General features: G+C 64.0%; 54 protein-coding genes and 1 riboswitch (1 of these 55 only partly in view). Of the genes, 35 read left to right on the forward strand and 19 right to left on the reverse strand.

Annotation, left to right across the window (positions count from 1 at the left end; translation table 11 throughout):
* The first annotated feature begins 157 nt into the window (after positions 1–157).
* The 3 genes from DYZ14_RS18705 to DYZ14_RS18715 all read left to right on the forward strand — a co-directional run bounded on the left by DYZ14_RS18705 (position 158) and on the right by DYZ14_RS18715 (position 2,087).
* The gene (locus DYZ14_RS18705) at positions 158–838 is read left to right on the forward strand and encodes an energy-coupling factor ABC transporter ATP-binding protein (protein ID WP_154722093.1); all 681 of its coding nucleotides are present in this window, start codon (positions 158–160) and stop codon (positions 836–838) included.
* A complete protein-coding gene (locus DYZ14_RS18710; RefSeq protein WP_154722094.1) occupies positions 835–1,437 on the forward strand; it encodes an energy-coupling factor transporter transmembrane component T family protein in 603 nt (200 codons plus the stop codon). The genes DYZ14_RS18705 and DYZ14_RS18710 overlap by 4 nt, the downstream gene beginning before the upstream one ends.
* 86 nt (positions 1,438–1,523) lie before the next feature.
* A complete protein-coding gene (locus tag DYZ14_RS18715) occupies positions 1,524–2,087 on the forward strand; it encodes a biotin transporter BioY (protein ID WP_154722095.1) in 564 nt (187 codons plus the stop codon).
* Between the two features lie 28 nt (positions 2,088–2,115).
* Here DYZ14_RS18715 and DYZ14_RS18720 read toward each other — a convergent pair whose 3' ends face one another.
* Positions 2,116–2,547 (reverse strand): hypothetical protein, encoded by a 432-nt coding sequence (locus tag DYZ14_RS18720; protein ID WP_154722096.1) that lies wholly within the window; start codon positions 2,545–2,547, stop codon positions 2,116–2,118.
* Positions 2,548–2,878: 331 nt separating this feature from the next.
* Here DYZ14_RS18720 and pqqA point away from each other — a divergent pair, with 331 nt between their 5' ends.
* The 11 genes from pqqA to DYZ14_RS24160 all read left to right on the forward strand — a co-directional run bounded on the left by pqqA (position 2,879) and on the right by DYZ14_RS24160 (position 10,793).
* Positions 2,879–2,974 (forward strand): pyrroloquinoline quinone precursor peptide PqqA, encoded by a 96-nt coding sequence (pqqA, locus tag DYZ14_RS18725; RefSeq protein ID WP_115672177.1) that lies wholly within the window; start codon positions 2,879–2,881, stop codon positions 2,972–2,974.
* A 23-nt stretch (positions 2,975–2,997) separates the two neighbouring features.
* Positions 2,998–3,912 carry a pyrroloquinoline quinone biosynthesis protein PqqB gene (gene pqqB / locus DYZ14_RS18730; protein WP_154722097.1) on the forward strand — a complete coding sequence of 305 codons (915 nt, stop codon included), beginning with the start codon at positions 2,998–3,000 and terminating at the stop codon, positions 3,910–3,912.
* Positions 3,875–4,690: a pyrroloquinoline-quinone synthase PqqC gene (pqqC, locus tag DYZ14_RS18735; RefSeq protein ID WP_154722098.1), complete on the forward strand. Its 816-nt coding sequence runs from the start codon at positions 3,875–3,877 to the stop codon at positions 4,688–4,690. The genes pqqB and pqqC overlap by 38 nt, the downstream gene beginning before the upstream one ends.
* 35 nt (positions 4,691–4,725) lie before the next feature.
* Positions 4,726–5,028 (forward strand): pyrroloquinoline quinone biosynthesis peptide chaperone PqqD, encoded by a 303-nt coding sequence (gene pqqD / locus DYZ14_RS18740; RefSeq protein ID WP_154722099.1) that lies wholly within the window; start codon positions 4,726–4,728, stop codon positions 5,026–5,028.
* Positions 5,025–6,140, forward strand: coding sequence for a pyrroloquinoline quinone biosynthesis protein PqqE (gene pqqE, locus DYZ14_RS18745; RefSeq protein ID WP_154722100.1), 1,116 nt, complete (start codon positions 5,025–5,027; stop codon positions 6,138–6,140). Before pqqD ends, pqqE begins: the two co-directional genes overlap by 4 nt.
* A 178-nt stretch (positions 6,141–6,318) precedes the next feature.
* Positions 6,319–7,620: a PQQ-dependent sugar dehydrogenase gene (locus DYZ14_RS18750; protein WP_154722101.1), complete on the forward strand. Its 1,302-nt coding sequence runs from the start codon at positions 6,319–6,321 to the stop codon at positions 7,618–7,620.
* A 187-nt stretch (positions 7,621–7,807) separates the two neighbouring features.
* Positions 7,808–8,353: an SH3 domain-containing protein gene (locus DYZ14_RS18755; protein WP_195950022.1), complete on the forward strand. Its 546-nt coding sequence runs from the start codon at positions 7,808–7,810 to the stop codon at positions 8,351–8,353.
* Between the two features lie 313 nt (positions 8,354–8,666).
* Positions 8,667–8,876 (forward strand): cold-shock protein, encoded by a 210-nt coding sequence (locus tag DYZ14_RS18760; protein ID WP_115672186.1) that lies wholly within the window; start codon positions 8,667–8,669, stop codon positions 8,874–8,876.
* A gap of 177 nt (positions 8,877–9,053) precedes the next feature.
* Positions 9,054–9,329 carry a hypothetical protein gene (locus DYZ14_RS18765; protein WP_115672187.1) on the forward strand — a complete coding sequence of 92 codons (276 nt, stop codon included), beginning with the start codon at positions 9,054–9,056 and terminating at the stop codon, positions 9,327–9,329.
* A gap of 143 nt (positions 9,330–9,472) precedes the next feature.
* Positions 9,473–10,495 (forward strand): ribosome small subunit-dependent GTPase A, encoded by a 1,023-nt coding sequence (gene rsgA, locus DYZ14_RS18770; RefSeq protein ID WP_232365589.1) that lies wholly within the window; start codon positions 9,473–9,475, stop codon positions 10,493–10,495.
* Positions 10,496–10,628: 133 nt separating this feature from the next.
* Positions 10,629–10,793, forward strand: coding sequence for a hypothetical protein (locus DYZ14_RS24160; protein ID WP_195950024.1), 165 nt, complete (start codon positions 10,629–10,631; stop codon positions 10,791–10,793).
* 84 nt (positions 10,794–10,877) lie between these two features.
* Here DYZ14_RS24160 and DYZ14_RS18775 read toward each other — a convergent pair whose 3' ends face one another.
* On the reverse strand, positions 10,878–11,279 hold the full coding sequence (locus DYZ14_RS18775) for an acyl-CoA thioesterase (RefSeq protein ID WP_154722104.1): 402 nt from the start codon (positions 11,277–11,279) through the stop codon (positions 10,878–10,880).
* Positions 11,280–11,493: 214 nt separating this feature from the next.
* On the opposite strand from DYZ14_RS18775, the gene DYZ14_RS18780 reads away from it, so the two are divergent.
* The 9 genes from DYZ14_RS18780 to DYZ14_RS18820 all read left to right on the forward strand — a co-directional run bounded on the left by DYZ14_RS18780 (position 11,494) and on the right by DYZ14_RS18820 (position 21,658).
* Positions 11,494–12,429 carry a histone deacetylase family protein gene (locus DYZ14_RS18780; RefSeq protein ID WP_154722105.1) on the forward strand — a complete coding sequence of 312 codons (936 nt, stop codon included), beginning with the start codon at positions 11,494–11,496 and terminating at the stop codon, positions 12,427–12,429.
* Between the two features lie 2 nt (positions 12,430–12,431).
* Positions 12,432–12,686 (forward strand): exodeoxyribonuclease VII small subunit, encoded by a 255-nt coding sequence (locus DYZ14_RS18785; protein WP_028736872.1) that lies wholly within the window; start codon positions 12,432–12,434, stop codon positions 12,684–12,686.
* Positions 12,687–12,839: 153 nt separating this feature from the next.
* The gene (locus tag DYZ14_RS18790; protein WP_154722106.1) at positions 12,840–13,799 is read left to right on the forward strand and encodes a TAXI family TRAP transporter solute-binding subunit; all 960 of its coding nucleotides are present in this window, start codon (positions 12,840–12,842) and stop codon (positions 13,797–13,799) included.
* 217 nt (positions 13,800–14,016) lie between these two features.
* Positions 14,017–16,125 carry a TRAP transporter permease gene (locus DYZ14_RS18795; protein WP_195950026.1) on the forward strand — a complete coding sequence of 703 codons (2,109 nt, stop codon included), beginning with the start codon at positions 14,017–14,019 and terminating at the stop codon, positions 16,123–16,125.
* Positions 16,122–16,505: a DUF1850 domain-containing protein gene (locus tag DYZ14_RS18800; RefSeq protein ID WP_154722108.1), complete on the forward strand. Its 384-nt coding sequence runs from the start codon at positions 16,122–16,124 to the stop codon at positions 16,503–16,505. The genes DYZ14_RS18795 and DYZ14_RS18800 overlap by 4 nt, the downstream gene beginning before the upstream one ends.
* A gap of 94 nt (positions 16,506–16,599) precedes the next feature.
* Positions 16,600–17,526, forward strand: a complete 927-nt coding sequence (locus DYZ14_RS18805) for a pirin family protein (RefSeq protein WP_154722109.1) — start codon at positions 16,600–16,602, stop codon at positions 17,524–17,526.
* A 115-nt stretch (positions 17,527–17,641) separates the two neighbouring features.
* A complete protein-coding gene (gene dxs / locus DYZ14_RS18810; protein ID WP_154722110.1) occupies positions 17,642–19,561 on the forward strand; it encodes a 1-deoxy-D-xylulose-5-phosphate synthase in 1,920 nt (639 codons plus the stop codon).
* Positions 19,562–20,097: 536 nt separating this feature from the next.
* Complete coding sequence (locus DYZ14_RS18815; protein ID WP_154722111.1) at positions 20,098–21,267, forward strand: MFS transporter; 1,170 nt, start codon at positions 20,098–20,100, stop codon at positions 21,265–21,267.
* Positions 21,268–21,319: 52 nt separating this feature from the next.
* A complete protein-coding gene (locus DYZ14_RS18820) occupies positions 21,320–21,658 on the forward strand; it encodes a YkgJ family cysteine cluster protein (RefSeq protein ID WP_154722112.1) in 339 nt (112 codons plus the stop codon).
* Positions 21,659–21,663: 5 nt separating this feature from the next.
* Here the strand turns inward: DYZ14_RS18820 and DYZ14_RS18825 are convergent, their stop codons facing one another.
* Positions 21,664–21,981 (reverse strand): hypothetical protein, encoded by a 318-nt coding sequence (locus DYZ14_RS18825; RefSeq protein WP_154722113.1) that lies wholly within the window; start codon positions 21,979–21,981, stop codon positions 21,664–21,666.
* Between the two features lie 194 nt (positions 21,982–22,175).
* On the opposite strand from DYZ14_RS18825, the gene DYZ14_RS18830 reads away from it, so the two are divergent.
* The 3 genes from DYZ14_RS18830 (at position 22,176) to DYZ14_RS18840 (ending at position 23,808) form a co-directional block, all read left to right on the forward strand.
* Positions 22,176–22,778, forward strand: a complete 603-nt coding sequence (locus tag DYZ14_RS18830) for a superoxide dismutase (RefSeq protein ID WP_115672204.1) — start codon at positions 22,176–22,178, stop codon at positions 22,776–22,778.
* A 148-nt stretch (positions 22,779–22,926) separates the two neighbouring features.
* A complete protein-coding gene (locus tag DYZ14_RS18835; RefSeq protein WP_154722114.1) occupies positions 22,927–23,250 on the forward strand; it encodes a hypothetical protein in 324 nt (107 codons plus the stop codon).
* Between the two features lie 222 nt (positions 23,251–23,472).
* A complete protein-coding gene (locus DYZ14_RS18840) occupies positions 23,473–23,808 on the forward strand; it encodes a hypothetical protein (protein WP_115672206.1) in 336 nt (111 codons plus the stop codon).
* Positions 23,809–23,897: 89 nt separating this feature from the next.
* Here DYZ14_RS18840 and DYZ14_RS18845 read toward each other — a convergent pair whose 3' ends face one another.
* Positions 23,898–25,862 carry a methyl-accepting chemotaxis protein gene (locus tag DYZ14_RS18845; protein WP_154722115.1) on the reverse strand — a complete coding sequence of 655 codons (1,965 nt, stop codon included), beginning with the start codon at positions 25,860–25,862 and terminating at the stop codon, positions 23,898–23,900.
* A 205-nt stretch (positions 25,863–26,067) separates the two neighbouring features.
* On the reverse strand, positions 26,068–27,075 hold the full coding sequence (locus tag DYZ14_RS18850; protein WP_232365590.1) for a DUF4424 domain-containing protein: 1,008 nt from the start codon (positions 27,073–27,075) through the stop codon (positions 26,068–26,070).
* 220 nt (positions 27,076–27,295) lie between these two features.
* Between DYZ14_RS18850 and DYZ14_RS18855 the strand changes: the two genes are divergently transcribed.
* The 3 genes from DYZ14_RS18855 to DYZ14_RS18865 all read left to right on the forward strand — a co-directional run bounded on the left by DYZ14_RS18855 (position 27,296) and on the right by DYZ14_RS18865 (position 31,063).
* Positions 27,296–28,060 (forward strand): TlyA family RNA methyltransferase, encoded by a 765-nt coding sequence (locus DYZ14_RS18855; RefSeq protein WP_154722116.1) that lies wholly within the window; start codon positions 27,296–27,298, stop codon positions 28,058–28,060.
* Positions 28,057–29,310 (forward strand): class I SAM-dependent RNA methyltransferase, encoded by a 1,254-nt coding sequence (locus tag DYZ14_RS18860; RefSeq protein ID WP_154722117.1) that lies wholly within the window; start codon positions 28,057–28,059, stop codon positions 29,308–29,310. The genes DYZ14_RS18855 and DYZ14_RS18860 overlap by 4 nt, the downstream gene beginning before the upstream one ends.
* A 178-nt stretch (positions 29,311–29,488) precedes the next feature.
* A complete protein-coding gene (locus DYZ14_RS18865) occupies positions 29,489–31,063 on the forward strand; it encodes a peroxidase family protein (protein ID WP_154722118.1) in 1,575 nt (524 codons plus the stop codon).
* A 9-nt stretch (positions 31,064–31,072) separates the two neighbouring features.
* Here DYZ14_RS18865 and DYZ14_RS18870 read toward each other — a convergent pair whose 3' ends face one another.
* The 4 genes from DYZ14_RS18870 to DYZ14_RS18885 all read right to left on the reverse strand — a co-directional run bounded on the left by DYZ14_RS18870 (position 31,073) and on the right by DYZ14_RS18885 (position 36,563).
* Complete coding sequence (locus DYZ14_RS18870) at positions 31,073–31,375, reverse strand: hypothetical protein (protein WP_154722119.1); 303 nt, start codon at positions 31,373–31,375, stop codon at positions 31,073–31,075.
* Positions 31,376–31,523: 148 nt separating this feature from the next.
* Positions 31,524–33,620, reverse strand: a complete 2,097-nt coding sequence (gene mcpU / locus DYZ14_RS18875) for a methyl-accepting chemotaxis protein McpU (protein WP_154722120.1) — start codon at positions 33,618–33,620, stop codon at positions 31,524–31,526.
* Between the two features lie 213 nt (positions 33,621–33,833).
* Positions 33,834–34,598 (reverse strand): crotonase/enoyl-CoA hydratase family protein, encoded by a 765-nt coding sequence (locus DYZ14_RS18880; protein ID WP_154722121.1) that lies wholly within the window; start codon positions 34,596–34,598, stop codon positions 33,834–33,836.
* 186 nt (positions 34,599–34,784) lie between these two features.
* Complete coding sequence (locus tag DYZ14_RS18885) at positions 34,785–36,563, reverse strand: acyl-CoA dehydrogenase (protein WP_154722122.1); 1,779 nt, start codon at positions 36,561–36,563, stop codon at positions 34,785–34,787.
* A gap of 375 nt (positions 36,564–36,938) precedes the next feature.
* Between DYZ14_RS18885 and DYZ14_RS18890 the strand changes: the two genes are divergently transcribed.
* Positions 36,939–38,864, forward strand: a complete 1,926-nt coding sequence (locus DYZ14_RS18890; RefSeq protein WP_154722123.1) for a PhoX family protein — start codon at positions 36,939–36,941, stop codon at positions 38,862–38,864.
* Between the two features lie 96 nt (positions 38,865–38,960).
* On the opposite strand, the gene DYZ14_RS18895 is transcribed toward DYZ14_RS18890, so the two are convergent.
* The 4 genes from DYZ14_RS18895 to DYZ14_RS18910 form a co-directional block, all read right to left on the reverse strand.
* The gene (locus DYZ14_RS18895; protein WP_154722124.1) at positions 38,961–39,374 is read right to left on the reverse strand and encodes a BA14K family protein; all 414 of its coding nucleotides are present in this window, start codon (positions 39,372–39,374) and stop codon (positions 38,961–38,963) included.
* Between the two features lie 276 nt (positions 39,375–39,650).
* Positions 39,651–39,941: a hypothetical protein gene (locus DYZ14_RS18900; protein WP_154722125.1), complete on the reverse strand. Its 291-nt coding sequence runs from the start codon at positions 39,939–39,941 to the stop codon at positions 39,651–39,653.
* Between the two features lie 99 nt (positions 39,942–40,040).
* Positions 40,041–41,126 (reverse strand): hybrid-cluster NAD(P)-dependent oxidoreductase, encoded by a 1,086-nt coding sequence (locus DYZ14_RS18905; RefSeq protein ID WP_154722126.1) that lies wholly within the window; start codon positions 41,124–41,126, stop codon positions 40,041–40,043.
* A gap of 1 nt (position 41,127) precedes the next feature.
* Positions 41,128–42,372, reverse strand: coding sequence for an aromatic ring-hydroxylating oxygenase subunit alpha (locus DYZ14_RS18910; RefSeq protein ID WP_154722127.1), 1,245 nt, complete (start codon positions 42,370–42,372; stop codon positions 41,128–41,130).
* Positions 42,373–42,487: 115 nt separating this feature from the next.
* Positions 42,488–42,692, reverse strand: a riboswitch (cobalamin riboswitch).
* Positions 42,693–42,992: 300 nt separating this feature from the next.
* Here DYZ14_RS18910 and DYZ14_RS18915 point away from each other — a divergent pair.
* Entirely contained in the window at positions 42,993–43,598 is a 606-nt protein-coding gene (locus DYZ14_RS18915) for a DUF6656 family protein (RefSeq protein ID WP_154722128.1), read from the forward strand.
* A 22-nt stretch (positions 43,599–43,620) separates the two neighbouring features.
* Here DYZ14_RS18915 and DYZ14_RS18920 read toward each other — a convergent pair whose 3' ends face one another.
* Positions 43,621–44,688 carry a GGDEF domain-containing protein gene (locus tag DYZ14_RS18920; protein ID WP_154722129.1) on the reverse strand — a complete coding sequence of 356 codons (1,068 nt, stop codon included), beginning with the start codon at positions 44,686–44,688 and terminating at the stop codon, positions 43,621–43,623.
* Positions 44,689–44,921: 233 nt separating this feature from the next.
* On the opposite strand from DYZ14_RS18920, the gene DYZ14_RS18925 reads away from it, so the two are divergent.
* Genes DYZ14_RS18925 through DYZ14_RS18935 form a run of 3 tightly spaced genes read left to right on the forward strand, consistent with a single transcriptional unit; the run spans position 44,922 to position 47,738 of the window.
* Complete coding sequence (locus DYZ14_RS18925) at positions 44,922–45,902, forward strand: L-threonylcarbamoyladenylate synthase (protein ID WP_154722130.1); 981 nt, start codon at positions 44,922–44,924, stop codon at positions 45,900–45,902.
* A 16-nt stretch (positions 45,903–45,918) separates the two neighbouring features.
* Entirely contained in the window at positions 45,919–47,346 is a 1,428-nt protein-coding gene (locus DYZ14_RS18930; RefSeq protein ID WP_445292558.1) for an FAD-binding oxidoreductase, read from the forward strand.
* Positions 47,343–47,738, forward strand: coding sequence for a winged helix-turn-helix domain-containing protein (locus tag DYZ14_RS18935; RefSeq protein ID WP_154722132.1), 396 nt, complete (start codon positions 47,343–47,345; stop codon positions 47,736–47,738). The genes DYZ14_RS18930 and DYZ14_RS18935 overlap by 4 nt, the downstream gene beginning before the upstream one ends.
* Before the next feature lie 15 nt (positions 47,739–47,753).
* On the opposite strand, the gene modC is transcribed toward DYZ14_RS18935, so the two are convergent.
* The 5 genes from modC to DYZ14_RS18960 all read right to left on the reverse strand — a co-directional run bounded on the left by modC (position 47,754) and on the right by DYZ14_RS18960 (position 55,365).
* Positions 47,754–48,839 (reverse strand): molybdenum ABC transporter ATP-binding protein, encoded by a 1,086-nt coding sequence (gene modC, locus DYZ14_RS18940; RefSeq protein WP_154722133.1) that lies wholly within the window; start codon positions 48,837–48,839, stop codon positions 47,754–47,756.
* A complete protein-coding gene (gene modB, locus DYZ14_RS18945) occupies positions 48,836–49,528 on the reverse strand; it encodes a molybdate ABC transporter permease subunit (RefSeq protein ID WP_154722134.1) in 693 nt (230 codons plus the stop codon). Before modB ends, modC begins: the two co-directional genes overlap by 4 nt.
* Before the next feature lie 12 nt (positions 49,529–49,540).
* The gene (modA, locus tag DYZ14_RS18950) at positions 49,541–50,344 is read right to left on the reverse strand and encodes a molybdate ABC transporter substrate-binding protein (protein WP_154722135.1); all 804 of its coding nucleotides are present in this window, start codon (positions 50,342–50,344) and stop codon (positions 49,541–49,543) included.
* A 93-nt stretch (positions 50,345–50,437) separates the two neighbouring features.
* A complete protein-coding gene (locus DYZ14_RS18955; RefSeq protein WP_154722136.1) occupies positions 50,438–52,639 on the reverse strand; it encodes a DUF1217 domain-containing protein in 2,202 nt (733 codons plus the stop codon).
* Positions 52,640–52,746: 107 nt separating this feature from the next.
* A complete protein-coding gene (locus tag DYZ14_RS18960; protein ID WP_154722137.1) occupies positions 52,747–55,365 on the reverse strand; it encodes a DUF1217 domain-containing protein in 2,619 nt (872 codons plus the stop codon).
* Between the two features lie 271 nt (positions 55,366–55,636).
* On the opposite strand from DYZ14_RS18960, the gene DYZ14_RS18965 reads away from it, so the two are divergent.
* Positions 55,637–56,007: the 5' portion of a DUF6101 family protein gene (locus DYZ14_RS18965; protein ID WP_115672242.1), read on the forward strand. It continues 196 nt past the right edge of the window; only the first 371 of its 567 coding nucleotides appear in the window; its start codon is at positions 55,637–55,639; its stop codon lies beyond the right edge, outside the window.

The following is a 56,007-nucleotide window of genomic DNA, read 5'->3' on the forward strand; positions in this document are numbered from 1 at the left end:
GCCAAGACCCCTCCCCAACCCCTCCCCACAAGGGGGAGGGGCTCCACCTGCCGCCCCATGCCTTCCTATGCGCTTGCTCCGTAGCCCTGGGGCATATTCCCCTCGCCCCTCCCCCGGTCTATAGAGACACCTCAGACATCCGCGGGGACTTTTACGCTTGCAGATCACATTCGACCGGGCAGAGGTGCGCTATGGCACCGCGGTGGCGCTTCATCCGCTGAGCGTCGCGCTTAGTGAACGCCGCATCGGCGTGATCGGGCTCAACGGATCGGGCAAGACGACGTTTGCGCGGCTGATCAATGGCCTGGTCAAGCCGTCGGCCGGCACGGTTTCGCTCGACGGGCTCGACACGGTAAAGGACGACAAGGCGGTGCTGGCGAAGGCCGGTTTCATCTTCCAGAACCCGGCCAACCAGATCATCCTGCCGATCATCCGCGACGACATCGCCTTTGGCCCGAAGAGCCGGGGACTGAAGGGCGCGGCGCTCGAGACGGCGGTCGATGGGGTGCTGGAGCGTTTCGGCATCACTCATCTCGCCGGCCGGCGGCCGCACGAACTCTCCGGCGGCGAGTTGCAACTGGCGGCGCTTTCCGCGGTGGTCGTGACGGATCCGGATCTCGTCATCTTCGACGAGCCGACCAACCAGCTGGACCTCAAGAACCGCGCCATGGTGAAGGCGGCGATCGAGGGGCTCACGCAGCAGGCGATCGTCATCAGCCACGATCTCGACCTCGTCGCCGGCTTCGAACGCGTGCTGGTCTTCCACCAGGGGCGGATCACCTTCGACGGCGAGGCCGGCGAGGCCATCGCCCGCTATCGGGAGATCGCGCTTTCATGAAAAGCCTGCATGTTCCCGGCAACAGCCTGATGCACCGGATGAAACCCTCGGTGAAGATGGCCGGGCTGGCGCTGATTGCGGTGTTGATCTTCCTGACCCGCGATCCGCACCTGCTGGTTCCGGTGCTCGTGGCCGCAGCCCTGCTCTATTTCTCGCTCGGCCAGCCGCTACGCGCGGCGCTGTCGCCGTTGAAGCCCGTCTTCCTCACCATCGCCATCGTCGGGCTCTTCCATCTGCTGCTGACCAGCGCCGAGGAGGCGATGGTCACAGTTCTCCGCCTTTCGACGCTGATGCTGCTGGGCGCCGCGGTGACCGCGACGACCACGGTTTCCGCCTTCATCGAGACCATCACCAAGGCCGCCGCGCCGCTCGAGCGGCTGGGCCTGGTGAAGGCCGCCGACATCGGGCTCTCGGTCGGGCTGGTGGTGCGTTTCGTGCCGGAAATCCTCTCGCGCTACGAGGCAATCCGCGAGGCGCACCGGGCGCGCGGCATCCGGCCGAAGATCGCAACCATGCTCGGGCCGCTGGTCATCGCCACCCTCAAGGATGCGGATAGCATCGCCGAGGCCATTGACGCGCGGGGCATTCGCGGGCAGTGACTTTTCCCGCTGGGGGAATTTTCGTTTCACATCTGTCGTCATCAGACCGCTTCATGGTTTTGCCCGACAGGCCCAAGGGAGACATCATGCAGACCCGTGACCTCGTACTCATCTCGCTGTTTGCCGCGATCATCGTCGCACTCGGCCTCGTTCCGCCGATCACGCTCGGCTTCATTCCGGTGCCGATCACCGCGCAGTCGCTCGGCGTGATGCTGGCTGGCGTCGTTCTCGGCGCCAAGCGCGGGGCGCTGGCCGCCGTTCTCGTCATCCTGCTGGTGGCGATCGGCCTGCCGGTGCTGTCCGGCGGCCGTGGCGGCCTTGCCGTCTTCGCCGGCCCGACCGTCGGCTTCCTGATCGGCTGGGTGCCAGCGGCCTTTGCCACAGGCCTGATCGCCGAACGCTTCGCCCGCCCGGGTCTGTCCGCCGTCAAGCAGACGCTCGGCTTCTTCGCCGCGGCCACCCTCGGTGGCGTCGTCGTGCTCTATGTCTTCGGCATCGGCTACCTCGCCTTCGGCGCCGGCCTTGGCCTTCAAAAGGCCTTTCTCGGCTCGATGGCCTTCATCCCGGGCGACCTGTTGAAGGCGGCGATCGCCGGCCTTGCCGGCCGCGCCGTGATGGTGGGTTATCCGCTGCTGCCGCAGCGCGCCTGAACGGTCGCGTTCCGGAAACGACCGACGGTCAACTCTCTCGCCGCCGCAGCAGCAACCATGTTGCGGCGGCGAAGCCCAGCGCGCCGAACCACGGTGCCAGCGAAACGGCGAGCGCGACGATGAAGGTCTCATAGGACTGGCCTTTCAGCATCCATTGCAGCAAGAGGCCGGCAAGCCAACCGCCAAGGGCAGCGGCAAAGGCCCATGCCAGGCGAGCCGCCGATCCGCGCGGCGCCCGCGCCTGCGGGTTCCTCCTTCCGGAAAAAATCCAGTACCAGAGTCCCGCCACCAGGGCGCCTATGATTGCCACGGCAGGCCCGATGACAAAGGCCAACCCCATGGCGGCAGCCCCCTCGCGCTGCGAAACCTCGAAAACGTCGAAGGCAACCAGCCCAATGCCGAGGGCCGCGAGATATCCGGCAACCAGAGCCGCAAGCGCGACCAGGACCGTCTTCAGCACTCTTGAAGCCCTGCGATCCCGGCCGTCTGGCCGCTCCCCCGCCATGCCCATCACCCGCGGCGGCAAAGCCGACGCCGCGCCCTAGGTCGGATCATAGCAAAATTGGCGACCGGCGCGAGCGGGCTCCGACCCGTCGACCCCGTCCACCGAAAGCGGGCAACGCGTGCTCAAAACCGATACGTTTCGCTGTATTGCAGCCTGCAAAGTTTGACCCATAAGATCGCAATGCTTGGAGGAGTGTCCAGCCGGCAGCCTTCCGACGTGTCGGAAATCGGCGTTTTGCTTTTGCAAGGGACGACAAGCGCGCTCTTCAACCTTGGGAGGAACTACCATGAAATGGAATGCCCCTAAATTCGTCGAGGTCAGCTGCGGCATGGAAATCAACCGTTACGCCCCGGCGGACGGCGGCGAGCCCGTGCTGTTCTGATTGATCGTCGCGGGCACGAGGCGATGACGCAAGTTCGTTTCCTCGTGCTCGGTGCCGCGGCCGGCGGAGGTCTGCCCCAGTGGAACTGCGGCTGCCCGAACTGTCGCGCGGCGCGTGATCCGGTGTCGGGCCTCAAACCCCAGACGCAATCGTCGCTGGCGGTCAGCCCGGACGGCGAGCAGTGGGTGGTGTTCAACGCCTCGCCCGACATGCGCGCACAGATCGAAGGCAATGCCTGCCTTCATCCGCGCGCGCTGCGCGACAGCCCGATCAGAAGCGTGGTCGTCACCAATGGCGACATCGACCATATCACCGGGCTCCTGACGCTGCGGGAAAAGCAGCCCTTCGTGCTTTTTGCCACGGCGGCGCTGATGGAGACGCTCGGGCAGAACCCGGTCTTCCAGGTGCTCGATCCCGCGCTCGTGCAGCAGCGGACGGTCGGCCTCGACGCGCCGTTTTCGCCGCTTGACGGCCTTGAGATCCGGCTGTTCGCCGTGCCCGGCAAGGTGCCGCTCTATCTCGAAGGGGCCGACCTGAAGCTCGGCCAGGAGACCGACGACACGGTCGGCGTCGAATTCCTGATCGGCGGCAAGCGCGCCTATTACATTCCCGGCTGCGGCTCGATGCCGGCAACGCTTTCGCGGAGGCTCGAGAATGCCGACCTCGTCTTCTTCGACGGAACCGTGTTCGAGGACGACGAGATGATCGTCGCCGGCGTCGGCAGCAAGACCGGACGGCGCATGGGGCACATGCCGATCAGCGGCGGGGGCGGCAGCCTTGCGGCGCTGTCGCCCCTGTCGATCGGCCGCAAGGTCTTCGTCCACATCAACAATACGAACCCGATCTGGCGCGCCGGGCCGGAGCGCGATCAGGTCGAGGCGCAGGGTTTCGAAATCGGCCATGACGGAATGGAGGTCATCCTTGTTGCCCAATCCTGACAGACAAGCCCAGGACAGAGCCGCCTTCGAGGCGCGCCTTCAGGCGATCGGGGCGTCGCGCTATCATGACAAGCATCCATTCCACCAGATGCTGCATGGCGGCGGCTGTTCGATGATCCAGGTACGGGCCTGGGTCATCAACCGCTATTACTACCAGAGCCGCATCCCGATGAAGGACGCGGCCTTCCTGTCGCGCTGCGAGGATCCGCAATTGCGGCGCATCTGGCGCAGCCGCATCGAGGACCATGACGGTGGGGTGAGCGAAGGCGGCGGCATCCGCCGCTGGCTGAAGCTTTCCGAAGCCGTCGGGCTCGATCCCGATTTCGTCGCCTCGACCCGCGGCGTTTTGCCGGGCACACGCTTTGCCGTCGATGCCTATGTGCATTTCGTCCGGGAAAAGCCGCTGCTCGAAGCGGTCGCCTCGTCGCTCACCGAACTCTTCGCCCCGGCGATCCACGAGAACCGCATTGCCGGACTTCTCAAGCACTATGCCTTTGCCGACGAAGGCGCGCTTTCCTATTTCCGCCAGCGGCTGAACGAGGCGCCTGAGGACGTCAAGTTCGGCCTGGCCTTCGTGCTCGACCATGCCGACACGCTGGAAAAGCAGGATGCGGCCGCGGCCGCGCTCACCTTCAAGACGGATGTTCTGTGGTCGCAGCTCGATACGCTGCATTCGGCCTATGTGGCGCCGGCGCGCATTCCGCCCGGCGGCTGGGACGGGCGCGAGGGCGTGACCGGCGCGCTCGACGAAAACCCCTTGCGCGGGGCGGCGGAATGAGCGGCGAAGGGACGGCCCCAATCAGTGGAGAAAACATGGCCGCCGACGGCACCGGCGTCGTGGTCACCGGCGCAACCGTGGCGCGGCTGGCGCGCGGCGTGCGGTTGCGCGAGGACCCGGTGCGCGGCCAGACGGTCCTTCTCGCGCCCGAACGGGCACTTGCGCTCGACGAGATCGCGGTCGCCATCGTCAAGGCGCTGGACGGGGACCGCGACCTCGACACGATCGCTGCGGATTTCGCCCGTCAGTTCGAGGCGCCCAAGGATCAGGTGCTCGCCGACGTAATCGCCTTCATCCGCGAGTTTTCCGACCGGCGCCTCTTGGAGATCGTCCGATGAACGAACACCCCTCGCCTGCGCGCTTTACCGCCCAGCGCCCGCCGCCGCCGATCGCCATGCTGGCGGAACTCACCCATCGCTGTCCGCTCGCCTGCCCCTATTGCTCCAATCCGCTGGAGCTTTCCCGCGCCTCGGAAGAGCTTTCGACCGAGGAATGGATCGACGTCTTCCGCCAAGCGGTCGAACTCGGCGTGCTACATGTGCATCTCTCAGGCGGCGAACCCGCCTCACGGCGCGATCTGGTGGCGCTGACCCGGGCCGCGTCCGGCTTCGGGCTCTACACCAATCTCATCACGTCGGGTGTCGGCCTGACCGAAGCACGCATTCAGGAGCTTTCGGAGGCAGGCCTCGATCATCTGCAACTGTCGATCCAGGGTGTCACGCCGGAAAAGGCCGATCTGGTCGGCGGCTATGCGGGCAGTTATGACCGCAAGATCGCGGTCGCCGGCTGGACCCATGCGGCAGGTATTCCTCTTACCGTCAATGCCGTCTGCCACAAGCAGAACATGGACGAGATCGAGGACATGGTGGGGCTTGCCATCGAGCTCGGCGCGCGGCGGATCGAGATCGCCACCGTGCAGTTCCACGGCTGGGCCGAACGCAACCGGGCCTCGCTCATGCCGACCCGCGCACAGGTGGAAGCGACCACCGCCTTCGTCAACGAAGCGCGAAAGCGGCTCGCGGGCACGCTGGTGATCGACTATGTGCCGGCCGACCATCATTCACGCTATCCCAAGGCCTGCATGGGCGGCTGGGGCCGCACCGGCCTCAACGTCAATCCGGCGGGGCGCGTCCTGCCCTGTCATGCGGCCGAGACCATACCGGGCCTCACCTTCGACACTGTGCGCGAGACGCCGCTTGCCGAGATCTGGCTCGAGGGGGCGGCCTTCAACGCCTATCGCGGCGACGACTGGATGGCCGAGCCCTGCCGCAGTTGCGAGCGCAAGCACATCGACTTCGGCGGCTGCCGCTGCCAGGCCATGGCGCTCGCCGGCGACGCCACCGCCACCGACCCGGTCTGCATCCGCTCGCCGCTGCACGCGGCGCTTGTGGCCGCAGCCGACGCGGACGGCGAGGCGGAACCGGGCCCGTTCGTCTATCGGGGGCGGTAAAGCCAAAAATCATCGATCCGCTTCCGATGACAGACCCAGCGGTCCGACCAGCCAGCTTCTGCGGCTGCTCGACCGGCATCCGGAGTTGATCGAGGATCTGCGCTGATTTTGCCGTTCGTCAGTTCCAAGCGCTTCGGCCTTCGGCTATGGTGCCGGCAAAATACTGAAGGAGACTGAGATGACAGCCCTTTTCGCTCGCCTTGTCGCCATGATCGGCGCGGCGATGATCCTGATGCGGCGCTGGGGCAAGAGCCCGGAAAAGCCGGCCCTCGGCGGCGCGCCGATCATTCCCGAAGCAAAGCCGCAGCGCATCCCGACGCTCAAGATGCCGACCGCCAAGGGCTGGGAGGACGGTCATGCGCCGACCGCCGCCGCCGGCCTCAAGGTCAATGCCTTCGCCAAGGGCCTGAAACACCCGCGCTGGATCTATGTGCTGCCGAACGGCGACGTGCTGACGGCCGAGGCGCTCGGCGTCGACGGCGGGCGGATCAGGACGCCGTTCGACTATGCCATGTATTCGACGATGAAGCGGGCAGCGGCCGTCGGCAACAGCCCCAATCGCATCACGCTCTTGCGCGATGCCGATGGCGACGGCGTGGCCGAGATGCGCCACACCTTCATGGAAGGCCTCAACCATCCCTTCGGCATGGCCATGCTCGACGGCACCTTCTATGTTGGCAATACCGACGGCATCATGGCCTTTCCCTATACCGAAGGCGCGACGAAGATCCAGGCTGAAGGCCGCAAGATCGCCGACTACAAGCCGGCCGGCCACTGGACCCGCAGCATCCTGCCGAGCCGCGACGGCAAGAAGCTCTATGTCGGCGTCGGCTCGCTCAGCAACATTGCCGAGCACGGCTTCGAGGCCGAGGAGGGGCGTGCCTGCATCTACGAGGTGGACCTCGAGACCGGCACGCAGCGAATCTTCGCCGGCGGCCTGCGCAATCCCGTCGGTCTTGCCTTTGAGCCCACGACCGGCGACCTGTTCACCGTCGTCAACGAGCGCGACGGGCTCGGCGACGAGACGCCGCCCGACTATCTCACCTCGGTGAAGGACGGCGGCTTCTACGGCTGGCCCTTCTGCTACTGGGGCAAGACGGTCGACGACCGCGTGCCGCAGGACCCGGCCAAGGTCGCGACCGCCATCCGCCCCGACTATGCGCTCGGCGGCCACACGGCTTCGCTCGGCCTCTGCTGGCTGCCGGCCGGCACGCTGCCGGGCTTCCCCGACGGCATGGTGATCGGCCAGCACGGCTCGTGGAACCGCTCCAACCTCGCCGGCTACAAGGTGATCTTCGTGCCGTTCGAGGACGGCCGCCCTTCGGGTCCGCCGCGCGACATCCTCACCGACTTCCTGGCGCCGGACGAGAAATATTCCTACGGCCGCCCGGTGGGCGTCACCATCGGCCCGGACGGTTCCCTGCTGGTCGCGGACGATGTCGGCGACGTCATCTGGCGCGTGACCGGAGCCGGGGCTTGAGGCTTCGGGCCAAAGGCCTGCAGCACACTCCATGGAATACCGGCCTCGCCGCCTAACGCGGCGGGGTCCTTGCCGAACGGCGACCAGAACCCCAAAATGGCCCGTGCTTCTGAGACCCGCTCCGCTAGCATGGACCTCCATTGCGGCCGGCACGATGCCCGCCGCATCCAGCGTCCCCGGGGCCCTCATGCGTCAGACACGGACTTTTCTCCTCGCCCTCTTCCCCCTGCTCCTCGCCGGCGGTCTGTCCACACCGTCCCTTGCACAGGGCTATGACGAGGCCTGCATGCAGGCGGTCGAAGAGCTCTGCGGCAAGACGCCGGTGATGCAGTGTTTCGCCGACGACGCCCAGTGGGGCAAGATCCCGGAACGCTGCCACGGCGACGTGCAGAGCATGTTCGAGGCGGAAAACGATTCCGCCGCCGCGGAGGGTGCGGCCCCCGCCGACGTGCAGGCCGCCACCCCGATCGAGGATCTCGCGGCGCTTTCCTATGGCGGCATCCTGCGCTCGGGCCCGAGCATGGACTCGAAGAAGAAGGCCAGCATCAGGCTCGGCCAAGCGATCGAACTGCTCGAGGCGACCGGCATCTGGACCGACGACTTCCAGTGGTTCAAGGTCAGGACCGCCTCCGGCACCGGCTATCACTGGGGCGGCATCTTCTGCACCATGGGCGGCGCCAAGCCCGAGGGCGTGCTTTACGACTGCAAAGAGAACCCGCCGGGGAGTTTCTGAGGAAAGCGATCGGCCTTCTTGCGAAGGAAACAGCACGCCATCGTTCCGGCAGGTTCCCCCCGCTCAATTCGTCGCGCTGGATTGCATCCACCGACCTGCACAACCAAAATACGAAGAAGTCAAATTCGATAAACTAAAAGTTGACAAGCCGGGTATGGCCCGCTATATGAAGCTTATCGAGATTTGCTTGCTGAGCTTTGGTTACCGCGCGTCTGGCACCGCGCCCTGAACGAACCTTCCTTTCAAAAATCGTTATCTTCATCCGCAGCGCTTCAGCGCTGTGGTCAATCAATATGCTAAGAAAGGGTTCATCATGACCACTGGCACAGTTAAATGGTTCAATTCCACCAAGGGCTTCGGCTTCATTCAGCCTGACGATGGCGGCCAGGACGCCTTCGTCCACATCTCGGCCGTCGAACGCGCCGGAATGCGCGAAATCGTCGAAGGCCAGAAGATCGGCTACGACATGGAGCGCGACAACAAGTCGGGCAAGATGTCCGCCTGCAACCTGCAGGCCGTATAATCGGTAACGGCTTTCCTTTGACCACGGATGTACTGGCACTGTCGAAAGCCAAGTTACCAAGCGAGGTCAGGCATATAGTGCCTGGCCTTTTTTTATGCCTTGCAGACCGTCTGATCCCTGTCCGGCCCTTCTGATTGCCGGCGGCATGGTCGCGTCGCAGAATAACCGGAGCAAGCAATGACAGCAGCGGAGAAGGAGCTCCAGGCGACCACGACCGCCTGGCAGATCGCCATCCAGGAAATCCTGCGGATCGTGGTGCGTGACATCTACAGGACCGGCAGCGAGGCCGAGTTCCAGGCGCATATCAAGCGCATTGAAGAGGCCGCCGTCGACAGCATCTATACCGGCCTGATGCTTCGGGGTACAAACGAATGGACGGAGCTTCTGGTGAAGGAGAAAGCCAGCAACTTCGTGACCAGCCTGTTGACCTCGTTTACCTTCGACCGTGCCTAAGGTTGGTGGGGATTCCGAGCTTGACGCGGCATGAACGAACACAGGCCTGCGAGGTCGCGGCAAGACGGCCCTGCGATACCGTATTGTCTCCATTCGACGGGAAGCTGACCGATGCCCCACACTCTCAGTCCGCGGATCAAGCCTTGAGCAGGTCCGATACGTCTTCATCGCTCGAACGGCTCGGCTGGTCCGAATTCTTTGCCGCTCAAGTGGAGCCGGGCGAGGCCCATCTCGCACCCCGGCGCGTCGCCTCGGTTCACCGGGCCCGCCTCGAGGCGATCGACGCAAGCGGGCCGGTCGGGCTCGAGCTTGCGGCCAATGCCAATACTGCCGACTTTGCCGTGGGCGACTGGGTTCTGGCCGATCCGCTGACCGACATGCTGGTACGCCGCCTCGATCGAAAGACCCTGCTGCAACGACACAGCGAGATCCGGAACGGCCTGCAACTGGCGGCCGCCAATGTCGATACGCTGTTCATCACGACGTCCTGCAATGCCGACTTCAACGCGGCACGGCTGGAGCGCTACCTGATCATGGCCCACCAGGCAGGGACCAGGCCGGTGATCGTGCTGACCAAGGCGGACACCGCCGCCGATGCCGACGACTATCGCCGCCAGGCCATCGCCCTGCAGCGCGACCTGCCGGTGGTCGTCCTCAACGCCCGGTCGGCCGATGCCATCGAAACGCTGAAACCATGGCTTGGGGCTGGGCAGACGGTGGCACTGGTCGGTTCTTCCGGGGTGGGAAAATCGACGCTGGTCAACACCCTGGCCGGCTCGGCGAGCGAGACGGCGCAGAAGACCGGCACGATCCGCGAGCATGATGCGCAAGGTCGCCACACGACGACGGCCCGCTCGCTCCATGCGATAGCCGGCGGCGGGTGGGTGATCGATACGCCGGGCATCAGGACGCTCTATGTGAGCGACGTGACCGACGGCATCGACACGCTGTTCGGTGATATTTCCGACCTTTCGGAGCAATGCCGGTTTCGCGATTGCACCCATGTCCACGAACCGGGCTGCGCCGTGCAGGCTGCGGTCGCTTCGGGTCAACTCGACGCCGACCGGCTGGGACGCTGGCGCACGCTGATAGAGGAGAGCCGCAGCCGGACCCCGGTACAGACAGGACCGCGCGGCAACAAGGTGGTTCGCCGGAAGAAATACTAGGCCGCCATCGCCAAAGGATGCCGGCGCATTACCCGGGCGCAGGCCGCACCAGGCCTGGCGCTTTTCCCTCTCACCCTTCCATCCGATCCCGTGGCTTCGGTATCCCGCCGAGCCCCCACAACAGGAGACATTCATGTCCGACACCAAGACGAATACTTCGGCAAAGAACCTGCCCTACGAGCCCATTCAGTTCGCCAAGAAGCACCGCATCTCCGTCGAGGATGCAAAGGTCATCATCGACAGGCACGGCGCCGACCGCAAGTCGGCCGACAAGGAAGGCCGGCGCATCAGCCTCTGAAAAAACAGCAGCCGCGGCAGCCTCGCTGTCCGCGGCCGCAACCCGGTGCAGGCCTGAGGCGTCGTCGATTGGCCGCGCCCGAACTTACTTCAGATAGCCGTAGAGCCAGTCGCGGATATCCTCCGGCAGCCGCACCGGTTCACCGGTCTCCGACGCGCAAGCCGCCCAGATCACCTCGATTTCGGCGCAAAGCGTCTTGTCCTTCTCGATCAGCACGTTGAACCCGATCGACTTGCCGCCGATCTTGTCGATGGTGACGGTCATGCGGGCCCTGTCGTCCAGCCTCAGCGGCTCGTGGAAACGGATCTCGATCTTGGTCGCCTGGAAATGCGGCTCGTCTTCCAGCGGCGGACGATAGCGCCAGAAATGGGAGAGCGCGGTTTCGGCATAGGCGAGATAGGCGGCATTGTGCAGCCTTCCGGTCATGTCGATGTCGCGATAGGGCACGCGGATATCCGTCACCTCGACGCGTTCCAGATCGTCCATGAAACCTCTCCCCTTTCGCGATTGCCCCTGACATTCAAGGGCATTTTGCCGGCAATCACAAGGCGCGGTCAAAAATGGCCGCGTTCGGGACAGGCCGGTAGGGTCAAGCCAACGGCTCGCTCTGTCCACAGGGCAACGTCCCGCTTGGTCTGCGCGGTGGAACATCACGACCGCGCGCACTATGTTGGCCTCGACCTTCCAAGGAGAATGCGCGATGACCACCCGCCTCTACGAGAACACCGTCTTTCTCGAGCATGAGACGCCCGCCGGCCATCCGGAACGGGCCGACCGGCTGCGCTCGCTCAACATCGCGCTGGAACACCCCAATTTCTCGCCCCTCGAACGCGTCGAGGCGAAGATCGCCAACGAGGATGCCGTCGTGCTCGCCCATCCGGAAGAGCATCTCTTTGCCGTCATGCGACAGATCCCCGAGGAAGAGGGCGAGATCAACCAGATCGAAGCCGACACCTATACCTCGCCGAAGAGCCTGCAGGCGGCGCTGACGGCGATCGGCGGGGCGATGGCGGCCGTCGATGCGGTGATGACCGGTGAGATTTCCAATGCCTTCGTCGCGGGGCGCCCGCCGGGCCACCATGCGGAAAAATCCAAGGCGATGGGCTTCTGCCTGTTCAACACGGTGGCGATCGCGGCGCGCCATGCGCAGAAGAAGTACGGCGCCGAGCGGGTGGCGATCGTCGACTGGGATGTGCACCACGGCAATGGCACGCAGGACATCTTCTGGGACGATCCGTCCGTGCTGTTCTGTTCGACCCATCAGATGCCGCTCTATCCCGGCACAGGCGCCAGGGACGAGACGGGATCGAAGAACAATGTGGTCAATGCGCCGCTCTCGCCCAATGTCGGCTCTGATCATTTCCGAGAGGCGTTCAAGAGCCGCATCCTGCCGGCACTCCAGGATTTTTCGCCCGACCTGATCCTGATCTCGGCCGGTTTCGACGCCCACCATCGCGATCCGCTGGCGCAGATCAATCTCGTCGGCGAGGATTTCGACTGGGCGACGGGGCGGCTGATGGAAGTGGCCGATCGTTTTGCCCATAACCGGGTCGTCAGCATTCTCGAAGGCGGCTATGATCTGGAAGGTCTGGCCGAATCGGCCGGCCTGCATATCCTTAGACTGATGAAGGGTTGAGTATGACCGAGAACGCCGTTTCCGCCGAGATTTCCAGCTATTCCTTCGAGAAGGCGGTCGCCGAACTCGAAAGCATCGTGGCGCGGCTGGAGCGCGGCGACGTGGCGCTCGACGAGTCGATTTCCATCTACGAGCGCGGCGAGTTGCTGAAGAAACATTGCGAAACGCTGCTCAACGCCGCCGAAAGCCGGATCGAGAAGATCCGCCTTGACCGCGCCGGAAAGCCAGCCGGCACAGAGCCGCTCGACCCGCAATAGGCGCGTTGCGCCACGGGCAAAGGCTTGAAACCGGCAGGTGATCGAAAAGCATGCTTATCGTTATCCCGGCAAAAAAGCCTGCTCGCGATTGACGCGCGGGCATCGCCTCCCCCATGATGCCCCCCATCAACACACAGGTTTGGGAGGACCTTCATGAAGACCACGAAACTCGCAACCGTACTTGCCGGCGCTCTCGCGCTGTCGACCGCACTTGGCGCTGTCTCGGCCAAGGCATCCGAATTCATCAACGTGCTGACCGGCGGCACGTCCGGGGTGTACTACCCGCTCGGCGTCGCCTTGTCGAAGATCTACGGCGACAACATTGCCGGCGCCCGCACCCAAGTGCAGGCCACCAAGGCTTCGGTCGAGAACCTCAATCTGCTGCAGGCCGGACGCGGCGAGATCGGTTTCTCGCTCGGCGACAGCGTGCAGATGGCATGGGACGGCAACAAGGAGGCCGGCTTCCCCGGCAAGCTCGACAAGCTGCGCGGCATTGCCGCGATCTATCCGAACTATATCCAGATTGTCGCATCGCAGGACTCCGGCGTGAAGACGCTGGCCGATCTCAAGGGCAAGAGCCTGTCGGTCGGCGCGCCGAAGTCCGGCACCGAGCTCAATGCGCGCGCCATCCTCAAGGCCGCCGGGATGGGCTATGACGCGCTTGGCAAGACCGAGTACCTGCCCTTTGCCGAGTCGGTCGAGCTCATCAAGAACCGCCAGCTCGACGCCACGCTGCAGTCGGCCGGCATGGGCGTCGCCTCGATCCGCGACCTCGCCACCTCGGTGAAGATCAACGTCGTCGCAGTCCCGGCCGCGGATGTCGAAAAGATCGGTGCACCCTACATGGCGGCCGTCATCCCGGCCGGCACCTATGAAGGCCAGACCGAAGACGTGCCGACGGCCGCCGTCGGCAATTTCCTCATCACTCATGAGGGCGTCTCCGACGAGACCGCCTACCAGATGACCAAGCTTCTGTTCGACAACCTGCCGGCACTGACCGCCGCCCATGCGGCCGCCAAGGCGATCGACGTCAAGAAGGCGCTCGACGGCATGCCGATCCCGCTGCATCCGGGTGCCGAGCGGTATTACAAGGAAATCGGTGTCCTGAAGTAAGGCGGATTGCCGACGGACGACACCCCCTCTGGCCTGCCGGCCATCTCCCCCACAAGGGGGGGAGAAGATCCGGGGATACGTGTCGGCTTCGTCCGCAACCGTGCGACCGGGTTAAGCCCTCCCCCTTGTGGGGAGGGTTTGGGAGTGGTCTTCCGTCCTATGGCTGGACCGCGGCCTGAACGCACGTAAGAGCGGGGCAATTTCTTTCGGAGGAATGATGACCGATACGACCATGCCAGGCCACCACGCACCGCATTCGGCCGAGGAAGCGATCGAGGGGCTGCCCGCCGGATTCGGCGCCGGTCTGCCCGGCAAGGCGGCCTTCTGGATCGCCTTTGCCTTCGCGTTGTTCCAGCTGTGGACCGCCGCTTACGGCACGCTGCCGAGCCAGGTGGTGCGGGCCATGCATGTGGGCTTCCTGCTGTTGCTGGGCTTTTCCCTGTTCGGCAACCTCGTCGCCAGGAGCACGGCTGGGCGCATCTGGTTCTGGACGCTCGGCATTCTCGGGTTCCTCACTGGTCTCTACAACTGGGTGTTCTACGAAGACCTGATCACGCGTTCCGGATTCCTCAACGCGCTCGACCTGACGGTCGGCACGGTCATGGTCATCCTCGTCTTCGAGGCCGCACGCCGCCTCATGGGCTTGCCGCTAACCATCATCGCCGGGCTGTTCCTCGCCTACTGCTTCTTCGGCCAATACCTGCCCTCGCCGCTTGCCCATCGCGGCTATGACTTCGAACTGATCATCGAGCATTTCGCCTTCGGCACGGAGGGCATCTACGGCACGCCGATCTATGTCTCGGCCGCCTATATCTTCATCTTCGTCGTCTTCGCCGCCTTCCTCGAACGCGCCGGCATGCTGACGCTGTTCAACGATTTCGCCCTTGGGCTGGTCGGCACCTGGAAGGGCGGGCCGGCGCAGGTCTGCATCCTCTCCTCCGCGCTGATGGGCACGATCTCCGGTTCGGGCGTCGCCAATGTGGTGGCGAGTGGCCAGTTCACCATTCCGCTGATGAAGAAGTTCGGCTTCCGCTCTGCCTTTGCCGGCGGGGTCGAGGCGACCTCCTCCATGGGTGGGCAGATCATGCCGCCGGTCATGGGCGCCGTCGCCTTCATCATGGCCGAGACACTGAATGTTCCCTATGCCGACATCGTCAAGGCGGCGCTGATCCCGGCCATCCTCTATTTCGGCGTCTGTTTCTGGATGGTCTATCTCGAAGCCGGCAAGGCGGGCCTCAAGGGTATGTCCAAGGCCGAACTGCCCAATCCCTGGTCGGCGGTGAAGGAACACTGGCCGCTGGTGCTGCCGCTGGCGGCCCTCGTCTACCTGCTGTTTGCCGGCTTCACGCCGATCTTCGCCGGCACGATGGGGCTGGCGCTGGTCGTTGTCCTGATCCTCGGCACGCCGCTTGCCGCCATGATCGGCCCCTTTGCCTTCCGCATGGTATTCTGGCTGGCGCTGGGCCTGGCCGCGGCCGCCTTCCTCAAGTTCGGCGTCAACATCCTGCTCCTGGTGATCGGAACGCTGATCGTCGCCTGCGCCTTCTTCAAGGGTGGCCGGGAGACGCTCGCCATCTGCCGGGATTCGCTCGCCGAAGGGGCGAAGAACGCCCTGCCCGTCGGCATTGCCTGTGCTATCGTCGGCATCGTCATCGGCACGCTGACACTGACCGGCATCGCCTCAACCTTCATCGGCGCCGTGATCGAGATCGGCCGGGACAACCTGTTCCTGTCGCTCATCCTCACCATGGTCACCTGCCTGATCCTCGGCATGGGCATCCCGACCATCCCGAACTACATCATCACCTCGTCGCTCGCCGGGCCGGCGCTGCTGGAGCTCGGCGTGCCACTGCTCGTCAGCCACATGTTCGTCTTCTATTTCGGCATCATGGCGGACCTGACGCCCCCGGTGGCGCTCGCCTGCTTTGCCGCTGCCCCCATGGCCAAGACCTCCGGCTTGAAGATATCGCTGCAGGCGACCAAGCTTGCGACCGCCGGATTCGTCGTTCCCTTCATGGCGGTCTATACGCCGGCGCTGATGCTGCAGGATGCCGGTCCTATGGCCGCCGCCTGGGGGTATCCGGTCGAGGTCGCCTATGTCTTCTTCAAGGCCTGCTTCGGCATCGCGCTCTGGGGCATAGCGGTGGTCGGATACCTCTTCGCGCGGCTCTCGCCGCTTGAACGCTTGCTCGCCTTCGTCGCCGGCTTCAGCGTCGTGCTCGCCCTGCCCTGGACCGACGAATTCGGCTTCGCGCTCGGCGGCCTGCTTCTGGCCTTCCATTGGTGGCGCGCCCGCAAGGGGAGCCAGGCGGCCGCTACTCCATGAGCGTCTGCATCCTCGCCGGCGCCAAGGCGATGAGCTTCGCGGTTTCGCTGTTTTCGCTTAGCTGGGCCCATTCGGTGCAGAAGACGGAATGGCAGGAGGACTGGGAAGTCACCCCGGCCGGCCTCCAACTGACGGCGGCTCGCGTCAAAGGCTCCGGCGCCGGCATGGAACCGGGCGACGGTGCCGTGCTGAAAGGCGGCTGGTGGGAATGGTCGCCGCAGAACCCGCCGGTTGGCGAACTGCGCCTTGCGGCCTCCGGTGCTACCGGCGGCGGCTGGACCCTGTGCCATGACGGCGGGTGCGTGGAATTGGGAGCAGAGGCCGGCGGGGACGTCGTGATTGCGCCCTGCGCCGAGCACGAAGCGTTTCCGCAACGGTAGCGGATGAGAACACACTGTTGCGGAACCGGCGGCTGGGGCCAGGGCAACAATGTGCTAGAATTCCGACGTCATTCCCCGAGCGGAGATATCACCCATGTCGTTTTTTCCCGGCACCGACCCCCTGCCCGGCGATGCCTTCGCCAGCGACGCGATCGAGCAGTTGATCATTCCGCGCTCCAGCGACATCGGCGGCTTTGCGGTCAGGCGGGCGCTGCCCACCGCGCGGCGCCGACTGGTCGGGCCGTTCATCTTCTTCGACCGCATGGGACCGGCGCTGCTGCGGGCCGGCGAGGCGCTGGACGTCAAGCCGCATCCGCATATCGGGCTTTCCACCGTCACCTACCTGTTCGACGGCGAGATCAAGCATCGCGACAGCCTGGGTACGGAACTGGTGATCGAGCCCGGTGACATCAACCTGATGACGGCAGGGCGTGGCATCGTGCATTCCGAGCGCACGCCGGAAAAGCTGCGCGGCAAGCCCCATTCGGTCTCCGGGCTGCAGACCTGGCTGGCGCTGCCCGATGACCGGGAAGAGATCGATCCGGCCTTTGCCCATACCTCCAAGAGCGCCATGCCGATGTTCGAGACGGACGGTGCGTCAGGCAGGGTCGTGATCGGTTCGACGGCCGGGCTCAGTTCCCCGGTCAAGGTCTTCTCCGACACGCTGTATGTCGACCTCGCGCTTGAGCCGGGCGGCCGCTTCCACTTCGAGGCGGATCACGAAGAGCGGGCGGCCTATCTTCTGTCCGGAGAGGTGGAGATCGCCGGCGACCGATTTGCCCCCGACCAGTTGCTGGTCTTCCGCCCCGGCGACGCGCTGACATTGACCGGCGGCGCAGCTGGCGCGCATGTCATGCTGTTCGGTGGGGCTGCCATGGCCTCCAGGCGGCACATCTGGTGGAATTTCGTTTCGTCCTCGAAGGAGCGGATCGAACAGGCCAAGGAAGAGTGGAGAACCGGCCGCTTCGACATCGTGCCCGGCGACGAGGACGAGTTTGTGCCTTTGCCGCAAGGCAGTTGAACTCTATATAGGGGGAGGCCATCTGTCCTTGACGCGAGCTTTTGCCCGAGCGGTAAATCCTCTATAAGGCGAGCGACACGCCGAAAAGACGACAACGACAAGAGGCTCGAGCCCCGTGACATCCCTGCCCCCGACGCCCTTGCTGGACAAGGTCCGCTATCCCGCAGACCTGCGCGAGCTCGAAGACCGCGATCTGCCGCAGCTTGCCCGCGAAGTGCGCGACGAGATGATCGACGCGGTATCGAAGACCGGCGGACATCTGGGCGCGGGTCTCGGCGTCGTCGAACTGACCATCGCCATCCACAAGGTTTTCGACACGCCGAACGACCGGCTGATCTTCGACGTCGGGCATCAGTGCTATCCGCACAAGATCCTCACCGGCCGGCGCGACCGCATCCGCACGCTGCGCCAGGAAGGCGGCCTTTCCGGCTTCACCAAGCGCGCCGAGAGCCTCTACGACCCCTTCGGCGCGGCGCATTCCTCGACCTCGATCTCGGCCGGGCTCGGCATGGCGGTCGCGGCGGATCTTTCCGGCACCGACCGTAAGGTGATCGCGGTGATCGGCGACGGCGCCATGTCGGCCGGCATGGCCTATGAGGCATTGAACAATGCCGGCGCGCTTGATGCGCGCCTTATCGTCATTCTCAACGACAACGACATGTCGATCGCGCCGCCGACCGGGGCGATGAGCGCCTATCTGGCCCGGCTTGCCTCGGGCCGCACCTATATGGGCTTCCGCGACCTCGGCAAGAAGCTGACGGCCTATCTCGGCAAGACCGTCGACCGGGCGATCACCAGGGCGGTCGAACATGCGCGCGGTTATGTGACCGGCGGCACCATGTTCGAGGAAATGGGCTTCTACCATATCGGCCCGATCGACGGGCACTCGTTCGAGCACCTGCTGCCTGTCCTGCGCAATGTGCGCGACAACGGACAGGGGCCCGTGCTGATCCATGTGGTGACGCAGAAGGGCAAGGGCTACGCTCCGGCCGAGGCTGCCGCCGACAAGTATCACGGCGTCAACAAGTTCGACGTGATCACCGGCGCCCAGGCTAAGGCCAAGCCGAATGCGCCCTCCTATACCGCCGTGTTCGGCGAGGCGCTGGTGCAGGAAGCAACGCTGGACGAGAAGATCGTCGGCATCACCGCCGCCATGCCGTCGGGCACCGGGCTCGACAAGCTGGCCGAAATCTTCCCCAAGCGCACCTTCGATGTCGGCATTGCCGAGCAGCATGCCGTCACCTTCGCGGCAGGTCTCGCGGCCGAAGGGTTCAAGCCGTTTTGCGCGCTCTACTCGACCTTCCTGCAGCGCGGCTATGACCAGGTGGTCCACGACGTGGCAATCCAGGGCCTGCCCGTTCGCTTCCCGATCGACCGCGCCGGCTTCGTCGGCGCCGACGGCCCGACCCATGCCGGCTCCTTCGACACCGGCTTCCTCGCCTCGCTTCCCGGCTTCGTCGTCATGGCGGCGGCCGACGAGGCGGAGCTGAAGCATATGGTGCGCACGGCGGCGGCCTATGACGCCGGCCCGATCTCGTTCCGCTATCCGCGCGGCGAAGGCGTGGGCGTGCAACTGCCCGAACGCGGCGAGATCCTCGAGATCGGCAAGGGCCGGGTGATGAAGCAGGGCACCAAGGTGGCGCTTCTGTCCTTCGGCACGCGGCTCGCCGACTCTCTTCTGGCGGCCGAAGACCTCGATGCGGCCGGCCTTTCGACCACCGTCGTCGATGCCCGCTTCGCCAAGCCGCTCGATGCGGATCTCATCCGCCAGCTCGCCCGCCACCACGCGGTGCTGGTCACCGTCGAGGAAGGCGCCGTCGGCGGTTTCGGCAGCCAGGTCGTGCAGTTGCTGGCGAGCGAAGGGCTGCTCGACAACGGCCTGAAATTCCGCTCGCTGGTGCTGCCGGATTTCTGGATGGACCAGGCCAAGCCGGAAGTCATGTATGCCAAGGCCGGCCTCGACGCCGCCGGTATTACCCAGACGGTGTTCAAGGCGCTCGGCCAGGCCGGCGTCGGGGTGAATGCGGCAGGGTAAGACCCGAATGTTTCCTCAAGAGGAGAGGACTGCCGCGGCACACGTAAAGACTGCGGTGATGGCCCCACTCTTCTCAACTGTCCTGTTTTGCATGGCGCTGCCCTCATGGGCCAACGGCGATCCCGTCTCCATGCAAAGCATGCGGGACTTCCTGCAGGGCGCACCCGATTGCGTCGAGTTCACCGACCAATACAGCATATGCCGTGTCCGACGGTCAGGCGATGTGCTCTACCCCTTCGACGGCCTGCATCAAGAAGGCCTATGTCTGCACGCGGAGAAGCGCAGACTAACGACGGCGCGTTCCTGGTCTTCCTCTTCTCCCCCGCGGGGAGAAGTGCCGAGCGCATGCGAGGCGATGAGGGGGCCAAGTGCGCCTTCGGCGCCCCCTCATCCGGCGCTACGCGCCACCTTCTCCCCGTTGGGGAGAAGAGGGACGTCATCCCTCGACGCCCCCCTGCTGGACTTCCGCCCCTCCCCCGGATAGACCGGACCAAAAGCCCGAACCCAAGGGCCTCTGCGCCTTGAGGGAGGCCGCCATGTCGTTGAATGCCATCGCCGAGGATTTCGCGCCCGACTGGGCGGCGATCGCCGTGGTCATTCTCGGCGTTACGGCCTTTTCGGTCGGCCAGGGGCTCACTTATCCGCTGATCGCGCTGGTGATGGAAGGGCGTGGCGTCTCCTCCACCCTGTCCGGACTGAATGCCGCCGTCTTTGCCGCGGGATTGGCGACGTCGACGCTGATGATCGGCAGGCTGACGGCGCTCCTGCGCGGTGACCGGCTGATCGTCGCGGGGCTCGTTGGCGCGTCTGCCTCGCTTGCGGCCTTTGCCGCGTTCGATGAACTGTGGCTGTGGTTCGTCGCCCGCTTCACGCTCGGCTTTTCGACCAGCATCATCTTCACCATGAGCGAAGCCTGGCTCAATACCGCCTGCCCGGATCGGCTGCGCGGCCGCGTCTCGGGCGCCTATGGCGCGGGCATGTGCGCGGGTTTTGCGGCGGGACCGCTCGCCATTCCGCTGGTCGGCACCGAGGATGGCTTCGCCTTTGCGCTCATTGCCGTCTATGTCGCCTTCGTCGCCTTCGTCACTGTCATGCTCGGCCGGTTCGCTCGCACCCGGCCGGAGGCGGCCTCGGCCCGCGGCCTGATCGCCTTCGCCCGGACCGCGCCGCTTCTTCTCCTGATGGTGCTCGCCTTCGGCTATTCCGACATTGCGGCCATCTCGACCATCCCGCTCTATTTCGTCGAGCGCGGTTATTCGGAGAATTTCGCCGCCCTCGTCGTCAGCATGGTGGCGCTGCCGACGGCCATCGCCCAGCCGCTGGTCGGCTGGCTGCTCGACCGAAGCTCACGGAAACGGGTGGCCGTTTCGTCCGCAGCGCTCTGCGGCGCGAGCTTCATCGCGCTTCCCTTTCTCAGCAATCAGGCGCCGCTGCTTCTCGCCGTCTCGCTTCTCGGGGCGGCAAGCTTCTCGCTTTACACCTGTGCGCTGACCCTGCTCGGCGACAAGTTTCGTGGCGGGCTGCTGGTATCGGGGGCGGCTGCCTATGCACTGGTCTACGCGATCGGCAGCGCGGCCGGCTCCAGTTCCACCGGACTGATCATGGACTGGTCGCTCGATGCCGCCCCGATCCTGACGGGGGTCATGATGCTGGGCTTCGCGGCGATCTTCGCTATGGGCCTTCGGGATCAGCCGGCACGCGGCTGAGTTTGCGCAGAACGGGCTGGCTTTTGGCCATCCGATCTGCTTTGACCGCAGGATGCTGGAAACCTCGCCGCCCGACATCTTCGACTGCCAGACCTGCGGCGCCTGTTGCGCCTACAGCGCCGACTGGCCGCGCTTCTCGCTGGAAAGCGACGAGGAGATCGCCCGCATTCCCGAAAGGTTCATCGCGGCCGACCTTTCCGGCATGAAGTTCGAGGGCGGCCGTTGCGCGGCGCTGACCGGCGAGGTCGGCAAGCATGTCGGCTGCGCGGTCTATGCCGACCGACCGCTGGTGTGCCGCACCTGCATGCCTGGCGACGAAGAGTGCAGGATGGCGCGCGCCGAATTCGGCTTCAGCACCGAGGCGCTGCCCGATCCTGACCGCTTTTTGTAGTTCCCTCAGGGGATCGTGACACCCAGCGTTTCGGCCGGCAGTTCGCTGCCGAGTTCGACGGCGCGGGTCTGCTTGTCCATCACGCAGACATAGGTGACGGTCGCGTCTGCGCCCTTCGCCTTGCCCGACAGCACGGCAAGCCCGAAGCGCACGCTGCCGAACGGATCGACCGCGGCCCTGGCCTGTTCGAGCACGGGCGCTGCCGCTTCGAGGCACTTCTTCCCGACCTCCTCGGCGAATTCCTGCCAGGCATCGTCGGAGGAGGCAAAGGCCGGAACGGCGGCGGCGAGGAACAGGACAAAGGCTGGAGCGAGTCGCGGCATGGAAGCATCCTTTTCGATCGGAGGGCGCCAATTCGGCGACCATAGAAAACACATGGATTTCTAGCTCAGCGGAGGAGATAAATCTTCTCCCCGCTGGAATGATTTTGACCTTTGGCAGGTTGCCTCGGCAGGGTTCCCCTCCTATGTTCCCGATCACCGATTTCCGCAATCAGTTGCCAAAAGGAGATTTTACCATGGCTTTCGAATTGCCCGAACTCCCCTATGCCTACGACTCGCTCGCACCCTTCATGTCGGCGGAGACGCTCGAATATCACCACGACAAGCACCACAAGGCCTATGTCGACAACGGCAACAAGCTCGCCGCTGAAGCCGGCATGGGCGACCTGTCGGTCGAGGAAGTCGTGAAGAAGTCGTTCGGCACCAACCAGGGCCTCTTCAACAACGCCGCCCAGCACTACAACCACATCCATTTCTGGAAGTGGATGAAGAAGGACGGCGGCGGCACCAAGCTGCCGGGCAAGCTGCAGGCGGCAATCGACAGCGATCTCGGCGGCTATGACAAGTTCAAGGCCGACTTCACCTCGGCCGGCGCGACCCAGTTCGGTTCTGGCTGGGCCTGGCTCTCGGTCAAGGATGGCAAGCTCGCCATCTCCAAGACACCGAACGGCGAAAACCCGCTGGTGCACGGCGCCTCGCCGATCCTCGGCGTCGATGTGTGGGAACACTCCTACTACATCGACTACCGCAATGCCCGTCCGAAGTATCTCGAAGCCTTCGTCGACAGCCTGATCAACTGGGACTACGTGCTGGAAATGTACGAAGCCGCCACGAAGTAAGCGTCGACCGAATTTGCATTCAAAGAACCCGGTGCCGAGAGGCGCCGGGTTTTCTTTTGACATGAAGCCGCTTGCTAGAACGGCCGTCGGGTGAAACAGTCTGATCTGTCGAACGGTTCGGATTTCACCAGACCAGAAGGAGCCAACCATGGCCGATAATTCCCTGCAGACACAACTCCGCGAGCTTCAAGCACAGGTGACCGCCCTGACGGAGAGCCTGGCGCAACAGGGCGATGATGCGGCTGGCCGGCTTCGCAAGCGCACATCGGCCGCCATTCGCGATGCGTCACACACAGCCGAGGAGGTCGTAGACTATGCCAGATCCGAGGCGGAAAGCGTCGCCGGCATCGTGCGCGAGCATCCGGCCGCGACCTCGACGGCACTTCTGACCGCCGGCCTGATCGGCGGGCTCGTCGGCTACCTGATCGGCGCGGCGCAAGCCCCGCAGCATCCACACCGCCGCTGGTACTGACATCGCAGGACGAGGAACCTGCCGCTCCAAAAGCGGCGACCCGCAGGTTCTGTCAGCCTGGCTCTGGGCGAAACGCTTGTGGCTCGGGTGATAGCCGGGGCGGCAAGCGGGTGCGTGGCCTGCCAGCGCGAAATGGCGCGCGCATCCGCCGTCGTCACGGAACCTTCCCACCGGCACGGCGTTTCCCCTGGGAACTATGCCCTCAACAGGAAAGGATCACCCATGGCCAGCAACAACAGCGACATCATGAACGAACTGCGCAGCCTCCAGGCCCAGGTCATGCATTTCAAGGACCTGCTTTCCGAGGAGGGCGAAAAGGTTGCCGGCGAGGCGCGCGGCCGCGCATCGACCCTGGTCAACGGCGCCAGCCGCAAGGTTCAGGATGCCGCGAGCTATGCGAAGGACGAGGCCGCCACGATGGGCTCGATCGTCCGCGAGCATCCGACCGCGACTTCGACCGCACTCCTGACCGCCGGCGTGGTCGGCGGCCTGATCGGATACTTCCTCGCAACCTCCTCGTCGCAGTCCTCCAGCTATTCGCCGCGCCGCTGGCTCTGAACGCCCCGATGCAGGCTATTTAAAATAGCGACACCCGGCCCTCTGAAAAGAGCCGGGTGTTTTTCATATCAGACATCAGCCTGCGGTGATCAGAACTCCGACCATTCCTGCTTGGCAGCGGCGCTGCCGCCGGAAAATGCCTGGGTGATGCGTCCGGCAAGTGCGCGGGCCGGCGAGACGGCGGGCTTGGCATTGTGGTCTGCGGGAACCGGCGTCGACGCGCGTGCCGACGCAGGCCGGGTCTGGCGGACCGGGGCGGACATCTCTCCCTGTCCGAGCTGGAACTGACCAAGCAATGCGTTGAGAGCGGCGGCCTCGGTCGCCAGAGAATGGCTCGCGGCGGTCTGTTCCTCGACCATGGCGGCATTCTGCTGAGTGCCCTGGTCCATGGTGTTGACCGCCGTATTGATCTCCTGCAGGCCGGTCGACTGCTCGCGACTGGCCGTGACGATCGCCGAGACGTGATGGCTGATTTCCTCGACGGCGGCGACGATCTTTTCCAGTTGCGTACCGGTTTCGCCGACGAGCGCCACGCCGTTGCCGACCTGGGTCGAGGAGGTGGAGATCAGTGCCTTGATTTCCTTTGCCGCATTGGCCGAGCGCTGGGCCAGTTCGCGAACCTCCTGGGCAACAACCGCGAAGCCCTTGCCGGCTTCGCCCGCGCGGGCGGCCTCGACACCGGCGTTGAGAGCCAGAAGGTTGGTCTGGAAGGCGATCTCGTCGATCACGCCGATGATGTTGCTGATCTCGCCGGCCGACTTCTCGATCTCCGTCATCGCGGTGACGGCGTTGCGTACCACCTGACCGGAACGCTCGGCGCCGGCGCGGGTGCTGGCGACCAGCTGGCCGACATCCTCGGCGCGGCGGGCGGTATCCTTGACGGTCGTCGTGACCTGCTCAAGTGCTGCGGCCGTTTCCTCGACGGAGGCTGCCTGCTGTTCGGTGCGACGCGACAGATCGTCGGCCGAGGCGCGGATCTCGGCCGCACCGGCGTTGATTGCGGCGGCATTGGCGCCAACCGAACGCAACGCACCCTGAAGCTTTTCGAGCGATGCATTGAAGTTCATGCGCAGCGCGTCGAGACGCTCGGCGAAGGTGGTGGTGATGCGATAGGCGACATTGCCGTCGGCAAGGGCCGCAAGGCCGGTTGCCAACTGGTCGACAGCGAAGGCGATCTCGTCTGCCTCGCGGGCCTTTTCAGCCTCGGCGCGGCGACGTTCCTGCTCGGCGCTGGCGCGCATGGCTTCGGTTTCGCCGGCCAGACGCTGCTTTTCGACCGCTGCATCCTTGAACACGACGACCGCCTTGGCCATCTGGCCGACTTCGTCACCACGGTCGAGGGCAGGCACGTCGACGTCATGGGCGCCACCGGCCAGCCGTGCCATGGCCTCGGTCATGCCGACGATCGGGGTCACGATCGAGCGCGACAGCAGCCAGATCAGGGCAACAGCGACGACGCCGGCAATCGAGCCGCCGATCAAAAGTGCAAGCTCAAGATTGCGGTGAGCGCTGGCGAGCGCTGCCGCGTTGGTGGCCGACATGGAAGCAATCTGATCCTTGATCTTCGCAGCCTCTTCGCGGAAGGCATCGAGCTGACCCTTGGAGGCGTTGCGGCCGATCTCGATGACCTCAGCGATCGTCGCCTCGGTATCCTTGCGTGCGGCAAGTTGCGGTTCGGTCAGCTGGGTGTGGAAGACGTCGGCCGCGGCCTTCATCGCGTCGAGCGAGGCAATGATTGCCGCGTCGCCGGCGGCGGCCTTCTTCGCTTCCTCAATGTAGCCGAGCATTTTTTCGCGGTGAGCGAAGACGTCCTTATAGGTGCTCTCGCTGCGGAACAGCAGGTAGCCACGCTGGTTCACGGCCTGTTCGAGCATGGATTCAAGTGCGCGGTCGGACAGGGAAAGAACCTTTTCGGAGCGTTGCTGCTCCACCGAAGCGGCCTTGGCGAGGTAGGCCTCGACGAACACCACCGCCGTCGCGAGAAAACAGCTGGCCATGATGCCAAAAAAGGTGAGGATCAGCTTCTTGTTCAGGGAAATGTTCTTGAAGGACATGCGAACTACTCTCTCGCGCATTGCCATGGAGGGACCATGGCTCAAGCGCGCGGACACACAGGGGCTGAGGCATGATTGGTTCCTGCCGCAGCGCTGCCCTTCATGGCGCACCCTTGGATCGCGGAGTTCGTACAATCGTACCGAACATGAGCAAATGCTCTTATGATTCGGTTATGCGACAGTGCGAAATTTCGCATGCCGAAATTTACCGGCTCGGAACCACCAGAAGAATGTGCAGGTCCTTCTCCGGATAGAAGTCGGTCGCGGTCATCTCGAAACGTGTCGGCCCGACCTTGCGGACATTGCTGCCGCAGAAGCTGACGAAATTCTTCTCGTCGCCCTTGTCGACGGTCAGCTTGAACTTGCCGATCGACCCGCCCCAATTGGCGCCCGTGGTCAGGATATAGGACATCCATTTCTCGAAATAGTAGACGCCGGCATCGTAGTTCTGTTGCTTTTCCAGCTTGAGCGCCGTCTTGAGGAAGGCGTCGTCGATGCAATAGCGCTCGCGGTAATCGTCCAGTTGCGGCGTGGGCTTGCCGTCCTGGATGAAGGTCATGGCGACGGTACCGCCGACGCTCGGCCGGTAGCTGTGATGGACCTTCACCTCGCGTCCGGCCGGAAAGGTGGTGCGCCACCAGTAGACGGTCTCCAGTTTCCACAGCACTTCATATTCCGGCTCCACCGGCTTGCCCGGCACGCCCGGATCATAGCTGGTGTCGACGATCAGCCCCCGCGTTTCCCAGTCCTTGCGCACGTCGTCGGGCAGCCTGGCTATTCCGGCCCGCGTCGCCTCGCTCAACGGCAGCAGCGAAATACCGCGGCCGACGATTTCCTCGGTCATGTCGATGCCGTTGACGGTGGCGCGCTGCTGCAACTGCGGTTCGATCTTCCTGCCGTCCTGCGACACGGTAAAGCCCATGAAATTGTCGTGCTCGAAATCGTCGAGCGCGGCATTGAAATCCATGTAGCCGCCGATCTCCGGCATGGGGAAGGCGACAAGGGTTTCCAGATCGGTGTCCGACTGGTTCTTGAAGACATAGTCGACCCGGATCTCTTCCTGGGAGATGAACAGGTCCTCGCTCAGCATGTCGACCTGATCCTGCCTTGTATAGACGAGCCCGCCGGCCTCGAGCACGGCGGAGGTGTCGTTGGCCATCGCCGGGGCCGCCATCGTCAGGGCGAAAAGGCCTGCAAGCATGGCGTTCTTCATCGTCGTCTCCTGCCTTGTGAAGAGCGGCCGGACATGGCCAGGCGCAAGGTTAGGCGGCAAGTCGAAGCCAAGTCAATCGATCGGCCCGACCTTATCCGGGCAGTTCATCCCGGTCTTGAGCGTCCGCCATCCGCCGCGCATTCGCCCTCCTGCAGGCACGAGAGCGCCCGCGCGCAACAAAAGGCTTGCCATTGCGGCGGCGGACCGCCATTGACAGGCCATGTCTTCACGTCCCGAACCCCAGCGTCTCGACCAGCTCCTGGTCGCCCTCGACCTTTTCGCCAGCCGCTCGCGCGCGCGCGACGCGATCCAGCGCGGCACCGTCAAGGTGGACGGCAAGGTCGTCACCAAGCCCAGCCTGGTCTTTTCGACCGACCACGCGTTTACCATCGAGGACCCGGCGCAGGACTATGTCTCGCGCGCGGCGCTGAAGCTGGTCGCCGGCCTCGATCACTTCGGGCTCGATCCGGCCGGTTGCGAGTGTCTCGACGTGGGCGCCTCGACCGGCGGCTTCACCGAGGTTTTGGTCAAGCGCGGCGCGGCGCATGTGACGTCGATCGATGTCGGCCACGGCCAGTTCCACCCGCGGCTTGCCGCCGATCCGCGCATCACCAATATCGAGGGGCTGAACGCCCGCTATCTCGAGCCGGACGACATCGACGACCGGCCGATCGATTTCATCGTCTCCGACGTGTCGTTCATCTCGCTCAAGCTGGCGCTGGCGCCGGCACTCGACATGGCGGAGCCCGGCTGCCGCTGCCTGCTTTTGGTCAAGCCGCAGTTCGAGGCGGGCCGCGATGCGATCAGCAAGGCCGGACTGCTCAAGGAGCCGGAGACGGCACCGGCTGTCGCTGCCGAACTGGAACGCTGGCTGACCGAGGAAATGCGCTGGAAGAGCCTCGGGCTGATCCCCTCGCCGATCGCCGGCGGCGACGGCAACGAGGAATTCCTGCTGGCCGGGATGAAGCCGGAGGACGAAGAATGAGTGCCGAGACGGTCACCATCGACTTGCTGGGCGCCCAGGGCGACGGCATCTTCCATGCCTCGAACGGGCCGGTCTACGTGCCCTTCTCGCTGCCGGGCGAAACGCTTGCCATCGCGCGCGTGAAAGACCACGGCACGATCCTTTCCTACAGCGAGACCTCGCCGGACCGTATCGCCCCCGCCTGCCGCCATTTCGGCCCGGACGGCAAGGGCGGCAGCTGCGGCGGCTGTTCGCTGCAGCACATGGCGAAACCCGCCTATAGCGCCTTCAAGCGGTCGTTGGTCGTCGCGGCGCTCAAATCCAAGGGGATCGATATTCCCGTCGGCGAACTGGTCGAAGCTGAGCCAGGCGAGCGCCGCCGCGTGGTGTTTGCCGCCCGACGCACCGAGAAGGAAGTGCTGATCGGCTTCAACCAGGCCGAAAGCCACCATATCGTGCCGATCGAGGAGTGTCCGATCTCGGCACCGGGCATCGTGGCCAGCCTTGACGCCTTGAAGAAGATCGGTGGTGCTGCCGCAACCACGGCCGAGCCCTTCCGCATGACGGTGATCGAAACGCTTTCCGGCCTCGACGTGGCGATCGAAGGCATCAAGGCGCTGGCCGACAAGGAGCGCCGCGCGGTCACCGAAACCGTGCTTGCGCTGCGCGGCATCGCCCGCGTCTCGGTCAACGGCGAGATCGTCATCGAACCACGCAAGCCGCTCATCGACATGTCCGGCGTTGCCGTCGCCCCGCCGCCGGGCGCCTTTACCCAGGCGACCGCCGCCGCCGAGGAGGCCATGGTGCGCCTGACGCTCGCGCATTTCGGCAAGGTCAAGCGTACTGCCGATCTGTTCGCCGGCATCGGCACCTTTGCGCTTCGGCTGGCGCGCGTGGCCCAGGTCCATGCCGTCGAGAGCGATGAAAAGGCGATCAAGGCGCTTGACCACGCGGCGCGCAACACGCAGGGGCTGAAACCCGTTTCGGTCGAGCGGCGCGATCTCTTTCGCCGGCCGCTGATGGCATCCGAACTGAAGACTTTCGATGCCGTCGTCTTCGACCCGCCGCGGGCCGGCGCGGAAGAGCAGTGCAAGGAACTTGCCCGCTCGGTGGTGAAGAAGATCGTCGCGGTCAGCTGCAATCCGTTGTCACTGGCTCGCGACCTGGCGATCCTGAAAGCCGGCGGTTATCGCGTCACGTCGGTCACCCCGATCGACCAGTTTCTCTGGACCTCGCATGTCGAAGTCGTGGCGACCCTGACCAAGGGCTGAACGTCTTCTTTCCAATTGCCTTCACCGACCGCGGAGCGAGGCCCTCCGGGCGGAATTGTGCGCCCATATGCAACCTTAGATTATTAACGAAAATCGATTGCACCTTTTGCGATTTCATGCAATCTTTCGTTATCACCAGAACCATGCAGCAACCAAAGGCAGCAGACGGAGGAATTTCATGTCGGAAGTCGCGATGCACGGGCATGGCGTCCGTGGGATGAGCCGCGCCGCACTACAGGCGCTCGCCGGGAATGCCGATCCCGGCAAGTTCGGACGCATGTTTCCAACCCTTCCAGCGCATGAGGCCGACGAGGACGAACTGTTCGAACTCGCCGAGGCGATGAAGGATGCGGTCGGGCCGGACGGGCGCACCGATCCCGCCGGGGATAATCCCGATGTCCCGGCCGGCTATACCTATCTCGGCCAGTTCGTCGACCATGACATCACCCTCGATACCACCCCGCTCGAACAGCAGAAGGCGGATCCGCTGGCGACGACCAATTTCCGGACACCGGCGCTCGACCTCGATTCGCTCTACGGCGACGGGCCTGGCATTCATCCCTATCTCTATGACCGCGCCCCGGACACCCACCGGGTGATCGAGAGGTTCCTGATCGGCAAGGCCTCGGCCTCAAAGGACAAGGCCGGCGAGGATATCAGGGCCTTGGACAATGACCTGCCGCGCAACCAGGTCGGCCACGCCCTGATCTTCGACGAGCGAAACGACGAAAACCTGCTCGTCGCGCAATTCCATCTGCTGCTGCTGAAATTCCACAACAAGGTGGTGGAGGATCTGAAGGACACCCAGCCGGCGCTGAAGGACATGGCGCTGTTCCACGAGGCGCGCCGGATCGTCACCTGGCATTACCAGTGGATCGTTCTGTTCGATTTCGTCGAGCGACTGACCGAGCCGGGACTGGTCCGCCGCATCAAGCATGAGGGCCGGCGCTTCTACCGTTTCAAGAGCCGCCCCTATATGCCGGCGGAATTTGCCGCCGCCGTCTACCGCCTAGGTCACTCAATGGTGAGGCAGAGCTACGACCACAACCGGGTGTTCAACGCGGGACCGGACGCGATCGCCGACGGGACCTTGGGATTGCTGTTCAACTTCACCGGCAAATCCGGGCAGATCGTCGGGCAACTGAAGGATGCGGTCAGTAGAGGCGGCGGTCCGGGTCCGTTGCCCGACCTGCCGTCCAACTGGGTGATCGACTGGCGGCGCTTCTTCGACCTCGGTACGCCGCCGGAGGCCAATTTCAGGCTCAACCACGCGCGACGGCTCGATCCGTTCATCGTTCCCGCCCTGCACACGCTTCCGGGATTGCGACCGGAAACGGACAAGACCGCGGCCCGGGACTTCGTCCTGCCCTTCCGCAACTTGAAGCGAGGCCTCCAACTCGGCCTGCCGTCCGGCCAGGACGTCTGTCGGGCCATGGGGATCGTGCCGATGAAGCCGTCCGAGATCGCCACCGGCTCCGATGGCGAGGTCGCCGCCAGGCACGGTTTCCACAAGAAGACACCGCTCTGGTATTATGTCCTCAAGGAAGCGCAACATCATCACAAGGGAGAACGCCTCGGCCCGATGGGTTCGACGATCCTGGCGGAGACCTTCCTCGGCCTGGTCCACGGGGACCCGGATTCCTTCCTGTGGCAGCGCACGAACTGGACGCCTGACCTGACCAGCCAGACACCGGGTCACTTCACGATGGCGGACCTGATCCGGTATGTCAAAGACATCAATCCGATCGGCTGATTGCGTAGATCAGCGCGCGTAGAGCGTGCCGCTTCCCGTGGTATTGGGACAGCGGCAACGTCCGCCGACGCGACCGGGCTTGGCCGGGCAGGAATACATCATCGAGGTGTCGGCGCTGTCCGGCGGCTGGATCACGCAGAAGAAACGCTGCGGCCGCATGCCCGGCGGCGGCGGATTGCGGTTCGACCCGCTCTCGACGATCACAACGCCGCTGCCGGCCAGGGCCAGGGCGAAGCCCGGCACCAGGGGTTCGGCTGCCAAAGACATCATGCCGACGAACAACAGGGCAAGGCCCCTCATTTTGCTGCGCATCCGATCCTCCTTGTTCCGTCTATCGGCCATATGAACCGGAGAAGCATTAAGGAAGGGCGAATGTGGCAGGAGCAGGTCTTCCGGCAACGCGAAACGGCACCGGCGGTGAGCCGGTGCCGTCCGAGGGTCACAATGCAGTCGGAATTCGTCAGGCGGCGCGGCGCGACCCTTCCGAGTGTGTAGCATGGGCTCCGGCCTGCTGGATCCGGAACTGGCCGAGCAGCGCGGTCAGCGCCGCCGCTTCCGAGGCCAGACCATGGCTTGCCGCCGTCTGTTCCTCGACCATGGCGGCATTCTGCTGCGTGCCCTGGTCCATGGTGTTGACGGCGGTGTTGATCTCCTGAAGCCCGGTCGACTGTTCGCGCGTCGCCGTGACGATGGCGTTCACATGGCGGTTGATCTCCTGCACCTCGCGGACGATCACATCCAGCGCCTGGCCGGTCTGATTGACCAGTTCGACGCCGGACTGGACCTGCTGGCCGGAAGTGCCGATCAGTTGCTTGATCTCCTTGGCGGCATTGGCCGACCGCTGGGCCAGTTCGCGCACTTCCTGGGCGACGACGGCAAAACCCTTGCCGGCTTCGCCGGCGCGGGCCGCCTCGACGCCGGCATTCAGCGCCAGCAGGTTGGTCTGGAAGGCGATCTCGTCGATCACGCCGATGATGTTGGAAATCTCCCCTGAGGATTTTTCGATCCCATGCATGGCTTCCACCGCCCGCTGGACGATCTCGCCCGACTTCTCCGCGCCGCTGCGGGCGCGGCCGACGAGTTGGCCGACCTCCTCCGCCCGGTGGGCGGAATCCTTCACGGTGGTGGTGATCTCCTCGAGCGCAGCCGCGGTCTCCTCGACGGAAGCCGCCTGCTGCTCGGTGCGCCGGGCCAGGTTGTCGGCGGCCATGCGGATCTCGTTGGCGCCATTGTCGATCGCCCGTGCATTCAAGCCGACATTGGCAAGGGCATCATGCAGCTTGGCAACCGAGGCGTTGAAATCGACCCGCAGGCGATCGAGGTCGCCTGCAAATGGCGTGTCGATACGATGGACGAGGTCGCCGTTGGCAAGGCAGCCAAGGCCGTCGGCGAGTGCCTGGACCGCGAACGAGACCTGCTCGGCTTCGCGTGCCTTTGCGGCTTCACGCTCGCGCCGCTCCTGTTCGCTCAGCGAGCGATTTTCGTCCGCCTCCCTTTCGAGGCGGCTGCGCTCGATGGCGTTGTTACGGAACACGGCGACTGCCTCGGCCATCTGGCCGATCTCGTCGGTCCGTTCGGTGCCGGGGATCTCGGTCGAGACATCGCCTCTCGCCAGCCGGCCCATGACGCCGGTCATGTCGACGACGGGGCGCACGACCAGACGCGAGAGCAGGAAGGCCAGAACGCCGATCATGGCCACGACGCCGATCAGCGTGGCGATGGCGGCGGCGGTGCGGAAAGCACTGATGCCGGCATAGGCCATGTCGCGATCGACGGTGACGCCGAGATACCAGTCGCTGGTCGGAAGTCCCTGGACCGGGAGGAAGCTGACCAGCACCGACTTGTCGGCGGAGACCGTTTCGGACAGCTCGGCACCGATTGCGGGGGTCTCCGTCGGGAAGGCATCGGCGAGGGTCTTGCTGACCAGCGCATTGTCCGGATGAACGAGGATGACACCCGACTTGTTGACCAGGAAGGCGGAACCCTTGCCGCCCATGTCGACCGTGGCGATCATCTGGATCAGGGACTTCAGCGAGAAGTCGCTGGCCGCGACGCCGAACAGCTTGCCATCACGCTTGACCGGGGTGGCGGCACTGATGATCAGATCGCCACTCGAGGCATCCTGATAGGGATCGGTCAGGACCATTTTGTCGGCCTTGACCGCATCCTGGTACCACGGGCGCTTGCGCGGATCGTAATCCGCCGGCAGGGGCTCGTTCGGAACACTGGTGAAGGTTCCCTGCTCGTCGCCCACATAGGTCGACTTGAACTCGCGGATCAGCACAGGGTTGTCGAAGGCCGCGACGATCTCTTCCGCCGTGGTGGTCTTGGCGGCGGCATTGGCGGCCAGCTCGGTCAGCATGATGCGGGCATTCAGCCAGTTGGCGATGCTCTGCGACGCCTGCAGGCCGGTGGACTTGATCTCGTCCTGGACCGCGCGCGTCGTTGCGGCGCGCTGCAGGCTGTCGATGTAGATGGAGAAACCGGACAAGGCGGCGACGACCACAAGGGATGCAGCCACGAGGATCTTGGTCATAAGGTTCGAGCGTTTGCTCACGGGGGATACCTCATTCAAGCGGCAAGCCCGATCAAGACGCTGGCGGAACATTCTTCGCAGCCGATCCGGGCATTGCCAATCCACTTTGGGAAAGACGACAAGGGCCATCATGGCGCGAAAGCGGTCCACGGACCGCCATCCCGTTATATGCAGCCAGACTTAAAAGCCTGTTAATTCGGAGGGGTACCGGTCACACGGCCCCGCCGCCTGCGGTCAGCCGCGCCCCTTCGACATGAAGGTCTCAAAGGCGGTGCGCGCCTCGGCGCTCTTCAGCCGCTCGACGAAGTACTTCAGCTCCTCGTCCATGCGGGCCGCCAGTTCGCCGCGATCACCACGGATCAGGTCGCGGGCGATGCGCATGGCTTCCGGCGGTTTTGCGGCGAGCGAGGCGGCAAGCTTCAGCGTCTCGGCCTCGACCTCGGCCGGGGCGACAACCTTCCAGATCAGACCGGCTTCCCTCGCCTGCTCGGCGGAGAAGCCTTCGCTGGCGGCCAGCATGGCAAAGGCGCGCTGATGGCCCATCATCTTCGGTGCGAGCAGGCTGGAGCCGGCTTCGGGAACCAGGGCAAGGTCGACGAAGGGCGTCTTGAACAGGCTGCGGTCGGAGGCGATCGTCAGGTCGCAATGCATCTGGATCGTCGTGCCGATGCCGATGGCGAGGCCGTCGACGCCGGAGACGACGGGTTTCGACACGCTCCACAGCGCCTTCAGGAAACCGAAGGCGGCAGGCTCTCCGACGGCGCCGGCCATGGCGAAGGCGAGGAAATCCGCCATGTCGTTGCCGGCCGAGAAACAGCCCTCGGTGCCGAGAAAGGCGACGGCGCGGATGCTCGCGTCATCCTCCGCCTCGAGCAGACCTTCGGTCATGCGGGCATACATGGCTTGCGTGATGGCGTTCTTCTTGTCCGGGCGGTTGAAGCGGATCACCAGCACGCCGGGATGGGCTTGCGGCCGTTCGATCAGGATATGGTCGGTCATGGGCATGTTCCCAGTTGGTGTCGCACTCCCGATGAGGGAGGCCGGTTCAAACGAATTCCCCCTCTGGCCTGCCGGCCATCTCCCCCACAAGGGGGGGAGAAAATCCGGGGCGAGCTTTCCGCACCCCTCAAACGGCAGCGGCACGTTAAGCCCCTCCCCCTTGTGGGGAGGGGTTGGGGAGGGGTCTCAAGCGAAAAGCACACGCGCCGCCGTCAGGCTCGCTTCACCGTTGATGACGCGATCCTTGAGCGCCGCGGTCTCGGCGATCAGGTTCTCGGCGGAAAAGCGGCAGAGCGCGATGCGGTTGTCGCGGCCGTGGTCCTCGTCGGCGAGCGCGCCCTTGGCGAGATAGGTACCGGTCAGCGCCAGGCCAAACAGGCGCTGGTAAGGGGTAGCGCCGGCAAGGGCTGCGGCGGCATTGCCTTCAGCGAGGCGGGCGAGCAGCCATTCCGTGGTGTCCTCGAGGTCGACGAGGCTCGCATCGAGGCGGTCGGCGGTGGTGCCGAAGCCTTCGAGGTTAGAGCCGCGCACGGCCTTGGCGATCTCCTTCAGCTCGGCGATGAAGCCGCGCACCTGCGCGCCGTCCGACAGGGGAAGCTTGCGGGTGACGAGGTCGGCGGCCTGGATGCCGTTGGTGCCTTCATAGATCGGGGCGATGCGGGCGTCGCGCAGGTAGCGGGCGGCACCGGTCTCCTCGATGAAACCCATGCCGCCATGCACCTGGATGCCCATCGAGGCTACGTCGACGCCGGCATCGGTGGCGAAGGACTTGGCAATCGGGGTCAGCAGCGCGCCGCGCTCGGCCCACTTCTTCGCGTCCGCGCCGTCCGTGTGGTGCGACATGTCGATGGCGTGGGCGCAGGAATAGCAGATGGCGCGCGAGCCTTGCGTCAGCGCCTTCATGGTGATCAGCGTGCGGGCGACATCCGGATGCTCGATGATCGGGCTCATGCCGGCACCGGTCCAGCCCGGCGCCTTGCCCTGGGTCCGTTCCCTGGCGTATCCGACCGCCTTCTGGGTGGCGGCTTCGCAGATCGCCACGCCCTGCATGCCGACCGCGAGGCGGGCATTGTTCATCATCGTGAACATGCAGGCGAGGCCCTTGTTCTCCTCGCCGATGAGGTAGCCGATGGCGCCCGGCTCGTCACCGAACTTGCCGTCGCCGTAGATCATCGTGCAGGTCGGCGAGCCGTGGATGCCGAGCTTGTGCTCGAGCGAATGGCAATGCAGGTCGTTGCGGGGACCGAGCGAGCCGTCGTCGTTCACCAGGAACTTGGGCACGAGGAAGAGCGAAATGCCGCGCGTGCCGGCCGGTGCGTCGGGCAGACGGGCGAGAACCAGGTGGACGATGTTCTCGGTGATCTCGTGCTCGCCCCAGGTGATGAAGATCTTCTGGCCGAAGATGCGGTAGCTGCCGTCGTCACGGCGATCGGCGCGCGACTTCATCACGCCGAGGTCGGAGCCGGCATGCGGCTCGGTCAGGTTCATCGAGGCGGTCCATTCGCCCGACACCATCTTGTGCAGGAACTTTTCCTTGAGCGCGGCGCTGCCGTGCGTGGCCAGGGCTTCCGAGGCACCCATGGTCAGCGTCGGGCCGAGCGCGAAGGCCATGGAGCCGGAATTCCACATTTCCAGCGCCGCGACGTTGAGCATGTGGGGAAGTCCCTGCCCGCCGAATTCTTCCGGCGCGACGAGCGCATTCCAGCCGCCTTCGGCCCAATGGCGATAGAGCTCGGCCCAGCCGTCCGGCACGAGAACCTTGCCGTCGACCATGCGGGCGCCCTGCTTGTCGCCGATCTCGGCGAGCGGTGCCACTTCGTCGGAGGCAAAACGGCCGGCTTCGTGAAGGATGGCATCGACCAGGTCGTCGCTCAGATCGCCGAGCCGGCCCTTTTCGAGCGCTTCGGCCATTCCGGCGACATGCTTGAGGGTGAACGCGATTTCATCGACCGGCGCCTTGTACATGGGCATGCTCCTCCTGCTTGCGACTGGCGGTTTGCCGCTCGGCCGGCTTGGCGGCGGCGGCGAAAACGTATCGATTTGGCTAATTGATTTTTACGTAAACGTCAAACCGTTTTGCGGTCCGCGGGCATTCGGATCGCGAGCGCGAGACTACCGCATCGGCGACGCCTGGAACAGGGTCCACGAGTGCGGCTTCGCCCAAAGTCGGCATTGCCTGCCGTGGCATCCAAGACCGCCCGGCCAATTGCCAAGCTCTCCGGGACGCCTTCGCCAACCCGACAGATGTTGAACAATGGCGCTTCCGTCACAGCACTGTAACGGATTGCCGCTAACCGCAGTTGGGAATGCCTTTCCCCCGACCAAACGAGGAGCACAACCATGACCGACATCGACAAGAGCAACCTGTCCTGGGACGAATGGGACGAACTGCAAAACCCGCCGCCGGCGCAGACCGATTTCGACCGGGTTGTCGAGACCGCCCTTTCGCGCCGCGGTTTTCTCGGTGGCGTCCTGGCGCTTGGCTCCGCCGCAGCGGCCATGGGCACGCTCGGCACCGCCGCCAACCTGATGTCCTCGACTTCGGCCCAGGCCCAGGAAGCCGCCGGTTCCCGTTTCGCCTTCAAGCCGATCCCGGTTTCCACCGACAAGACAATACATGTTCCGGAAGGCTATAGCTGGAAGCCGCTCGCCAAGTGGGGCCAGCCGCTGTTTCCCGGCGTCCCTGACCTCGATCACGTCAATGGCGTGAGCCTCGAGCATTCCGACAAGGTGTTCGGCGAGAACACCGACGGCATGGAAATGTTCGTGATCGGCGGGCATCAGGTCATCGCCGTCAACCATGAATACGTCAACACGAAAGTCAACCTGCCCAAGAATGCAGACGGCACGCCGACCAGCGCGGACGACGTCAAGATCCTGCAGAACATGCAGGGCGTGACCGTGATGGAAGTGGCCGAGGGCGAAAACGGCTGGGAGATCGTGCTCGACAGCCCGTTCAATCGCCGCATCCACCACAACACGCCGATGAAGCTGTCCGGTCCGGCCGCCGGCTCGGACCTCGTCAAGACCGCCGCCGACCCGAACGGCACCGACTGTCTCGGGACGTTCAACAATTGCGGCGCCGGCCGCACCCCGTGGGGCACCTACCTCACCTGCGAAGAGAACTTCAACGGCTATTTCGGCACGCCCAATGCCGAGTTCCAGATGCCCGAAGACTACAAGCGCTACGGCATTGCCGCCGAGACACGATATGCCTACGAAAAATTCGATGAGCGCTTCGACGTGGCGAAGAACCCGAACGAACCGCGCCGCGCCGGCTATATCGTCGAGATCGATCCGTCGAACGCGTCCTCGGTCCCGGTCAAGCGCACCGCGCTCGGCCGCATCAAGCATGAAAACGCCGCTGTCGTCGTCGCGCGTGACGGGCGTGTGGTGGTCTACATGGGCGACGACGAGCGTGGCGAGTTCCTCTACAAATATGTCTCCAACGGCATCTACGTGCCGGGCGCCGACACCTCCAAGCTGCTCGACGAAGGCACGCTGTTCGTTGCCAAATTCGCCGAGGACGGCAGCGGCGAATGGGTCGCGCTGACGCCCGAGACGACCGGCATGAAGATGGACGAAATCTGCGTCTTCACCCGCCAGGCCGCCTCCAAGGTCGGCGCCACCACGATGGACCGCCCGGAATGGGTCGCCGTCAACCCGGTCGCCATCGAGGCCTATTGCTGCCTGACGAACAACAGCCGTCGCGGCGAGATCAAGGACGGCAAGATGCGCACCAATGCCGGTGGCGAGGAGATGACCGTCAACGCCGTCAATCCCCGCGAGAAGAATGGCTACGGCCAGATCGTGCGCTGGTATCCGGAAGTGGAAGACCATGCGAATGCCAAGTTCAAGTGGGACCTGTTCGCCATGGCCGGCAACCCGGCCGTCCACAAGGACAGCGCCTATGCCGGCTCCGCGAACATCAACGAAGGCAACATGTTCAACTCGCCGGACGGCATGATGTTCGACTCCACCGGTCTCGTCTGGATCCAGACCGACGGCGATGACAGCAATGAAGGCGACTTCCTCGGCCAGGGCAATAACCAGATGCTCGCCGGCGACCCGGTATCGGGCCGCATCGAACGCTTCCTCACCGGTCCGAACGGCGCGGAAGTCACCGGACTGACCTGGTCGGCCGACAAACGCACCATGTTCGTCGGCATCCAGCATCCGAAGGCGCCGTTCCCGGACGGCGAAGACAAGCTGCCGCGCTCGACGGTCGTGGCCGTCAAGCGCGACGACAATGCCATGATCGGCTAACGTCCCGCTTCGGCCACCTGCATTTTGCCAGGCGCCCGCAAAAGAAATGCCCGGTCACAGACCGGGCATTTTTCATTTCGTGATAGGCCGCGCCGATCAATAATACGGCGAGTAGCAACGCTGACGCGGGCCGTTATACGGCTGAAAGGTGTTGCTGTAGGAATCGTAGGACCGGTAACGGTTGGCGCACCACTGATAGTGCTTCGGATTGATGCCGGCGCGACGGGGTGCGGGCTGCGTAGCGATCGCGCCGCCGATGATGGCGCCGGTCGCAAAGGCGGCCAGCGGGAACCAGTAGCCGTTGTGATAGCGATAACCCGGGCGGTGATAGCGATAGCCGCGGTGGCCGTGATAATAGTAAGGGCGATGGTGGCGGACCGTGGTCACGTCCGATGGTCCCTTGACCACCGGAGCCGGCAGCGGCATGGCCGCCTGGGTCGGCACGAAGCTCGCCATGGCGAGTACGGAGGCCAGGGCAAGCGCGCCCCAACGCTTCATCATATTGGTCATTTCGATTCTCCATTCCTTGCGTTGATCGGGCAAGTCTTCTGCCGAAATGCGCTTCGCATTCTCATCGTCCTCACGGCCTTCGGCCGATCCGGGCATCATACGCGAAAGCCTGGAATGACAGTAGAAAAAACTGCCTGAACCGGGCATTAACGAAATCGGGGAGCGGTTGACGTCTCGATCGGTCGTCGCCCGCGCCGAAGCCTCGGCGGACAACGCTGAAGCCGCTTTTCGGTTCCACCGGCGGCTCACGAACGTGGTGCGCAGGCGCGGAGCGGGTCAGTTGCCTTGCGGCACGACAAGACGGCCGTTGCGGATGACCTCCCGCGGATACCAGCAGCCATTGTAAAGGACGTAACCGGTCTTGCGGGTTTGCGAACAGGGATAGCCCTGATAGGTGGCGCCGCGCGGGGCGGACTTGCGGTAAACGGGCTTGGGCTTCGTCGTCTCGTTGACCAGTTGGACGGCCGCGGCCGGTCGTGCGGACGCCGGTGCGGGGACGCCTGCCTGCACGTGCGCCGACAAAAAGGTCGCCACCAACAGAGATGTAATCGCCCAGCCGATCTTCATGACAATCTCCAAACGGGTTTCGAATGGTCAACGACGCGTTGGCCCACAATCGCCGGCGGATTTGTCAGCAAGATGGCAGCGCGCTGCCTCTGGTCGGTATCAGGCCTCGATCTCGACTTCGCCCCTCGGCCGCGAACAGCAGGCGAGGATGTATCCTTCATCGATTTCGTCGTCGAGAATGCCGCCATTGTGGTCCATTTCCACCTCGCCGGACAGCTTCATCACCTTGCAGGTGCCGCACAGGCCGGATTCGCAGGCCGCACCGATGCGCACGCCGGAAGCGCGCGCCGCCTGAAGAATGGTGTGGCCCGGCTCGCACAGACCTTCCTTGCCGGACATGGTAAAGATAACCTTGGTCGCCTGGGCCTCGCCGCCATGATCGGCGACGACGACCGGCGGCGGCGGCGCGACGGGCTGGAAGGCCTCCTCGTGATAGTTCGCCATGTCGAAGCCGGCACCGGCGAGCGATTCGCGCACCGTCGCCATGAACGGCGCCGGGCCGCAACAGAACACGGTCCGCTCAAGGAAGTCGGAGGCCAGAAGCGCGATCTTGGCCTTGTCGATCCGACCCTTGAGGCCAGACCAGAGCTGGCCGTGCGACAATTGCTCGATGATGAAGCCGAGGGTGAAGTTCGGCATTTCCCGCGCCTTGGCCTCAAGCTCCCAGCGGAAGATGATGTCGTCCGGCGAGCGGGCGCAATGCAGGAAGGCGATGTCCGAATCCGGCTGTCGGTCGGACAGATCGCGCGTCATCGACACCATCGGTGTGATGCCCGAGCCAGCCGAGACGAACAGGTACTTGGCACCCGGATGACGGGCATAGGAGAAGTCGCCGAGCGGGCCGATCGCCTTCAACTGCAGGCCGGGCTTCAGGTGATCGAACATCCAGCGGGTGCCGATCGAATCCTTCTGCGCCTTGACGGTGACGGCCACGGTATAAGGACGCGACGGGCTGGAGGAGAGCGTGTAGGTGCGCATCACCGGCTCCGGACCGACCGGCAGTTCGAGCGTGACGAACTGGCCGGGCAGATAGCGGAAGAAGTGGCCCGGGCGGTCGGGGCGGAAGGTAAAGGTCATCACGTCGGGTGCTTCAGGCGTGACGGCAACGCATTCGAGCCTGTGCTCCCGGTCGGACCAGGGGCGCATCTCATCGACATGGCGATAGCTGGGAAGAGCGATGTTCATCTCACGCCACCGCCGAAAGACGGGCCTTGTCGCCCTGCAGACGCTCGACCATGAAGTTTGCGTACCATTCGACGAACTGCATGACGCCGCCCTCGTGGTCGACCGAATAGGGACCCGGCTCATAGGCCGGCGAGCGGATGCCGAAGGCGTTTTCCTCGACGATCGAACGGTCCTGATCGTTGGTCATGTTCCACACATGGGTCAGTTCGTCGAGATTGTAGTCGACGCCTTCGACCGCATCTCTGTGGACCAGCCAGGTGGTGGTGACGGCCGTCTCCTCGGCCGAGATCGGCAGGACGCGGAAGGAGATCGCGTGGTCGCCGAGGATGTGGTTCCAGGTGGTCGGATAATGGAACAGCAGCATGGTGCCGATGTGCGAAACGCCGATATCGTCGGACAGCGGCCGGCGCACGGCGCGTTTTCCCGACATGGTGTAGCTCTCGGCGTCCTGGATCAGCGGCATGCGGGCGACGCGGAACTGGCCGGACGGGTCCATGGTAAACTCGGACGGCAGGCCGGCGGCCTCGCAACGTGCCCAGTGCTCGGCGATCACCGGATCGTCCTTGGCGCCCTGCACGCCGGTGGCAGACGGAGCTTCCGGATAGGTGCGGCAGAGTTCCGGGTGATTGCCGGCGCAGTGGTAGCACTCGCGGTTGTTTTCCCAGACAAGCTTCCAATTGCCCTTCTCGATGATGGTGTTGCGATGCGCGACCTTGGCCTCCGCCAGCCGGTGCGGCGCCAGGAAGGGCTCGATCGTTGCCCGCACGGGAGCGAAATCGGGGGCCTCGTTGGCGAGACAGATGAAGATATAGCCTGCGACGCTTTCGCAATGCACGGTCTTCAGGCCGAATTCGGACTTGTCGAAGGTCTCGCCCATCTGGCGGGCAAAGACCAGCGAGCCGTCGAGATCATAGGTCCACTGGTGATAGGGGCAGACCAGCTTGGCCGAAGCGCCCCGCTCCTGGGTGCAGACGCGGTGGCCGCGATGGCGGCAGGTGTTGTGGAAGGCGCGGATCACCTGATCCTTGCCACGCACGATGACGACCGGATAGTCGCCGATCTGGGCGGTGAAGTAATTGCCGGCGCGCGGGATCTCGCAGTCGTGGCCGACAAACAGCCAGTCGCGATACCAGATCGTCTCCATGTCGAGCCTAAAATAGTCCTGGTCGATGTAGAAGGGCTGCTCGAGGCTGAAGCCGTCCCGGCGATTCTTCAACTGCCGCAATACCTTGCTCTGCAAGTCCATGGTCGTCGTCCTCGTATCCGTTCTGCCGTGACGGAGGTCGAGACCATGCGCGGTCGCGATGCCTTGCGTGGCATCGGACAAAGCCGTCTCGGGTCGCCCGCCGCGACCGTCAAATCCCATTTCCTTCTCAAAGGCTGGTTTCCGGGCTCTGGAGATGATCCTTGCGGACCGCGTGCGGCACCTTCCCAGGAGATAAGTCCCAGTGGTCTTTGCCGTCACGCATTCTCCACCACCGTTGCGGGGGCAGCGCCGGGATTCGACCGGCTTCCCGATTTCCTGCCCTTCCCTAGTCGGACAGCACCTCGAGTTCGGGATCATTTAAACACAGCGGCCGGACTTCGCCGCATTGCGAAACGACACGCCGTCGAGCGTTTGCGACACGCGGATTTTCCTGTTGCGTAAGAGATCATCGGCTTTTCGACATGGATTCCATGGCCATAACGTCCGCATCACCGAAAGTGCGAAAGACCGATGGCGCAAATTGGCCAGCCGAAGGTGACTAACGCCCGACTGACGCGCCGCAAGCCTGGCGAAACCGAAGGCGGTCAGGATGCGGCAAAGTGTCGTTAATCTCGGTGCCGTATCATCGGCGCATCGGCCTTGAGGATCAGAGCCTTTCCATGCAGAAGCTGAGATATTTCGCCGCCCCGAGGGCCGCCGCAAAGCCCGGCTTGCCGGTCAAGGCGGTGCATACCGAATTCCTGCGCACCGGTCGCATTTCCCGAAACCGGGAAGACTGGATGCCGGAAGAAAAGCGCTACCTCACCTATGAGGAAGTGGCGGAGCGTACCGGGCGCAGGCTCGAGGCAGCGGGAGAGACCACCCATAGCCGGATCAACGGTTTTCACCGCTCGATCCAGTTCCCCAAGCTGATCTTCCACAAGACGCTCGAGAACAGCCCGCATCTCGGCTATTGCCATGTGACGGCGGCGAAAACCAACTTTGCCAAATATGCCGATGTCAAATGGGCTTTCTACATCGCCAATTTCTTTGCGGAAGTGGGCGGCTCCGAGCAGTTCTTCGAACACATCCGGCCGAATTACGCCCGCATGTATTTCGCCGTCGCGATCCATCCGGACAAGGAAACGCGGTCGATGGCGATCGACCGCTCGATCCGCGACAACGGCCTGCTGTTTCGCACCCACGACCCGAAGGAAGCGCTGAAGAACGTGCTGATGCTGGGCGCCCGCGACGCCGAACTGCGCAAGATCATCGCCAGGATTTGAGGCTTGTGCGCGCCTGAGGCTCTCAGAAGCCGCCGACCGGCTGTTTCTTGTAGATCAGCCAGTCCTTCGGGGCATAGTCGTTGGCACCGTAGATGGTGACCGTATTGCCGCCGGCGGCCTTGGAGGCGGCCAGCGCCTTTTCGGTGAAATTGGTGAAGTCGAAGGCGTTCGGCGCCTGTTCCGAGAAGCAGATGCCAAAGGACATCGGCACTTGGCCGAGCGCCCGGCCATTGCCGGAATTGACCACTGTGGTGTTGAGCTTGGAGCGAACCAGGTCGACGATGCGGCTCACTTCCTCCTGCTCCGACGTGTAGAGCAGGATGCCGAACCGTCCGCCGTCGAAGCGGCAGGCCAGGTCCTCGGTGCCGGCGACGGCTTCCACCACCTTGCCCACCTGCTTGACGAAGCGTTCGCAGACGGCCGGCCCCATGAGGTCGGACAGCCTGGAAAAATCGTCGATCTCGCCGATCACCATGCTGCACAGCACCGGCATTTCCGCATTGGCATAGACCTTGGCGAGCGCCTTGTTGAAGGCGCGGCGGCTGGCAAGACCGGTCAGCGGATCGATGAACTTCGTCGCCTCGGCGTCTTCCGCTTCGCGCTGCAGGTCGGCAAGGGCGGCGGTCTTGTCGACGACCGCACGGACCACGTTGCTGTTCTGGTTGGCGCGCTGCTCGGTCGCGACCTTCAGCGCCTTGATCGACTGGCCGAGTTCGACATGGTCGATGTCCTCGGTCATGATCGCCTTGGTGGCATGGCCGATGAGGCGGCCGTAATCGGTCAGCGAAACCTTTTCCTGGTTCAGCAGGCTGATGAAATTGCTCATCTCGGCGCGCACCTGGCCGTTCTGGCGGCTGAGAATGCCGTCCTCATGGTGATGCGGCAGATACTTGCGGCCAAGCGCATCGAGCGCATCCTGTGTCTTGTTCTTGCCGAGCCCGATGAATTCGCGCACCAGTTCCGGATTGCTGCCGGCATAGGCCTCGTAGACGAGTTCGTAATTTCTCGGCAGGCCCTCTATGCCCATCTGATGCATGGCGGTTGCGACACGCAGTGCGATGCTCGAAGCTGGGTTCTTGACTTGCTGCATGGTCCGGTTCCCGAAAGAGGCGTCAAAGGGCTCGATGAAGCGGACTATGGCGCAAGATTTCTTTCTTTCGGTTACGTCGATGGGTAAAGTTTTAGCGATCACGATATCCCTGTTTTTCGAGGGGCTGGCTTAGGCATTGCTGATGCACGCACAGGCCCGGCCAAATGAGGATTTGATCGATCCGGTGCTGTCGCGCTATGGACGGACAAACCGGAAGCAGGAAGGCTTGAGACATGGCGCGGATCATTCCCATCGACCCTGACCAAGGCGCGGCGATCGATGCGGCGGCCGCCGTTCTGGCCGAGGCCCGCCCGGTGGCGATCCCGACGGAAACGGTTTACGGCCTTGCCGCCGATGCGACCGATCCCGGCGCAATCACGAGCATCTACGAGACCAAGGGCCGGCCGCGCTTCAATCCGCTGATCTGCCACATGGCCGATCTCGCAATGGCCGAACGCCATGCGACCTTCGATCCTCTGTCGCGCAAGCTGGCCGAGCGTTTCTGGCCGGGGCCGCTAACGCTCGTCCTGCCGCTTAAGGCGGAAAGCACGATCCATCCCCTGGCGACCGCCGGCCTCGACACCGTCGGCATTCGCGTGCCCAAAGGCTTTGCCGGCGAGCTCATCCGCGCCTTCGGCCGGCCGCTGGCGGCGCCGAGCGCCAACTCCTCCGGCCGGATCAGCCCGACGACGGCGCAGCATGTGGAGGCCGATCTCGGCGAGCGCATCGAGCTTGTCATCGACGCAGGCCCCTGCCCGGTCGGCGTCGAATCCACCATCGTCAAGATCGAGGACGGCCGGATCCGGCTGCTCCGGCCGGGCGGCGTGCCGGTCGAGGCGATCGAGGAAGCCACCGGCCTTGCAGTCGAACGCCCCAACGCGACCGGCACGGCCGCGATCGAGGCGCCGGGCATGCTCGCCTCGCATTATGCACCGAATGCCCATGTCCGGCTCGATGCCGCAAGCGTCATGCCCGGCGAGGCGCTGATCCGCTTCGGCAACCGGCCGGTCGCGGGCATGGACCAGGCGGCGGCCGTTTTCGACCTCAGCCCCTCGCGCGATCTCGCCGAGGCGGCCGCCAATCTGTTCGGCTTTCTCAAGCGCGCCGACCAGACGGGTGCGAACGGCATAGCCGTGACGCCGGTTCCCGACCATGGGCTGGGCGAGGCGATCAACGACCGGCTGAAACGTGCCGCTGCTCCCAGAAACGCATAGGAGGTCGAAGGTGACCGTGAGCGACAACCTGCCCGAGACCTTGAAAGCCTTCGTATCAATCGTCGGCGAAGCCAATGCGCTGACAGCCGCCGCCGATATCGCGCCCTATCTGGTCGAGAGCCGGGGGCTTTATCACGGAACATCGCCGCTGGTGCTGAAGCCCGGCTCGACGCAGGAGGTCTCCGCCATCCTTTCGCTTGCCAGCAAAACCGGCACGCCGATCGTGCCGGCCGGCGGGCGCACCGGCCATGTCGGGGGTCATGTGCCGCGCGAAGATGCCTCGGACGTCGTGCTTTCGCTCGAACGGATGAACCGCATCCGCGAGATCGACACCGTGGCCGACGTGATCGTCGCCGATGGCGGCGTCATCCTCGCCGACATCCGCAAGGTGGCCGAGGAGAACGGCCGGCTGTTCCCGCTGTCGCTCGGTTCGGAGGGCTCGTGCCGCATCGGCGGCAATCTGTCGACCAATGCCGGCGGTACCGCCGTGCTCGCCTATGGCAATGCCCGCCAGCTCTGCCTCGGGCTGGAGGTGGTGCTGCCGACGGGCGAGATATGGCACGGTTTGCGCCGGCTGAAGAAGGACAATTCCGGCTACGACCTGCGCGACCTGTTCATCGGCGCGGAAGGCACGCTCGGGGTGATCACCGGTGCGGTGCTAAAACTCTATCCGCAGCCACGCGGGCGGCAGGTGGCCTTTGCCGGGCTCGACTCTCCTGACGAAGCCTTGGCGCTGTTCGAGCGGGCATCGCTATTGTGCGGCACCGCGCTGACCGGCTTCGAGCTGATGCCGCGCATCGGCATCGAGTTTACGACGAGGCACATTCCCGGCGTGCGCGATCCTCTCGCCTCAGCCCATCCGTGGTATGCGCTGATCGACATTTCGACCTCGGATTCGGCGGCGACCGCCGAGCGGATGATCGACACGCTGCTGGAGGAAGCTTTCGAGGCCGGCCTGGTGAAGGATGCGGCCATCGCCTCCTCGCTTGCCCAGCAGGAGGCCTTCTGGCGCTTGCGTGAAAGCATGTCGGAAGCGCAGAAGCCCGAAGGCGGGTCGATCAAGCATGACGTGTCGGTGCCGGTTTCGCGCGTGCCGCGCTTCCTCGCCGAGGCCGATGCAGCGGTTCTGGCCCTCATCCCGGAGGCCCGGGTCTTCGCCTTCGGCCATCTTGGCGACGGCAATATCCACTACAATATCAGCCAGCCGGTGGGCGCCGACAAGGCCGCCTTCATCGCCCGCTGGCGCGAGGTCAACGCCGTTGTGCATGCCATCGTGCATGCCCATGGCGGCTCGATTTCCGCCGAGCACGGGGTTGGCCAGTTGAAGCGCGACGAGCTGATCGCCAGCCGTCCGGCGATCGAGACCGAGCTGATGAACCGCATCAAGCAGGCCTTCGACCCGGCCGGCATCATGAACCCCGACAAGATGATCGGCACTCCATGAGCGACAAGGCGACACGGCTGACGCTGCGCATCGACCTCGCCAATGGCGTGCGGCTCGGCCCCGGCAAGGTAGGGCTGCTTTCCGGCATCGCCGCGCATGGATCGATCCGTGCGGCCGGTGCCGCCATGGGCATGTCCTATCGCCGCGCCTGGCTTCTGGCCGACGAAATCAACCGTATGTTCAAGGAGCCCTCCATCTTTACCCGGCACGGCGGAAAGAGCGGCGGCGGCGCCGGATTGACCCCGTTCGGCGAGGCTCTGCTCGCATGCTGCCGCCGGATGGAGGCCGAGGCCCGGCGGGCGCTTGCCAAGGACATCGTCTGGGTGGAGGCGATGATCGATCCCGGCTTTTCTCCTGTCGAAAAGAATTCGAAGGCCTCAGCCGAGGATTGATGTGCCTGGTAAGCGTCAAGCGGTGCGATAGATGCCCTCGGCGGCAATCGAGACTGCCTTGAACAACAGATGAACCGGCATCCCCTCGACCACTCCGAGACTGGTGGCGGACCTCCGGGTGATCTCGGCCAGCACGCGCTCCCCATTGCAATCGATCGCCACCATGACCGCGGAGCCCGCCTCGTTGATGGTCTCGACCCTGCCCTCCAGCCGGTTGAGCGTCGATATCCCCTCCGGCCGCACGGTTGCCAACATGACTTCGCTGGTCGGCACGAAGGCGCGGATATGCGCGCCGACCGGGATGTCGGTGGCGCGCAGGAACAGCGGACCGGCTCTGGATTCGGCGAATGTCAAACCCTCGTCCGGACTGTGCCCAGTGACGACGGCATGCAGGAAACTCCCGGCCTTCATGTCGCCGGTAGTCGTCGGAACGACGGCGAGCACCTCGTCGGGCCTGCCGATCGCAACAGTCCTGCCCGCATCCATGACCACCACCCGCGTCGCGAGGCGCGTCACCTCCTCGATGGAATGGCTGACATAGAGGATCGGGATGCCGGCCTCATCGCGCATGCGCTCAATGTCCGGCAGGATCGCCGTCTTGAGGTCATGGTCGAGGGCGGACAGCGGCTCGTCCATCAGAAGCAGGCGCGGCTTGGCCATCAGGGCACGCCCCAGGGCGACCCGCTGTTTTTCGCCTCCGGAGAGCAGCGCCGGACGGCGGTCGAGAAGCGGTCCGATGCGCAGCAGATCCACCACCCGGTCGAGGTCTTCACCCGGCTCGTGGCGCGGGGCGAAGCGTGCGCCGTAGCGCAGATTGCCGCGCACGGTGAGGTGCGGGAAGAGCCGCGCCTCCTGAAAGACATAGCCGATGCGGCGGCGATGCGGCGGCACGAAACGCCGGCTTTCGCCATTCACCCAGATCTCGCCGTTGAAGGCAATTCTGCCGCTGTCCGGTCGGATGAGCCCCGCCACCAGATTGACCAGCGTGGTCTTGCCCGACCCGGACGGCCCGAACAGCGCGGTAAGGCCGTCGCCAATGGAAAGACCAACCGTAAGATCGAACTTACCCTGCCTATGCCGGACATCGATTTCCAGCATCATGCGGCACCGATCCTTGCGGCCATGCGACGCGACAAGACTTCAGAGGCGATGACGGCGGCCAACGAGATGACGATGGAGATCAACGTCAGCCGCATGGCCGCGACATCGCCGCCCGGCACCTGGGTATAGGTATAGATGGCGGAGGCAAGCGTCTGGGTTTCTCCGGGAATGTTGGAGACGAAGGTGATCGTCGCGCCAAACTCGCCCATGGCCTTGGCGAAGGCGAGCACGGCGCCGGCGGCGATACCGGGCAGGATCAGCGGCAGGGTCACCGTGGCGAAGACCCAGGCCGGGGCTGCGCCCAGCGTCGAGGCGGCCGTTTCCAGCCTTCGATCGACCGCATCGAGAGACAGACGGATCGAGCGGACGAGCAGCGGAAAGCCCATGACCGCGGCAGCAAGCGCCGCGCCGGTCCAGCGGAAGGAGAAGACGAGGCCGAACCACTCGTCGAGGAAGGCGCCAACGGCACCGCGCCGGCCGAAGGTCAGCAGCAGAAGATAGCCGGTCACCACCGGCGGCATGATCAGCGGCAGGTGGACGAGGCCGTTGAGAAGGCTCTTGCCCCAAAAATCGCGCCGGGACAAAGCCCAGGCGACCGCAATGCCGAAGGGCAGCGAGAAGGCCACGGCGACCGCCGCGACCTTGAGGCTGAGCAGCATGGCGGTCAGTTCTTCCGGGGTCAGCGCCACGCCAGAGCGATCCTAGTTGGTCTTCGCGAGCACGGTGAAGCCGGCGGCCGTGAAGATGGCATGGGCCTTTGCTCCCTGCAGATAGGCGAGGAAGGCGGCGGCATCTTCGGCATTCCTGGCCTCTTTCAGAACGGCAGCGGGATAGACGATGGCAGGATGGCTCGATTCGGGAAACCGGTCCACGACCCTGACGCCGGTATCGGCTTTGGCATCCGTCTCGTAGACGATGCCGAGCGGCGCCTCGGCGCGCGAGACGAGAAGGAGCGCGGCGCGCACGTTCTCCGCCTGGGCCACATGGTCCTTGACGCTGTCCCAGACTCCCAGCGCTTGCAACGCCGCCTTGCCATAGGTGCCGGCCGGAACGGCATCGGTATTGGCCATGGCGAGATGGCCGCCGGCCAGAAGATCAGCCAGCGGGAAGCCCTCCGCGATCGTCGCCGTGGTGGCGGCATCCTTCGGTGCGACGAGGACCAGGCGATTGCCGAGCAGGTCGACGCGGCTCTCGCCCGCGACAAGGCCGGCCTTGTCGAGATAGTCCATCCATTTCAGGTCGGCGGAAATGAAAAGATCGGCCGGGGCGCCCTGCTCGATCTGCTTGGCAAGCGCCGAACTGCCCGCAAACGACAGCGTCGTGTCCCTCCCCGTCTCGGCCTTCCAAGCCTCGGAGACCTCGCCCAGCACCTCCTTCAGGCTGGCGGCGGCGAAAACGGTGACCCCGTCTTCGGCATGGGCGGCCGTTACCGTCGGGGCGAGAATCGCGGCGGCGACAATGGCAGCCTTTGCCAGGTCGCAAAGCGAGCGGAATGAAGCGAGCATCAAAACCTCCCAAAGGCTATCGATATATCCCATTGGATATATCGATAGCCGAAACGGGAGACTCCGGCAAGGGGCGCGGTTCCAGGCTTCTCGTCAGCTCTTGAGGGTGGCGATGGACAGCAGCAGATCGGCGCTGATGCCACCGGTGCCGCCGGTCAGAACGGTGAGCGCCGAGGAGGAATAGTCGGCGTTTTCCGTGTCGTACATGGCGGTGAAGCGTTGCAGGAACTTCTTCATCTTTTCCGGATCCTGCATCTCGGACAGGTCGAGGTTCTTCTCGACCTGCGCCGCCTGCATGTCGATGTCCATGTTGGAGAAATCCTCGGTGAAGCCGAAGGCGACCCGGAAGGTTTCGAGCAGGGCGTCGTCGCCGAGCAGGTCGTAGGCGTCGGTGAGCGTCGGGGCGACCCGCTCGAAATAGAGCGCCAGGCGCACGCCGGCATTGCTGTTGCCCTGGTCCTCCTCCAGCACCTGATGCAGATAGAGGTTCTGCGCCTCGAGAACCGCGCCGCGCTGCTGGACCGTGCCGACGCTGTCGCGCGTCAGAAGGCCGTCTGTGTCGAAGTTGAAGGATGCGAGGAGTTCCGCCCAGGCCTCGTCCTCCTGCTGGTTGACGAAGCTCTTCTCATCCGAAAGATCCGACTGGAAGACCTGCTTGAGGAAGTCGTCGGTCACCTCGTCCGGGTCAAAGCCCTTGGCGATCAGCACGACATCGACGAGCCGCCGGTCGGCCAGCAGTTCGGCCGCGCTGGTGATGCCGAGAATGGTCTCCTGGTAATACTCGGCTTCCGCCTCCGCCTCCTCCTGCGCCGTTTCCAGCTCGGCGTCCTCGAGATAGCGGACCTGGTTGACGATATAGGCCTTGGCGACGGTCGTGATGGTAATCTCGTTCTGCGCCAGGAGCGGCGCCTCGGCCTCGCCGGCGGCGTCGAAATTGAAGGCGCTGGCAAGGTTGATCAGGCGCTCGTCGCGGCTCTTGTTGGCATAGCTCTTCGGATCGGTGAGATCGCTGGTCAGCGCCTTCTTCAGCTCCGCATCGCTATACTCGCCCTCCTCGATGCCGAAGGCCTTGAACAGGATGGCGCGGATCGAACTGTCCTTGAGCAGGTCATCGACCGAAGTGATGTCGGCCATCGTGTCGGAATAATAGTCGAGGAGCGTCTGCAGGTCCTCAGCATCGGCGTCGTCATAGTGGTTTTCATAGGCCGATTGCGTGGTCGACAACTGCTCCTCGTCCTGGGCCGACATGCCGTCCTTGACATTGCCGTCCTCGTCGAAGTTGAACATCGCCGCGATGCTGGTCCAGGCGGAACCCCCATTGGTCGCCGCATAGTTGTCCTCGTCGTCGAGGTCGCTGGTGACGATGTTGTAGAATTCCGATTTCAACAGGTTTGAGTCGAGCTGGAACGCCGCCTTGACATATTCGAACAGCCGCTCGTCGCCGGTGATTTCATCGACCGTGGTGATGCTCGCGATCTTCGTTTCGTAATAGGCCTGCTCGCGCTCCAGCGTGTATTCCGAAGCATAGGTGGTATTGGCGGACACATAGGCCGAAATCGTCGCTTCCTTCTGCGCGTCGGTCTGGGCGCTGTCGCCCGCCAACGATCCGTCCGTGTTGAAGCTGAAGGCTTCGGCGAGCGCCAGGAAGGCGGCCGAATTGTAGTCGTTGTCGGATGCCTCGTCGGTGGCGACCAACTGGTTGAGATAGCTGTTCTCGTCGTCGAGATCGCTGGTCAGAACCTTGATGAGATGCTCGTCGGTGTAATAGGTGCGGTCGATACCATAAGCGTCGAGGATATAGCCGAACAGCCTGTTGGTGCCGACCAGTTCCTCGGCCGAAGTGATGTTGTCGATCACCGATTCATAGTAGGCGGTCTCTTCCTTGATGCTTGCCGTCTGGTCGATCTGGGCCTGGGCGTAGAGGTCGAAGACCGCCGTCTCCTGCGCGTCCGACTGGGCATCCTTGGTGGCAGTGGTGAACTGGAAAGCCGTGGCGAAGTTGCGATAGCGGTCGTCTGTCAGCTTGTTGGCGTAGCTGTCCTCGTCGGTCAGGTCGCTTTCCAGCACCTTCTTCATGAAGGCCGTGGCATAGGTCATGTCTTCCAGGCCATAGGCCTTCATGGCGTAGGAGTAGAGCTGGTAGTCGTCGAGGAACTCTTCGACCGAGGTCACCTTGCCGATATTTTCCTCGTAATAGGCGGCCTCGCGCGCCACTTGCGCGTCGGAAGCTGTGCGATCGAGACTGGCCTTCATATCGCGCACGACGAGGTCGTAGCTCAGGTAGGTCGAAACCATGACGGGCCCTCAGAAAATGAATTAAACTATAATTATTATCGTGCGGCGGGGACCTTGCCCGGACCTTGGCCAGGACAAGTGGCGGACGAGCGCCCGCGCGCTCATCCTCAACCTGCGCGCAGCTGCGAAATCGACATCAGCAGGTCGGCATTGATGCCGACATTGCCGCCGCCCATCAGGATCGACAGCGACGGCGACGAACCGCCGCCATTTTCCAGGTCGTACATGATGGTGAAGCGACGGACGAGCTTGGACAGCTTGTCCGTGTCGGCGAGATCGGAAAGCTCCAGGTTCTTCTCGACAATCCGCGCCTGCTGGTCGATATCCATGCTGGAGAGCTCCGCCGGCAGGCTGTAGGTGGTGCGGAAGAATTCGAGCAGGGCCGTATCGCCAAGAATGTCGTAGGCCGAGGTTATGGTTCCGGCCATGCGCTCGAAATAGAGCGCGAGGCGAACGCCCGGATTGTTGTTGCCTTCCTCCGTCTCGAGGGTCTGGCGCAGGAACAGGTTGAGCTCCTCGCGCACCTCGCCCGGCGTCTGGATGCCGCCGCTCGCGGTGCTGGCAACTTTGCCATGCTCATTGAAATTGAAGGATGCCAAAAGCTCGGCGAAGCGGCTGTCCTTCTGCTCGTGGACGAAGCTCTTCGGATCGCCGAGGTCGGAAGCGAAGACCTCCTTCATGAAATCGTCGGTCACCAGCGAGGGATCGATCCTCTTGGCGACCAGAGCGACGTCGACGAGCCGGCGGTCCCCGAGAAACTCGTCGAGTGTCTTCAGGCTGGCGATCTTGTCCTGATAATACTCGGCCTCGGTCTCAGCTTCCTTCTTCAGCCTCTCCTTCTGATCCTCTTCGGCGAAACGGGTCTTCTGGACGATATAGTTCTTGGCGTATTTCTTGATCGTGCCCTCGTCCTGGGCCATGGCCGGCCAGCTGAGATCACCCTTTTCGTCGAAATTGAAGAGCTGGGCGAACCGAACGTAGCGATCATCCTTCAGCGAATTGGCAAAACTCCTCGGATCGTCCAGGTCGCTCATCAGGACCTTCTTCATCGTCCGCTTGGAAATCTCGTCCGGGTCGAGGCCGACGGCCTGCATGGCGAATTCATAGACGGCCTTGGTGCCGACCAGTTCATCGACCGTGCGAATGCTGCCGCTGTCGGTGTTGAAGGCGGCCAGCGCGTTCTTGTAAGCCTTGATCGCCCGTTCGTCAGCCGCTTCATGGGTATCGTCATAGCCGGAAAAATAGCGGCTCGACGTTTGGGACAACTGCTGCGGGGTCTGGGCCGGATCACCGGAGGCAAGCGTGCCGTCCGCCTGGAAGTTGAAGGCCCGCGCCAGTGCGACGAAGTTGTCGTAGTTCTTGTTCAGCTTGTACTGCTGATTGAGGTAGCTGGCCGGATCGTCCGGATCGCTGGTGATGACGAATTCCAGCGTCGAGGAAACGACCGCGGCGCTGGTCAGCCCGAACGCCGTCTTGATGTAGGACACCAAGCGACTGTCGGCGAGAAGCTCGTCGACCGTGGCAATGCCAGCGATCTTGGACTTGTAGTATTCGTCGTTGAGCAAGGCGCCGGTCCTCGTCAGGCGGTCCTGGCCGAAAATATAGAGATTGGTCGTCGCCTGCTTGTTTGCAGCCGTCTGGGCGGAGCCGGCGGCGACCGTGCCGTCACTGGCGAAACCGAAGGCGTTGGCGAGCTGTTCATAGGCGGAGAAGCCGGCGACGATGTTCTGAAGCCGCTTGTTGTCCTCCTTGAGCTTGTTGACCAGCGTCGTCGTCTCAGCCCCGACGGGCGGCAGAATTGCATTGTAGTCGTTGATGATCGTCTGTTGCGCCGAAAGCAGCGGCGGCACTTCGCTGACGTCGGTCACGCCGACGGCGGTGTACATCGCCTGCAACTGGGCCTGGAGCGTCGCGATCTGCGCATCGAGCGCGGGCACATCGGCGGCCGGCTCTAGTTTCTGCAGTTCCAGATCGTCGATCTGCCCCTGAATCACCGGCTGCTGGTCGATGACGCTCTGCATGGTCGCCGCCATGGTCATGGCGGAAGCGCGGCCGTTGACGGCAGTCAGGATGGTGTTGTTGTCGGTAATCTGGGTGGAGGCGGCGTTGGCCTGGGGAAGAATGACCGTATTGTAGTAGCTGGCCGGATCGCTGACATCGCTGGAGAGCGCGCCGCGGACCAGATCGTAGTTGTAGGTCTTCCGGTCTATGCCATAGGCCGTCAGCACATAATCGCGCAGCCGGTCGTCATGCAGGAAGACATCCACATTGGTGGTGCGATCGACCATGATCTCATAGTATCGCGTGTCCTCGGCAAGTTGCTCGTCCCTGTTGATGATCGTGGCATTGTAGAGACCGATCATCTCGTCCGTCTGCGTCTCGGTCTGCGGGATCTTCGTTGCCGAGGAAAAGGAGAAGGCGGCGGCGAAATTGCGGTAGCGGTCGTCGGTCAGCTTGTTGGCATAGCTGTTGTCGTCCGTCAGGTCGCTTTCCAGCACCTTGCGCATGAAGGCCTTGGCATAGGTCATGTCTTCGAGACCGTGCGCCTTCATCGCGAAGGAATAGAGCCGGTAGTCGTCAAGGAATTCGTCGACCGAAGTCACGTTGCCGATATTCGCTTCATAGTAGGCCGATTCGCGCGTGACCTGGCGGTCGGCCGCGGTCCGATTGAGGCTGGACTTGATGTCGCGCACGACGAGATCATAGCTCAGATAGGTCGAAACCATGGAGACAACTCTCTTGAGAACGGAATATCGCAATTTTCGCAGAAGCTACCAGACGAGGCTTGTCCCGGCCTGTCATGCGCCGCCTGCGTTCACGTTTTACAAACCGTGCCACATTCGAAAACGCTAACCATTTGAGCCGGCAAAGTTTTTTTAACCGCGATTTTTAAGCTGTCTCTCAGGGAGGAGCGCTACCTTCCAGCCATAGAGGACGAAAAGTCCCAATCAGACGAACGCATGAAGCGCTCTCGGGTAAAACAAGGGTAGCATGAAGATGACGAACACGGTTATGAAGCCCGCATGGGCAGGCGCGACGCTGCGACTGGATCCGACCCGGTTTCCGCAACAGGTGACCTACGCAGCGCGGGGTGCTTCCGGCGATGTGACGATAACCATCGACGAACGTGGTGCCGTGCTGCGCAAGATCCTGGCCTCGAGCGGCCTGCCCCTTTCATTCGCCTTGCCGGCGCGCGCCTTCAAGGGTGTGGCCGCACGGGCGATCGACCATGGAGACGGGGAAGTGACCGTAACGCTGGAACTGCATCACGAGGATCCGGAGCTCTGCATCCCGCTTCTGGTCGCACACGACCTTTGCGACATCGCCGCCGACTGGCGCGGCTGGTCTGATGCCTTCCGCATTCCCAT

The organism is Ciceribacter sp. T2.26MG-112.2 (genome assembly GCF_900492205.1).
Classification (GTDB): domain Bacteria; phylum Pseudomonadota; class Alphaproteobacteria; order Rhizobiales; family Rhizobiaceae; genus Allorhizobium; species Allorhizobium naphthalenivorans_A.

Coding starts and splice junctions, on each gene's coding strand:
- DYZ14_RS18825 (WP_154722113.1), bottom strand. CDS start 21,981: ATGCCGCGACTCGCTCCAGCCTTTGTCCTGTTCCTCGCCGCCGCCGTT.
- DYZ14_RS18905 (WP_154722126.1), bottom strand. CDS start 41,126: ATGAACATCGCTCTTCCCAGCTATCGCCATGTCGATGAGATGCGCCCC.
- DYZ14_RS18710 (WP_154722094.1), top strand. CDS start 835: ATGAAAAGCCTGCATGTTCCCGGCAACAGCCTGATGCACCGGATGAAA.
- DYZ14_RS24160 (WP_195950024.1), top strand. CDS start 10,629: ATGTCCGACACCAAGACGAATACTTCGGCAAAGAACCTGCCCTACGAG.
- DYZ14_RS18790 (WP_154722106.1), top strand. CDS start 12,840: ATGAAGACCACGAAACTCGCAACCGTACTTGCCGGCGCTCTCGCGCTG.
- DYZ14_RS18805 (WP_154722109.1), top strand. CDS start 16,600: ATGTCGTTTTTTCCCGGCACCGACCCCCTGCCCGGCGATGCCTTCGCC.
- DYZ14_RS18830 (WP_115672204.1), top strand. CDS start 22,176: ATGGCTTTCGAATTGCCCGAACTCCCCTATGCCTACGACTCGCTCGCA.
- DYZ14_RS18795 (WP_195950026.1), top strand. CDS start 14,017: ATGACCGATACGACCATGCCAGGCCACCACGCACCGCATTCGGCCGAG.
- DYZ14_RS18860 (WP_154722117.1), top strand. CDS start 28,057: ATGAGTGCCGAGACGGTCACCATCGACTTGCTGGGCGCCCAGGGCGAC.
- DYZ14_RS18855 (WP_154722116.1), top strand. CDS start 27,296: ATGTCTTCACGTCCCGAACCCCAGCGTCTCGACCAGCTCCTGGTCGCC.
- DYZ14_RS18845 (WP_154722115.1), bottom strand. CDS start 25,862: ATGTCCTTCAAGAACATTTCCCTGAACAAGAAGCTGATCCTCACCTTT.
- DYZ14_RS18890 (WP_154722123.1), top strand. CDS start 36,939: ATGACCGACATCGACAAGAGCAACCTGTCCTGGGACGAATGGGACGAA.
- DYZ14_RS18800 (WP_154722108.1), top strand. CDS start 16,122: ATGAGCGTCTGCATCCTCGCCGGCGCCAAGGCGATGAGCTTCGCGGTT.
- DYZ14_RS18715 (WP_154722095.1), top strand. CDS start 1,524: ATGCAGACCCGTGACCTCGTACTCATCTCGCTGTTTGCCGCGATCATC.
- DYZ14_RS18880 (WP_154722121.1), bottom strand. CDS start 34,598: ATGACCGACCATATCCTGATCGAACGGCCGCAAGCCCATCCCGGCGTG.
- DYZ14_RS18780 (WP_154722105.1), top strand. CDS start 11,494: ATGACCACCCGCCTCTACGAGAACACCGTCTTTCTCGAGCATGAGACG.
- modA (WP_154722135.1), bottom strand. CDS start 50,344: ATGCTCGCTTCATTCCGCTCGCTTTGCGACCTGGCAAAGGCTGCCATT.
- DYZ14_RS18815 (WP_154722111.1), top strand. CDS start 20,098: ATGTCGTTGAATGCCATCGCCGAGGATTTCGCGCCCGACTGGGCGGCG.
- DYZ14_RS18920 (WP_154722129.1), bottom strand. CDS start 44,688: ATGCAGCAAGTCAAGAACCCAGCTTCGAGCATCGCACTGCGTGTCGCA.
- pqqD (WP_154722099.1), top strand. CDS start 4,726: ATGGCCGCCGACGGCACCGGCGTCGTGGTCACCGGCGCAACCGTGGCG.
- DYZ14_RS18785 (WP_028736872.1), top strand. CDS start 12,432: ATGACCGAGAACGCCGTTTCCGCCGAGATTTCCAGCTATTCCTTCGAG.
- DYZ14_RS18765 (WP_115672187.1), top strand. CDS start 9,054: ATGACAGCAGCGGAGAAGGAGCTCCAGGCGACCACGACCGCCTGGCAG.
- pqqB (WP_154722097.1), top strand. CDS start 2,998: ATGACGCAAGTTCGTTTCCTCGTGCTCGGTGCCGCGGCCGGCGGAGGT.
- DYZ14_RS18755 (WP_195950022.1), top strand. CDS start 7,808: ATGCGTCAGACACGGACTTTTCTCCTCGCCCTCTTCCCCCTGCTCCTC.
- DYZ14_RS18870 (WP_154722119.1), bottom strand. CDS start 31,375: ATGCGCAGCAAAATGAGGGGCCTTGCCCTGTTGTTCGTCGGCATGATG.
- DYZ14_RS18850 (WP_232365590.1), bottom strand. CDS start 27,075: ATGAAGAACGCCATGCTTGCAGGCCTTTTCGCCCTGACGATGGCGGCC.
- DYZ14_RS18955 (WP_154722136.1), bottom strand. CDS start 52,639: ATGGTTTCGACCTACCTGAGCTACGACCTCGTCGTGCGCGATATGAAG.
- DYZ14_RS18935 (WP_154722132.1), top strand. CDS start 47,343: ATGAGCGACAAGGCGACACGGCTGACGCTGCGCATCGACCTCGCCAAT.
- DYZ14_RS18910 (WP_154722127.1), bottom strand. CDS start 42,372: ATGGACTTGCAGAGCAAGGTATTGCGGCAGTTGAAGAATCGCCGGGAC.
- DYZ14_RS18865 (WP_154722118.1), top strand. CDS start 29,489: ATGTCGGAAGTCGCGATGCACGGGCATGGCGTCCGTGGGATGAGCCGC.
- DYZ14_RS18895 (WP_154722124.1), bottom strand. CDS start 39,374: ATGACCAATATGATGAAGCGTTGGGGCGCGCTTGCCCTGGCCTCCGTA.
- DYZ14_RS18900 (WP_154722125.1), bottom strand. CDS start 39,941: ATGAAGATCGGCTGGGCGATTACATCTCTGTTGGTGGCGACCTTTTTG.
- DYZ14_RS18750 (WP_154722101.1), top strand. CDS start 6,319: ATGACAGCCCTTTTCGCTCGCCTTGTCGCCATGATCGGCGCGGCGATG.
- DYZ14_RS18885 (WP_154722122.1), bottom strand. CDS start 36,563: ATGTACAAGGCGCCGGTCGATGAAATCGCGTTCACCCTCAAGCATGTC.
- pqqA (WP_115672177.1), top strand. CDS start 2,879: ATGAAATGGAATGCCCCTAAATTCGTCGAGGTCAGCTGCGGCATGGAA.
- DYZ14_RS18760 (WP_115672186.1), top strand. CDS start 8,667: ATGACCACTGGCACAGTTAAATGGTTCAATTCCACCAAGGGCTTCGGC.
- DYZ14_RS18775 (WP_154722104.1), bottom strand. CDS start 11,279: ATGGACGATCTGGAACGCGTCGAGGTGACGGATATCCGCGTGCCCTAT.
- DYZ14_RS18915 (WP_154722128.1), top strand. CDS start 42,993: ATGCAGAAGCTGAGATATTTCGCCGCCCCGAGGGCCGCCGCAAAGCCC.
- pqqC (WP_154722098.1), top strand. CDS start 3,875: ATGACGGAATGGAGGTCATCCTTGTTGCCCAATCCTGACAGACAAGCC.
- DYZ14_RS18925 (WP_154722130.1), top strand. CDS start 44,922: ATGGCGCGGATCATTCCCATCGACCCTGACCAAGGCGCGGCGATCGAT.
- DYZ14_RS18960 (WP_154722137.1), bottom strand. CDS start 55,365: ATGGTTTCGACCTATCTGAGCTATGATCTCGTCGTGCGCGACATCAAG.
- pqqE (WP_154722100.1), top strand. CDS start 5,025: ATGAACGAACACCCCTCGCCTGCGCGCTTTACCGCCCAGCGCCCGCCG.
- DYZ14_RS18840 (WP_115672206.1), top strand. CDS start 23,473: ATGGCCAGCAACAACAGCGACATCATGAACGAACTGCGCAGCCTCCAG.
- modC (WP_154722133.1), bottom strand. CDS start 48,839: ATGATGCTGGAAATCGATGTCCGGCATAGGCAGGGTAAGTTCGATCTT.
- DYZ14_RS18820 (WP_154722112.1), top strand. CDS start 21,320: ATGCTGGAAACCTCGCCGCCCGACATCTTCGACTGCCAGACCTGCGGC.
- DYZ14_RS18835 (WP_154722114.1), top strand. CDS start 22,927: ATGGCCGATAATTCCCTGCAGACACAACTCCGCGAGCTTCAAGCACAG.